The organism is Streptomyces sp. NPDC057287 (genome assembly GCF_042667905.1).
In the GTDB taxonomy this organism is placed as follows: Bacteria; Actinomycetota; Actinomycetes; order Streptomycetales; family Streptomycetaceae; genus Streptomyces.
This window is the reverse complement of record NZ_JBHUYV010000009.1, coordinates 173,015-229,695: the sequence shown is the minus strand read 5'-3', so window position 1 is coordinate 229,695 and position 56,681 is coordinate 173,015. Positions and strand designations below refer to the sequence as shown.

Genomic DNA, 56,681 nt, shown 5'->3' with positions numbered 1-56,681 from the left:
ACGGCCCCGCCGACGCCGACGCTGTGGCCGTCCCCGCCCAGACCCCCGCCCCGATCACCAAGGAGGTGGCGAAGTGACCTGGTCCGAAATGCAGCCACTGCTCACGCAGGGAACCATCGACACCCTCTACATGGTGCTCTGGTCCACGCTCGTCACCGTCGTCGGCGGACTGCCGCTCGGCATTCTGCTCGTCCTCACCGACAAGGGCGGACTGCTCCAGAACACCGCGGTGAACAAGGTCATCGGCGTGATCGTGAACATCGGCCGCTCCCTGCCGTTCATCATCCTGCTGATCGCCCTCATCCCCTTCACCACCTGGGTCGTCGGCACCTTCATCGGCCCGTCCGCGATGATCGTGCCGCTGGCCATCGGCGCCATCCCCTTCTTCGCGCGGCTCGTCGAGACGGCGGTGCGCGAGGTCGACCACGGCCTCGTCGAGGCCGTCCAGTCGATGGGCGGATCCATCCCGACGATCGTCCGCAAGGTACTGCTGCCCCAGGCGCTGCCCTCGTTGATCTCCGGCGTCACCACCACCGTCATCGTGCTCATCGGCTACTCCGCGATGGCCGGCGCGGTCGGCGGCGAAGGGCTCGGATCCAAGGCCGTCACCTACGGATTCCAGCGGTTCGACAACCAGTTCATGCTCATCACCGTCGTGCTGCTGATCGTCATCGTGACCGTGGTCCAGCTGATCGGCGACGGAGCCGGACGCCTGCTCGCCCGCCGGGGCCGGACCACCTCCTGAACCTCATCTCCCCATGAAGCCCGAACTCCTTGTCCGGGCGCACCACCATCACCACCGGAAAGAGGCACTCTTCGTGCGTAAGAACATCAAGATCACCGCGGCTGCCGCCGCCACCGCCGCCCTCGCCCTCGGCCTCAGCGCCTGCGGCACGGACTCCGACCCGGCCTCCAAGAGCGAGACCGGCGCGAAGGCGGACACGTCCAAGGCGCTCGTCGTCGCCGCGTCCCCCGTGCCGCACGCCGACATTCTCGACTACGTCAAGAAGAACCTGGCGGACAAGGCCGGCCTCAAGCTGGAGGTCAAGGAGTTCACGGACTACGTCCTGCCGAACACCGCCACCGAGAACGGCCAGGTCGACGCCAACTTCTTCCAGCACAAGCCCTACCTGGACGACTTCAACAAGAAGAACGGCACCCACATCGTCCCGGTGGTCAACGTCCACCTGGAGCCCCTGGGCCTCTACTCCAAGAAGGTCAAGGCCCTCAAGGACATCAAGGCCGGCCAGACCGTCGCCGTCCCGAACGACACCACCAACGAGGGCCGGGCGCTCCAGCTGCTCGCCGAGAACGGGCTGATCACCGTCAAGGACGGCGTCGGCACCAACGCCAAGCTCAGCGACATCACGGACAAGAAGGGCCTGGAGTTCAAGGAGATCGAGGCCGCGACCGTGCCCCGTGCCCTGGACGACGTCGACGCCGCCGTCATCAACGGCAACTACGCGATCGAGGCCGGTTACCAGCCGGGCAAGGACTCCCTGGCCCTGGAGAAGGCGGAGGGCAACCCGTACGCCAACCTCCTGGCCGTCAAGGAGGGCAACGAGGATGACCCGCGTGTCCAGAAGCTCGCGAAGCTCCTGAACTCCGACGAGGTCAAGAAGTTCATCGAGGACACCTACAAGGGCTCGATCATCCCGGCCTTCGGCGCACCCGCGAAGTCCTGACCCCCGGACGCCACTTGCCGCACGAGCCCCGTACACCCGAACCAGGGTGTGCGGGGCTCCGCCGTGCGGACCCGGCCATGCACATCCGCGGTCCGATGCTGCATGCTGGAGCCTTTACACGGTCTTCGGCATGGAGCTGCGCATGACTACCACCTTCCCGTCCATCTCCATCAGCACGGACAGGTTGGTGCTGCGCCCCTTCGACATGGCGGACGTCCCGGCGTACATCGAGATGATGAACGACGAGCTGGTCACCGCCTGGACCGAGGCGCCCCACCCCTACACCCAGGTCGACGCCGAACGGTGGGTCCGCAGGATCGCCCCCGCCGAGCGCTCCCAGGGCAACGGCATCGTCTTCGCCGTCACCGAGTTCCTCACCCAGCGCCTGGTCGGATCCGTCCGGCTCCTCAACACCGACCGGCGCACCCTGGCCGCGGAGGTCCGCTACATCACCGCCCCCTGGGCCCGCGGCGAGGGATACGCGACCGAAGCCGTGCTGGCCCTCGCCGAGTGGCTCTTCCGCGACCAGGGCTTCGAGCGCATCGAGCTGCGGACCCCTGCCGGGAACACCGCCTCCCAGCAGGTCGCCCAGAAGCTGGGCTGCATCAGTGAGGGAGTCCTGCGCAACGCCCGCATAGCGAGGACCGCGACCGAGGACGGGGGCTGGGCCGACATCAGGACCGACCTCATCGTCTGGGGACTCCTGCCCGAGGACCTGGAGGGCGTCGCCGAGCAGCTGGCCGACGCAGGTGGCTACGGCACGTACAACGACTGGAACTGACGCTCCTCGCCCGGGTGCGGGAGCCCCCGGAAGTGCGTTGGTACGGACCGGATACGCTCACCCTTGCTCCGCCCATCCCGCGGAGAGCTCCCGCCTGCTACACCCCAGGAGACTGACGACGATGGCCGACCGGGTCACGGTGATCGGCTGGGACGGCTCGCCACTGACCAGAGCGGCCACGGCGGCGCTCTCCGCCGCCACGCTCGTCGCCGGTGCCGCCCACCACCTCGCGCTCCCCGAGGTGCCCGAGCGCGCGGAACGCGTCCGGCTCGGCAGCGTCGACCTGGCCGCCCGCAGGGTCGCCGGGCACCGGGGGAGCGCCGTGGTCCTGGCCGACGGCGACCCCGGCTTCTTCGGCGTCGTCCGCACCCTGCGCAAGCCCGAGCACGGTCTCGAGGTCGAGGTCGTCCCCGCCGTCTCCTCCGTCGCCACCGCTTTCGCCCGCGCCGGAATGCCGTGGGACGACGCCGAGGTCGTCGTCGCCCACCCGCGCACCCTGCGCCGCGCGGTCAACGTCATCCGCGCCCACCACAAGGTGGCCGTGCTGACGTCCCCCGGGGCGGGCCCAGCCGAACTGGCCCTCCTGCTCGAAGGCGTCCACCGCACCTTCGTGATCTGCGAGGAACTCGGCACCGTACGCGAACGGGTCACCGTCCTCACCTCCGACAAGACGGCCGACCACACCTGGCGCGACCCCAACGTCGTCATCGTCATCGGCGGCGGCCCCGAGACCACCGTCGACGGCGCCTGGATCGCCGGCCGCCGCCCGGACGGAACCCGGCGGGGATGGGCGCTCCCCGCCGCTGCCTACGGCGGCGCGGGGGAGTACGGCGAGGGGGAGTCGCCCGGCCTGCGCGCCGCACAGCTGGCCCGGCTCGGGCCGCGTACCGGTGATCTGGTCTGGGACATCGGCTCCGGCAGCGGCGCCCTCGCCGTGGAGGCGGCCCGCTTCGGCGCCGCGGTGATCGCCGTGGACAGCGACCCCGACGCCTGCGCGCGTACGGCGTCGGCGGCCCGCGCCTTCCAGGTGGGCGTCCAGGTCGTCAGGGGCACCGCCCCGCACGTCCTGGAACGCCTTCCCGAGCCCGATGTCGTGCGGATCGGCGGCGGAGGCGTCCCCGTCGTCACGGCGGTCGCCGACCGGCGGCCGGAACGTATCGTCACCCATGCCTCGAACAGGGATGAGGCGGAGGCGCTCGGAGGCGCCCTCGCCGAGAACGGGTACACGGTCGAGTGCGCGCTCCTCCAGTCCGTCGGGCTGGACACCTCCGACTGGGCGGAGCGCGAACGCTCCGTCGTGTTCCTGCTCTCCGCGGTGCGTTCCGATCTCGCCCCCTGAGCCGGTCGCTGCGGAGCGCGAGGTAGGCTGACCGATTGTTGTACCGCGCCCGGACGTTCGACATTTCGTTCGTCAATGTCCGGAAAAGTGGACTGTTTTGCTCCGCGATGTGGTACGGCGCAACCGGGGGACGCGCAACGTGGCGCAGTCCACAGCGAGCCGAGGCAGAACTGTCTGTCGCGGCGGCGAACGACCGCGAGAATGTATACCTCCGCGCGCGTTTCGTGCCGCGCGGGGAGCCCGCTCGTTCTTGTTGACGAGCACCGGCGTGCCGTGGTTCGGGCATCCCGGGCGAAGGGCGAAGGAGCACTGACGATGGGCGAGGGGTACGCATGACTGACACCGGCCAGATCCCGGGCGAGGGACTGCCGGAGAACGCAGGCATGGTGGAGCAGCCGGGCATCCCCGCCCCGGACGCCTACACCTACCTCGAACCCTCCGAGCACACCGCCGAGGACGACGACCTCCTCCTGATGCCGGCTCCCCAGGGCGCGTGGAGCGACGCTCCGGCGGCGCCGACGGGCCTGCCCGAGCAGTACCCGGCGTACGACCAGGCGGCGAACGGCACCCACGGATCCGGTGTGGCCGACGTCAACGGCGTACGGATCCCGGCGCACACGGCCGTACAGGTGCCGGTGGCCGCCGCGCCGGCCCGGCGCCCGCTGCACCGCGGCCCCTCGTCCACCGAGGCACCCTCCTACGGGGGGACGCCGACCGGGGGAGTGGTCCGCTCGCTCGCGGACCGGGGGCCGGCCGGCCCGCAGACCCCGATGCCCGTGCGGCACGCCGGTCCGCCGACGACCGGTCCTGAGTACTTCGACATCCCGGCGGACGACGCGGCCGTGCTGCCGGGACCGCAGCTGGGCGAGATCCCGCCGCAGGGCGCCCCCGCGTGGGGCCCGCCCGAGCAGATGGCTGCCCCCGCACCCGCCCCGGTGGCGGAGCCCGAGGCGCCCCTCGCCCCTGCCGAATACGTCACGCCCGTCACGCCCGTCGCTCCCGCCGAGCCGGCCGCTCCCGCCGAGCCCGTCGTGCCGGTCGAGTCCGTCGTACCGGTCGAGCCGGCCGCCCCTGTCGAGCCCGTCGTGCCGGTCGAGTCCGCCGCTCCCGCAGAAACGGTCGCTCCCGAGCCGGTGGCCGCTGAGATGCCCGAGGCTTCCGTAGGGACAGCAGGAGCGGAGACGGCCGAGGTGTCTCCCGCTGAGGCCCTGGCCGGGACTCCGGCAGCCGCACCCGCCGAAGCCCTGGTGACCGCCCCCGCCGACGCTCCCGAAGAGGTGCCGGTCGAGGCCGCAGCCCCGGTCGCCGAGGTGCCGGCACAGTCCGGGCCCGTGGCCGACCCGGTACCGGCCGCCCCGTACCCCGCCCCGACGCCCGTGGCCGACGCGGTCGCCCCCGCCGTCGGGTCCGAGCCGGCCGCAGAGCCCGAGGTCCGGCCCGCGGCACCCGTCGTGGAGCCCGCACCGGCCGTCGCCGAGGCTACGGAGGTGGCCGAGCCGGTCGCGGCCGAGCAGCCCGCGGCGGCGGCCGAGGCCCTGCCCGAGGCCCTGCCCGAGGCCGTCGTGGAGCCCGAGCCGGCTCCGGAGTCCGTCCTGCCGCCCCAGGCCGGTCCTCGGACGCCGGCGGAACCGGAGCCCGGCACCGGGCCCGAGATCATCGAGACCCCGGAGACCGACGCCCCGGAAGCCGTGGCCGCCGAGGCACCGGCTGCGGAGACACCGGAAGCCGGGGCCCCGGCAGCGGAGGCGCCGGCCGGGGAAGCTCCGGAGGTCGCCCGGCCCGTCGAGGCGGCGTCGGAGGACGCCGAGGCTGTGGCTCCGGTGGAGGCCGTGGCTCCCGTAGAGGTCGTGGCTCCCGTCGAGGCCGAGGCCGAAGCAGGTCCTGAGGCCGAAGCACGACCCGAGGCCGAAGCGGCGGACGAAGCAGCCCCCGTCTCCCCTCCCGCTCCCGGCTACGACGACGCCGAGCGCGAAGCCGTCCTGCGCGTGATGCGCGAACGGCGGGACATCCGCAACGGCTTCCGCAGCGACCCCATCCCGCACGAGGTCCTCCTCCGCGTCCTGGAGGCCGCGCACACCGCGCCGAGCGTCGGACACTCGCAGCCCTGGGACTTCGTCGTCATCCGCTCCGCGGAGACGCGCCGCTCCATGCACGAACTGGCACAGCGCCAGCGTGAGGCGTACGCCAAGTCGCTCCCCAAGGCCCGCGCCAAGCAGTTCAAGGAACTGAAGATCGAGGCCATCCTCGACACCCCGGTGAACATCGTCGTCACCGCCGACCCCACCCGCGGCGGCCGGCACACCCTCGGCCGGCACACCCAGCCGCAGATGGCGCCGTACTCCTCGGCGCTCGCCGTGGAGAACCTCTGGCTGGCCGCCCGCGCCGAGGGCCTCGGCGTCGGCTGGGTCAGCTTCTTCGACGAGCGGGAGATGGTCCGCGCGCTCGGCCTGCCCGACCACCTGGAAGTCGTCGCCTACCTCTGCGTCGGATACGTCGACGAGTTCCCCGAGGAACCCGAGCTGATGCAGGCGGGCTGGTCCAAGCGCCGCCCGCTCTCCTGGGTCGTCCACGAGGAGACGTACGGCCGCCGCGCCCTGCCCGGTGAGGAGCCGCACGACCTCCTCCAGGAGACCATCGCCGGAATCCGTCCCCTGGACGCCAAGGCGCTCGGCGAGGCCTGGGAACGCCAGAAGCGGATGACGAAGCCCGCGGGCGCGCTGGGGATGCTGGAGATCATCTCGGCCCAGCTCGCCGGGCTCTCCCGGATGTGCCCGCCGCCCGTCCCCGAACCCGCAGCCGTCGCGATCTTCGCCGGTGACCACGGGGTCCACGCCCAGGGCGTCACGGCGTGGCCGCAGGAGGTCACCGGCCAGATGGTCGCCAACTTCCTCGGCGGCGGCGCCGTCTGCAACGCCTTCGCCGCACAGGTCGGCGCCGAGGTCTGCGTCGTGGATGTGGGAGTGGCAGCCGAACTCCCCGCGACGCCGGGCCTGCTGCCCAGGAAGGTCCGCCCCGGGACGGCCGACTTCACCACCGGCCCCGCCCTCACCCGGGACGAGGTGCTCGCGGCGATCGAGGTGGGCATCGAGACCGCTCGCGACCTGGTGGCGGCAGGCAACAAGGGCCTGCTCACCGGTGAGATGGGCATCGCCAACACCACCGCGTCGGCCGCGCTGATCTGCGTCTACACCGGCATGGACCCGGCGGAGGTGACCGGTCGCGGTACCGGCATCAACGACGAGATGCACGCCCGCAAGGTCGATGTGGTCCGCCGCGGCCTGGAGCTCCACCAGCCCGACCCGGCCGACCCGATCGGGGTCCTGGCCGCGGTCGGCGGCCTGGAGCACGCCGCCATGGCGGGCTTCCTGCTGGGTGGGGCGTCCCTGCGCACCCCGGTGATCCTGGACGGCGTGAGCGCCGGTGCGGCCGCCCTGGTCGCCCGGGCGATCGCCCCCGAGGCGCTCGCCGCGTGCATCGCGGGCCACCGCAGCGCGGAACCCGGTCACGTCGCCGCCCTGAACAAGCTGGGCCTGCGCCCGCTGGTCGACCTCGACCTCAGGCTCGGCGAGGGCACGGGCGCGCTGCTCGCGCTCCCCATCGTGCAGAGCGCTGCCCGCGCGATGCACGACGTGGCGACGTTCGACTCCGCGGGCGTCACGGAGAAGTAGCCGCCGTGCCCGGACGCGCCCGACCCGGGCGCGTCCGGGCACCCGCGGTCTCGTGGGCACACTCCGCGCTCCCGGCAGGATCCCGCGAACCCCGTGGGGGCCGACGAGGCGTGTCCTGAGCGGTCCGTGACCGCCCCGGACCCCGTTCCCGCCACCCCGTATCGTGGTCCCACACGTCACCGCCTCACCAGCCCACGTCACCGCCGCTCCACCGCCGCAGCGGCCCGCAGCACACCGCACCTGCACGAGGAGCCCGCACGACCATGGCCGAGCATGACGATCACCCTGCCTACCCCGTCGGACTGCGCCTGAACGGGCGCCGCGTCGTCGTCGTCGGCGGCGGCCAGGTCGCGCAGCGCCGGCTGCCCGCCCTCATCGCGGCCGGTGCCGACATCACCCTCGTCTCCCCGTCCGCGACCGCGTCCGTGGAGGCGATGGCGGACACCGGTGAGATCCGCTGGGAGCGGCGCAGGTACCGGGACGGAGACCTCGCCGACACCTGGTACGCCCTCGTCGCGTCTTCGGACGCAGCTGCCAACGACGCCGCGTCCGCCGAGGCCGAACGCACCCGGACCTGGTGCGTCCGGAGCGACGACGCCGAGGCGGCCACCGCCTGGACACCCGCCACCGGGCGCAGCGAGGGCATCACGGTCGCCGTCCTCACCACCACCTCGCAGGGCCGTGACCCCCGGCACTCCGCCGCCGTCCGCGACGCGATCGTGGAAGGGCTGCGCGACGGCACCCTCGCCGCCCCGCACCACCGCACCCGTGCCCCCGGCGTCGCGCTGGTGGGCGGCGGCCCCGGTGACCCCGACCTGATCACCGTGCGCGGCCGCCGTCTCCTCGCCGAGGCCGACGTGGTCATCGCCGACCGGCTCGGCCCGCGCGACCTGCTCGACGAACTCCCGCCGCACGTCGAGGTGATAGACGCCGCCAAGATCCCGTACGGCCGCTACATGGCGCAGGAGGCGATCAACCAGGCGCTGATCGACCACGCCAGAGCCGGCAAGTCGGTGGTCCGCCTCAAGGGCGGTGACCCGTTCGTCTTCGGACGCGGCATGGAGGAGGCGCAGGCACTGGCCGCCGAGGGCATCGCCTGCACCGTCGTCCCCGGGATCTCCAGCTCGATCTCGGTGCCGGGAGCGGCCGGGATCCCGGTCACCCACCGAGGCGTCGCGCACGAGTTCACCGTGGTCAGCGGCCACGTGGGGCCCGACGACCCACGCTCCCTGGTCGACTGGGCGGCGATCGCACGGTTGCGCGGGACCCTGGTCCTCCTGATGGCCGTCGACAAGATCGGCGCCATCGCGCAGGCACTCATCGCCCACGGCAAGTCCCCCGACACCCCGGTGGCCCTGGTCCAGGAGGGCACCACGGCCGCCCAGCGCAGGGTCGACGCGACCCTCGCGGACGTGGGGGAGCGGGTCGTCGCGGAAGGGGTGCGCCCTCCGGCCGTCATCGTCATCGGCGATGTCGTCGCCGTCGGCGCGGACCTGTCCGGCCTGCTCCAGGGCTGAGCGGCGCACCGAGCCGCCCGAGCCCGCACGTACCCGCCGCACCCACCCGACAAGGCAGTAGCACCACGTGGCTGAACTCATCACCGTCGAGGACCCGGACGACCCGCGTCTGAGCGACTACACCGGCCTGACCGACGTCGAACTCCGGCGTCGGCGGGAGCCCGCGGAGGGTCTCTTCATCGCAGAGGGCGAGAAGGTGATCCGGCGCGCGGGGAACGCCGGGTACGAGATGCGCTCCATGCTGCTCTCCGCCAAGTGGGTCGACGTCATGCGCGATGTCATCGACGAGGCCACGGCGCCGGTCTACGCGGTGACACCGGCTCTCGCCGAGCGGGTCACGGGCTACCACGTGCACCGCGGCGCCCTCTCGTCCATGCAGCGCAAGCCGCTCCCCGGGGTCGGCGCTCTGCTGGCCCCCGAGCGGGGGAGCGTGCGCCGGGTCGCGGTGTTCGAGGACATCGTCGACCACGCCAATCTCGGGGCGGCCTTCCGCAACGCGGCCGCACTCGGCGTCGACGCCGTCCTGCTCACCCCGCGCTGCGCCGACCCGCTCTACCGGCGGGCGGTCAAGGTCTCGATGGGATCCGTCTTCCACGTCCCGTGGACCCGCCTGACGTCGTGGCCCGAGGACCTCGGTCTCCTGCGCGAGGCCGGATTCACCACGGCAGCGCTCTGCCTCAGCGACCGGTCGATCACCCTGGACGAACTCGTGGCACACCGGCACGAGAAGCTGGCGCTCGTCTTCGGTACGGAGGGCGACGGCCTCACTCCTGCGGCGCTCTCCGCGGCCGACGCCCATGTGCGTATCCCGATGGACGCCGGAGTGGACTCGCTGAACGTCGCCGCGGCTTCCGCCGTCGCCTTCTACGCGACCCGGGTCGGGCCCGCCTGAGCCGCGGCCCGCATCCTCAGGGCCCGTCCACCCGCGTCGGGTGGACGGCCGCCCCGTCGTGCGTATGGGACGTCGTGCCTCCGAGTCCGCGCGCGGGGCCCTGGCAGCCCTGAGCGGCCGCGATCCCCAGTGCCACCAGCAGCGTCACCACGACGAAGACGACGAGGCGCTGACGCAGCAGCCGCGGGTTGGCCGGCCGCCGCTTCCCGCCGTTCCCCGCCGAGGTCGTCCGTACGCCGGGCCGGGAGGCCTGCCGGCCGTTCGTGCCGTTGGGCTGCTGCCCCGAACGCGGGCCGCCACGGGTTCCCCGGGCCTGCGAGCCGCCGGTACGAGGCGCCGCGGGGCGCGCCTGGGCGGGCCGCCGCCCAGGCGAGCGCGGAGCCTGGGAGGGCCCTCCGGCGGAGCGCCGGGTGGACTGCTCGGTGTAGGGCCCCTCCAGCCGGCCGGTGGGCCGGTCCAGCTCCTGCTCGCTGCGCTGCGCGGGCGGCCGGCGCTCCTGGATACCCTGCGCCTCGCGTGCGGCGATCTCCTTCAGCCGCATCGAGAGCTGCAGCGTGCTGGGCCGCTCCTCCGGATCCTTCGCCAGACAGGCCCGTACGAGCGGGGCGAGCGCGTCGTGCACGTCGAACAGGTGCGGTTCCTCGTGGACCACGCGGTAGAGCATCACCTCGGAGCTGCCGTGCCCGAAGGGTGAATCGGCCATCGCCGCATAGGCCAGGGTGGCGCCCAGGGAGAACACGTCCGTCGCAGGGGTCACCGCCGCACCGCGCACCTGCTCGGGCGCCAGGAAGCCGGGCGAACCCACGGCCGTCCCGACATGGGTGAGCGTGCTCGCCCCGGTCGCCCAGGCGATACCGAAGTCGATGATCCGGGGGCCCTTGGGGGAGAGGAGGATGTTTGACGGCTTCAGGTCCCGGTGGACGACACCGGCCTCGTGCACCGCCACCAGGCCCTCCGACAGTGCCGCTCCGATCGAGGCCACCTCGGCGGCCGACAGCGGGCCCTCCTCGACGACCTTGTCGTGCAGCGAGGGGCCCGGCACGTACTGCGTCGCGAACCACGGGCGGTCCGCCTCCAGATCGGCGGCCACCAGCCGGGCCGTGCATCCGCCGCGGATCCTCCGGGCGGCGGACACCTCGCGCGCGAAGCGCGAGCGGAACTCCTGATCCTCCGCCAGATCCGGCCGGATCACCTTGAGCGCCACCCGCTGGCCCCGGCGGTCGGAACCCAGGTAGACGACGCCCATGCCACCCGCGCCGAGCCGCCGGTGCAGTCTGAACGAGCCGACGACACGCGGGTCCTCGCGCCGGAGCCGCATCATCGCCATCGTCTGCCCATCCCCGCTGCCGGTCCGCCTGACGAGGCACAGCTTACGTACCCGTGGCGCGGCGCGCTCAGAGGCCGCGCCCTCGCCCACCCATCGATTGTCAGTCCCCGGTGGGAGAATTGAGGAGTGGTCAGGGAGCCGGAGATCCAGGTTCCCCGGCCCGTGCGAGATCTCAAAGGACCGTCGCAGAAGGGGGATTGGATCAATGAAGGGCGATCGTGTGGAAATAGTCGTGGACGCGGGTGACACGACGAGGACGTACGAAGTGGTGGCCTCCAGGGCAGGCCGCCGGGTGGAGACAGCGGTCCGCCGGGGTGTGGTGGAAGTGAGTGAAGTCACCCGAAGTGGATCAGTTGTCCGTACCGCCCGCTTCATGGCGACCAGGGTGCTCGCCCTGGTCGAACAGCCGGTCCCCCGGGAGGACGCCTCCGAGCGGTCCCTCCGGGAGGACCTCACCGCCTGACCCCCTCCGGATCGTGCCGGCCGAGCTTCCCGGCCCGGCACGATCCGGCTCGGATCCCTCCGCGTGCGGGCCGGGGATCGCCGGCCCCGGCGCGGCAGGCGGGGCACGCAGACCTCCGTCGTGCGGACGCCTCCGCCGCGCCGGGGGTCCTCGCGTTGCCGCAGGTCGGGAACCGGCCCCGCGCGACGGAAACCGGTCCCGCGTGGCGACGTGTACGCCGAGCAGCTGCCGGCCATGGCCTTCCCCGGCTCGGGCTCCCGCCGACCGCCGCTCCGCCCGGAAGCGAATCTCAGGAACACCCTTGACACCCGGTCGACGCGCCCGCATCCTTTCGCCAGAAAACGCAACGGCGTTGCGATTTCCGCACCGAACCTAGTCGTCAGGCCACCGGCCGACACACGAACCACCCGTACGGAACGAAGGAGGCCGGGCCCATGGCGGATCACGGCGACGACACCACTCCGGTCGCGGCCGCACCCCAGGCCCCCGGAGTCCTCCAGACCGTGGACCGGGCCCTCGTCCTCCTGCTCACCTTCACCGAGCAGCGTCCCGAGTGGGGTGTCAGCGAACTCGCGCGCCACCACGGCTGGGACAAGGCAGTGGTCCAGAGGCTGCTCACCACCCTGACCGCCCGCTCCTTCCTCATCTGCGACGACACCAGCCGCCGCTACCGCCCCGGGCCCGCCCTGTCACGGCTCGCCCGGGTCGGCGAACACAGCGGTGTCATGCCGTCCCTCGCCCGCCCCATACTGGCCCGGCTGCTGCGTGAGACGGGCGAGAGCATCGTGCTGAACGTTCCGCACGGCTCCAGCTACCGCTGCGCCGCCGCCGTCGACGGAACCGGCCCCGTCCGCTACACCGCCATCATCGGAGCGGTCATGCCCGGCCACGCCGGGGCGTCCGGCCACACCCTCTTCGCGTACCACCCCGAACGCGAGATCCGGCAGATGTTCGGCCCGACCGGCCTCGCCCGGTTCAACGACCGCACCATCACGGACCTGGACGCGCTGCTCGCCTGCTACGCCCGGGTCCGCTCCGACGGGCACTGCGTCAGTTACGGCGAGTACGACGAAGCCGTCACCGCCGTCTCCGCCCCGGTCCTCCAGGGCGGAGCCGTCGCGGCCTCCCTCACCGTGATCGGCCCCTCCCACCGCGTGGACCGGGCCGTCGACACCCTCGTACCGCTGACACGCGCCGGGGCCGCGGAGATCACCGCGGCCCTCGGCGGCTGAACCGCCCCGAACGCCCACCGCTCGACCCCGCGGCGCCCCGCGCCGCCGGTGCGCCCCGCCCTGCCCGCGCACCGATGGGGGACAGCGCCTCCCCAGCCCTGCTCACCGAAGGGGGTGCCCCGTGGCGCACCACGCCTCCGCCCCGCACCACGAACCGCCGCCGCAGTCCGGATCCCGTCCCCCGGACAGCGGGCCCCATCCCCGTGTCCTCGAACCCGTGCTGCTGGCCGTCCTGGTGGTACTCGCCGCCGTCGGCGCCGTGATCGGCATCGACCTGGTGACCAAGCTCGGCATCTCCGCCAACACCTCGGTCGTCGGCGCGCTCGTCGCCATGCTCATCGGCCGCATCCCGCTCGGGTTCCTGCGCCGCATGAGGTCCGTGCACCGGCAGAACCTCGCCCAGAGCGCCATCTCCGCGGCGACCTTCGCCTCGGCGAACGCACTGCTGACGTCCGTGGCCATCCCCTACGTCTTCGGACGGCAGGACCTGGTCTGGCCCATGCTCGCCGGATCGTTCATCGGCCTGGTCGTGGACGCCTGGGTGCTCTACCGCGCCTTCGGCTCCAGGCTGCTGCCCGCCGACGCCCCCTGGCCGCCCGGAACGGCCGCCGCCGAGACCATCAAGGCCGGCGACCGGGGAGGCCGCCGGGCGCTGATCCTCGCCGGCGGCACCGCCGTCGGCCTGGCGGGGACCCTCCTCAGCCTGCCGCTCTCCGCCGCCGGCGTGGCCTTCCTGGGCAACGTCTGGGCCCTGATGATGTTCGGCGTCGGCCTGATGCTGCGGCAGTACAGCCCCGACCTCTTCGGCACCGACCTCGGGGCCGGCTTCATCCCGCACGGCGTCATGGTCGGCGCGGGCGTCGTCGCCCTGGGGCAGGCGGTCCACATGCTGGTCGGCCGCCGCGCCCGCAAGAAGCAGAAGGAGGAACAGGAGTCGGCCTCCACGCGCGCCGTGACGGACCCGACCGTCGAATACACCGTCGACGAGCGCGCCCTGCGGCTCGCCCTGGTCCGCGGCTACGCGCTGTTCACCGCGGGCGCCGTCGTGCTCGCCGTACTCGGAGGGATCGTCGGCGACATGAGCCCGCTCGGGATCGTCGGCTGGGTCCTCTTCGCCGCCTTCGCCGCGCTGGTCCACGAACTGATCGTCGGCCTCGCCGCGATGCAGTCCGGCTGGTTCCCGTCCTTCGCCGTCACCCTGATCTTCCTGATCCTCGGGCTCGCCATGGGCATTCCCTCCGTACCGCTGGCCCTTCTGATCGGGTACGTCTCCGCCACCGGCCCGGCCTTCGCCGACATGGGCTACGACCTCAAGGCGGGCTGGCTGCTCCGCCGCGACCACCGCCCCTGGGACCCCTACGAGCGCGAGGGCCGCCGCCAGCAGTTCCTGGCCGCGCTCATCGGCTTCGGCGTCGCCCTGGCCGTCGTCGCCCTCGCCTGGCGCTCGTACTTCGGGCAGGGCCTCATCCCGCCTGTCGCCACGGTGTACGCCGACACGATCAGAAGCGGCCTCAGCGACCCCGACGCGGTGCGCACCATGCTGCTCTGGGCCGTCCCCGGCGCGGTCGTCCAACTGGTCGGCGGCACCCGGCGCCAGATGGGCGTCATGCTCGCCACCGGCCTCCTCATCCTCACCCCGCAGGCCTGCTGGCTGGTCCTCGGCGCACTCGTCGTCCGCGTCGTCTACCGCAGACTGCGCGGCCCCGCCGCCGACGAGGAACTCAACCTGATCGGCGCAGGAGTGATCGCGGGCAGCTCGCTCGGAGACTCCGCGCAGATCCTCAAGACCTGACCCCAAGTCACCACCGCACCACCCGCAAGGCAAGGAGAACCCCCACCGTGGACATGTACAGCAGGCTCGAACCGCGTTCCGAGTACCTCAGCTTCGAACTGGCCCTGGCCGCACGCAAGCTCGTCGAGGAGGTCATGCTCGTCAAGCGGGGCGAGCACGTCGTCCTCACCGGGGACACGAGCAGCGACCGCCGGGTGCTCGAAGCCACCGCGCAGGCCGTGGCCGCCGCCGGGGCCCACCCCGTCATCGTCTGGTACGAGACGCTGCCCGGCGCCTCGATGGAGCCGCCCCGCCCGGTGGCCGGCGCGATCGCGGACGCCGACGTGTGGATCGAGTTCGCCGTGTCGTACCTGATGCACTCCGACGCCTTCCGCGCCGCCATGGCCAACGGCTGCCGCTACACCAACCTCACCGCCATGGACGTCCAGATGCTGGTCGCCACGGTCGGGCGGCCCGACTTCCAGGGCGTCATCCGCCTCGGCAAGGCCCTCGTCGCGCTCCTGGAGGCCGCCGACGAGGTACGCATCACCTCCGCCAACGGCACCGACCTCGTCGGCCGCAACGGCGACCGCCCGATCAACCTGCGCGGCAAGCCCGCCGAGAAGCCCGGCGAGACGGTCATGCTCTCCGGCCAGATCTCCTGGAACCCGCTGGAGGAGACCCAGGACGGCGTCCTCGTCTTCGACGGCGCCCTGTGGCCGCCGGACGAGATCGGGCTGCTGCGCTCCCCGGTCCGCTGCACCGTCGAGAAGGGCGTCGTCACCAAGATCGAGGGCGGTGCGGACGCCGACACCTTCCGCCGCTGGATGGAGTCCTTCGACGACCCGAACATGTTCCGCGTGGCCCACTGGTCCCTCGGCTTCAACCCGGGCGTGCTCGCCCCCACGGGCCGCATCGTCGAGGACGAGCGCGTCTTCGGGTGCGTCGAGCTCGGCATCGGCACGAAGGGCGCCTGGATCGGCGGCGAACCCTGGGTCGCCGCCGCGCACACCGACGGCAGCGTGCTCGGCCCGTCCATCTACCTGGACGGTGTCGCGATAGAGGAGAACGGGCGCTACGTGCACCCCGAACTCGTCGAGATCTGCCGCGACCTCGGCGTCGCCGGCTACTGAGCCGGTGAGGCGGCGGGCAGGCTCCGCAAGCCCGCCCGCCGCCCCGGCCGACCACACGTGCGCCACCGCCGGGACGGGTGGCGACCCCGCCCGTGACACGTTGCCGCTCGCGCGTGCCCGGCCCGCCCCAGCCCCTCCCCGCGACAAGGAGCGCCCATGCCCACGCCCCCGCCCGTCACCTACCGCCACGACGGCCTGGTCTGCACCGACCACACTCTGGACGTGCCGCTCGACCACCTCGACCCCGACGGCCCGGCCATCGGTCTGTTCGCCCGCGAGGTGGTCGCCGAGGGCCGGGAGCACGAGGAGCTGCCCCGGCTGCTCTGGCTCCAGGGCGGCCCGGGAGGGAGGGCGGAGCGGCCGAACGCGGCAGGGGCCTGGCTCCGCCGCGCGCTCGCCGGCCACCGTGTCGTCCTCATGGACCAGCGCGGCACGGGCCGTTCCGCCCCTGCCGACCGGCTCACCCTCGCCCGGTTCGGCACCGACCACCGGGCGATCGCCGCCCATCTCGGCCATTTCCGGGCCGACTCGATCGTCCGCGACGCCGAACTGCTGCGCCGGTACTTCCAGGACGAACAGCCGTGGAGCGTTCTCGGGCAGAGCTTCGGCGGCTTCGCCACCCTCACCTACCTCAGCCTCGCGCCCGAAGGACTGACCCAGGCCTACATCACCGGCGGCCTGCCGACGCTGGCCGGCCACGCCGACGACGTGTACCGGGCCGCCTACGCCCGCACCCTCGCCCACAACGAGCGCTACTTCGCCCGCTATCCGGCCGACCAGCGGATCGCCGACGCCGTCGCCGCTCACCTGGAAGCACACGATGTGCGCATGCCCACCGGTGAGCGGCTCACCGTGCGCCGCTTCCAGACACTCGGCATCACCTTCGGCACGTCGGCGAAGTTCGACTCGCTCCACTACCTCCTGGAGACCGCGTTCACAGGCGGCGCCCGGGGCCCCGCGCTCACCGACACGTTCCTGCGGGGTGTGGACGCCGCCGTGTCCTTCGCCGAACGGCCCCTCTACGCGGCGCTCCACGAACCGATATACGCCCAGGGGCCCCACCCCACCGCCTGGTCGGCGCACCGCGTCCGCCAGGAGTTCCCCGCCTTCGAGAGCGGGAGGGGTGGTCCTGTCCGCTTCACCGGCGAGATGGTCTACCCCTGGCACTTCGAGGAGGACCCGGCACTCGTCCCGCTGCGAGGCGCCGCCGAGGCCTTGGCCGCACGCACGGACTGGCCCGCCCTCTACGACCTCTCGCGGCTCGCGGCCAACGAGGTCCCCGTGGTGGCGGCGGTCTACCACGACGACATGTACGTCGACCGTGAGCAGTCCCTCGCCACCGCCGGGGCGGTCCGCGGGCTGCGCGTCTGGGTCACCCCCGATCACGCGCACGACGGTGTCCGGGCCGACGCGGCCGTTTTCGACCGGCTGCTCGCCATGGCGAACGGGGAGGACTGACATGAGAGGAGTCCTCAGCGGTCCGGGTGCCACCGGACCGCCGAGGACTCCTCCGTTGCGGGCGCCGGACGACGGCGGGCCACCGTCTCCGGGCGCACGAGAGGTCTTGAGGGGCACCCCCTAGGTGCCGGGTGCCGCAACCGGCACCGTTTCTCCACCCAGGGGAGTACACCGGAGGCGGCCGGCTCATCCTCCGGGAGGCCCGGCATTCGGTACGCGGGCATGACGCCGGGCGGTTTCCGTCTCCCTAATGTTGAAGGCAAGCGGCGGGCGTGGAACTCGTCCCCCGAGGCCAGACGCCCGCCGCTCCGGAACAGGTCAGGAGAGGAACCATGGCGGACACGGCGACGCGGACCATGATCCGCACGCGAGGGCGCAAGGCGTACGCCTCGTTCGGCGCACGCCCGTCCGGCACACGTCACCCGCTGGTGGCGACGGCCATGGTTCTTCCTCTGGCGGCCCTGCTGGTCGTCGTCTTCGGCGGCTGGGACGCAGTGGTCACACAGGCGTCGTCCGTGGGCGTGATGCTGGGGCGCTGAGCGGCGCCCCGGGTCCGGAAGAGCGGTCCGGACCGGGACATCCGGCCAACAGCCCCGTGGGGACGGGGGTGCGGCGGACGGCAGCGTTTGTCCGGCCAGCTGGGGAGCTGGCCGGACATCGCGCTCTCCGGACCCCTTTTCCGGCCCTGGTGCCCACCGCCCCGGACCGCCCGGCGCCCACCGCCACACCCCCACCGCCCCGGACGGCATCGCACGCCCACCGTCCCGAACCACCCGGCGCGCACCGCCCCGGACCGCCACGTGCTCCCCGTCGCAGGGCCAACCGCGATCGGCCGCCTGCGGGGCCCGCCGGGACCGGCCGCGTACGATCACCGCCGGGGCCCGCCGCGGGGGCCGGCCCATCACCGCAGCGGGAGCCGAGCCGATGACCACCAGCCCTGTCGTCCGCACGCTCGGCCACCTCGCGCACGGCAGTGCCCACGCGGGCGCGGCGGCGTGCGCGTGCGGCCCGCCCCAGGTGCTCGCCGACCGGCCCGACGGCACCGTGGTGCGCAGCGGCCATGTCGTCGCCAAGGCGCACGCCCCCGACACCGAGACCCCCGCTCTGGCGGCCCGCCTGTCCCTGGCCGCGTCCCCCCGCCTGACGGGCATCCTGCTCCAGCCGCTCCGTGCCGCGGCCGGGGCGCACACAGGAGCGGAAGGCCGCACCGTGAGCCTCTGGCCGTACGGCGCGCCCGTCGACCCCGCGGACCCGGGCGCCGCCCCCTGGGAGGAGGCCGCCGTCCTCCTGGCCCGGCTGCACCGCACCCCGCCCCCGCATCCGCTGCCGCCGATGCGCGGACCGGTCAAGGCCGTCCGGGCCGTCGCGCGGATGCGTGCCGCCCGCCCCGGAGATCCGGCCACCCGTCCCGTGCTGGCCGCGTGGCAGGGGCTGCCGGGCTGGGCCCGCGGCGAGGGGCCGACGCCCGGGCACCGTGACGGGTACGTCTGCCACGGAGACCTGCACCTCGGCCAGCTCGTCCGGCACCCCGCGCCGAACGGGCCCTGGCTGCTGATCGACATCGACGACGCGGGCGTGGGCGACCCCGCCTGGGACCTCGCACGCCCCGCCGCCTGGTACGCGGCTGGGCTGCTGCCGCCCGAGATCTGGCTGCGCTTCCTCGACGCCTACCGGGCGGCCGGCGGCCCGGCCGTGCGGGCCGAAGGTGACCCGTGGCCCGAACTGGACGTCGCGGCGCGGGCGCTCACCGTGCAGACGGCCGCCCTCGCCCTGGCGAAGTCCGTGGCGGAAGAACGCAGTCCGGATGAGGTGGAACAGCTGATGATCGACGCATGTGCCCGAATTGCGTCCCTCCCGCCCGAGTTGGTGTCCGAAGGCGCGTCGTAGGGTGAGGCGATCACAGCCGGGCATGCATTCCGGCGACGTCGTCACGACCTGAGGAGTCCACCCGATGATCCAGTGCCCCAAGTGTCACGCCCAGATGCACACGTACAACCGCAACGGTGTGCAGATCGAGCAGTGCAGCGGCTGCCGGGGGATATTCCTCGACTACGGCGAGCTGGAGTCCCTGACCCGTCTCGAGTCGCAGTGGGCCCAGCAGGCCCCGCCCGCGCCGCCCGCCCCGCAGGCCTACCCCGCCGCGCAGGCCCCCGCCTGGGGAGCGCCGCACCAGGGCGGCCACTACGGAGGCCACCACCGTCAGAAGAGCTTCGGCCGGATGCTGTTCAGCTCCTGACCGGTCGTCCGAGCCGGAGTCGCCGCAGGGCGGGTCCGGGCCTGGCGCCCGGACCCGCATTGCATACGGTCGACGGACTTCCGTTCATGATCTAGTCACGGCCATGGCTGATGCCTAAAGTGCGGATCCATGAACTTCCTCGACAGGTCCCGAACTGTCGCGCCCCCGGGGTGGAGCCGCTGGCTCGTGCCGCCCGCCGCGCTCGCCGTGCACCTCTCCATCGGACAGGCCTACGCCTGGAGCGTGTTCAAGCCCCCGCTCGAATCCGCCCTCGACCTCTCGGGCACCGCCAGTGCTCTCCCGTTCCAGCTGGGCATCGTCATGCTCGGCCTCTCGGCCGCGTTCGGCGGCACCCTCGTCGAACGCAACGGCCCCCGCTGGGCCATGTTCGTCTCCCTCGTCTGCTTCTCCTCCGGCTTCCTCGTCGCCGCGCTCGGCGCCGCCACCGGCCAGTACTGGCTGGTGGTCCTCGGCTACGGGTTCATCGGCGGCATAGGCCTCGGCATCGGCTACATATCGCCGGTCTCCACACTCATCAAGTGGTTCCCCGACCGCCCGGGCATGGCGACCGGCATCGCCATCATGGGGTTCGGCGGCGGAGCCCTCATCGCGTCGCCCTGGTCCACCGGAATGCTGGAGAGCTTCGGCACGGACCGCTCGGGCATCGCCACCGCCTTCCTCGTCCACGGAGTCGTCTACGCAGCCTTCATGGCGCTCGGCGTCTTCCTCGTGAGGGTGCCGCCGGAGGGCTGGCTCCCTGAGGGCTGGCAGCCGAAGCGGGAGACCCGCAGCCTCGTCACCAACGCCCAGGTCTCCGCCCGCAACGCCCTGCGCACCCCGCAGTTCTGGTGCCTGTGGGTGGTCCTCTGCATGAACGTCACCGCGGGCATCGGCATCCTGGAGAAGGCCGTGCCCATGATCCAGGACTTCTTCGCGGACACCTCCACCCCGGTCTCGGTCTCCGCGGCGGCCGGCTTCGTCGCCCTGCTCTCCCTGGCCAACATGGGCGGCCGCCTCCTGTGGTCCTCCACGTCGGACCTGATCGGCCGCAAGAACATGTACCGGATCTACCTCGGCGTCGGCGCGCTCATGTACGTGGTCATCGCGCAGCTGGGCAACGACTCCAAGCCCCTCTTCATCTGCTGCGCCCTCGTGATCCTGTCCTTCTACGGCGGCGGTTTCGCGACCGCTCCCGCCTATCTGCGCGACCTCTTCGGCACGTACCAGGTGGGAGCCATCCACGGCCGTCTGCTCACCGCCTGGTCGACGGCCGGAGTGCTGGGCCCCCTCATCGTCAACCGGGTCGCCGACGCGGGGGAGCGTGCCGGTCACAGCGGCCCCAGCCTCTACACGACCTCACTGACGATCATGATCGGACTGCTGGTCGTCGGCTTCGTCGCCAACGAGTGCATACGTCCGGTCCACGCACGTTTCCACGAGGCACCGGAAGGGAGCCCCCGTGTCCACCAGCAGTCGTAAGCCGCTCATGGTGTTCGTCTGGCTCTGGGTCGCCGTACCGTTCGGCTACGGGCTGTACGAGCTCGCCCGGAAGGCCACTCAGCTCTTCACCGGCTGACCCCGCCCACGACGAAGCCCCCGGTCGTCGAGACGACCGGGGGCTTCGGACGGTGCGCGATACTGGGATTGAACCAGTGACCTCTTCCGTGTCAGGGAAGCGCTCTCCCGCTGAGCTAATCGCGCAGGGTGACCCTGCGTGTACTGCGTGCGCGATACTGGGATTGAACCAGTGACCTCTTCCGTGTCAGGGAAGCGCTCTCCCGCTGAGCTAATCGCGCGGGGATCCTTGCGGATCGGTGGACGATACTGGGATTGAACCAGTGACCCCTTCCGTGTCAGGGAAGTGCTCTCCCGCTGAGCTAATCGTCCTTGGAGGTGGAGACGGGATTTGAACCCGTGTAGACGGCTTTGCAGGCCGTTGCCTCGCCTCTCGGCCACTCCACCAGGGGCGGGGGTTCGGGAAGATCCCCCACCTTCTGCGAGCGGACGACCAGGTTCGAACTGGCGACCTCAACCTTGGCAAGGTTGCGCTCTACCAACTGAGCTACGTCCGCTTGTCTTTCCCGGTCCGCTTGCGCGTCCCGGCGACGTGTTGAACTCTAGCGGATTCCCGGGCCAGCACAAAAACGCGTTTGCGCAGCGTGCTGCGGCACCACCGCCCGCCGCAGGTCACCGCGTACCGTCCTAGACTCGGTCACGTGCCCGACCTCACCCCCCTCGCCCGCTTCGGCGGCCTCGTCGCCTCCGGTCTGCGGGACGTCACCAGCGACCCGGCGGCTCTGGAGTCATCCGGTTTCTGGGCGGTATCTGCCGACTTCGAGGGTGCGCTGGTCTGCGCCCGCTTCGACTCCGTCCGACGCGAGGAGGTCCCCCTCCCCGTGCCCGGGGCCTGGCGGGGGCCGGCCCCGGAGGAGTGGACGTCGTCACTCGACGAGGGCGCCTACACGGCCGGTGTGCGGCGGATCCGTGAACACATCGCGGCGGGTGAGGTCTACCAGGCCAACCTCTGCCGGGTCCTGTCCGCGCCGCTGCCGGACCCACAGGCGGACGTGGACGCCCTCACCGCCCTGCTCGCCCGGGGCAACCCCGCCCCGTACGCGGGAACGCTCCGGCTCCCGGCACACGGCGTGGAGATCGCCACCGCCTCCCCCGAGCTCTTCCTCGCACGCGACGGCCGGACCGTCGAATCCGGTCCGATCAAGGGCACCGGGCGCACCGAGGACGACCTGCTGGAGAAGGACTACGCCGAGAACGTGATGATCGTTGATCTCGTCCGCAACGACCTGGGCCGTGTCAGCGTGCCCGGCAGCGTGAGCGTCCCCGACCTCTGCGCCGTGGAGAAGCACCCGGGGCTGGTCCACCTCGTCTCCGCCGTGCGCGGACGGCTCGCCGACGACGCGGGGTGGCCGGAGCTGTTCACCGCCGCGTTCCCGCCCGGCTCCGTCACCGGCGCGCCCAAGTCGAGCGCGCTGCGGATCATCGAAGCCCTGGAGACGGCTCCCCGAGGGCCGTACTGCGGCGCGGTCGGCTGGGTGGACGCGGACAGGGGCACCGCCGAGCTGGCCGTCGGAATACGGACCTTCTGGATCGACCGGACCGGCCCCGCGCCCCTCCTCCGCTTCGGTACGGGGGCCGGGATCACCTGGGGATCGGACCCGGCACGCGAATGGGCGGAGACCGAGCTCAAGGCGTCCCGGCTGCTCGCCGTGGCGTCGGGCGCCTACGAGGAGACAGGAAGGCCAGTGTCATGAGGATTTGGGTCAACGGCGCACTGCACGCCGATGACGCCCGGCTGTCCGTTCTCGATCACGGGCTGACCGTGGGGGACGGCATCTTCGAGACGGTCCGGGTCGCCGGGGGCCGCGCCTTCGCGCTCACCCGGCACCTCGGCCGGCTGACGCGCTCGGCCGGGGGGCTGGGCCTGGCGGACCCCGATCACGACGAGGTCCGCCGTGCGGTCGCGGCCGTGATCGAAGGCAACCCCATGGAGCTGGGCCGGCTGCGGATCACGTACACCGGAGGCCTCTCGCCGCTCGGCTCCGACCGCGGCGACGCGGGCCCGACCCTGGTCGTCGCGATGTCGGAGGCCTCGCGCCGCCCCGACAGCACGGCCGTGGTCACCGTCCCCTGGACGCGCAACGAGCGCAGCGCGGTGGCAGGGCTCAAGACCACCTCGTACGCCGAGAACGTCATCGCTCTCGCGCGCGCCCACGAGCAGGGCGCCTCCGAGGCGCTCTTCCCCAACACGGCCGGACAGCTCTGCGAGGGCACCGGCTCCAACGTCTTCGTCGTCCTCGACGGCCGGATCCACACGCCTCCCCTCACCTCGGGTTGCCTCGCGGGGATCACCCGCGCCCTGGCCGTCGAGTGGACGGGTGCGCAGGAGACGGACCTCCCGCTGGATGTGCTCGAGCGGGCCGACGAGATCTTCCTGACGTCCACGCTCCGCGACATCCAGGCCGTCCACCGGGTCGACGGGCGCGAGCCGGTGAGCGTCCCCGGACCCGTGACGGCGAAGGCCATGCGGGTCTTCGACGAGCGCGCGGCGGAGGACCTCGATCCGTGAGGGGGCCGGGGAGCCGGAATCCGTAAAAGGGGTGACGGCCCGCCGTCCAGCGGATAGAAATCCCTGATGACCACGACCATCCGGCCGGCCGGGCCGGTCCAGCAGGGCGCCGACGGCGCACGGGCACGCACGTACGACGTGTGCGACAACGGACGGCCCGTGGGCGCCGTCAGCATCTCCACCGACCCGGCGTTCGGTACCTCGGCGGGCATACTCCACTCGCTCGGCATCGAGGAGGCCCACCGCAGGCGGGGCCGCGGGACCATCGCCGCGCTGGCCGCGGAGGAGGTGCTGCGCGGCTGGGGCTGCACCCAGGTCCGCCTGGTGGCCCCCGCGGACAACGACGCCGCGCGGTCCCTGGCGACCGTGCTCGGCTACACCGAGCGCAGCCGGAACATGCTGAAGACCCTCCGGAGGACCGCCCCCGCGCTGCCGGCCGGCGTCACCGGGCGGGGTATGACGGAGGAGGAGTTCGCCGCGTGGGCGGCCACCAGCGTCGGGACGTACGCGCAGAGCTGGGTCGAGCGGGGCGTTCCCGCGGAGCAGGCCCGGCGCAAGTCCGAGACCGACCACGCGACGAACCTCGCGGACGGCTTGGCCACCCCCGGCATGCACTTCCACGTCCTGGTCCACGACGGAGCCGTCGTCGGCCACGTCTGGGTGGCGCGGCGTGAGACACCCGGCGGCGACGATCTCGGCCACGTGTTCGACGTCGAGGTCCGCGAGGAGCACCGGGGCCACGGCTACGGCCGCGCGCTGATGCACCACGCGGAGGACATCACGCTCGACGCCGGCCTGGGTCTGCTCGGCCTCCACGTCTTCAGCACCAACACGCCCGCGCTGCGGCTGTACGAGTCGCTCGGTTACGAGGTCACGCAGCACAACCTGGCCAAGGCGCTGTAGCCGCCCGGAACGCCCGCGGTCAGCCCTGGTCCGCGAGCAGGCGGTCGGCGATCTCCTCGATCCGCGCGCGCAGACCCTCCTGGCTCTTCCCGCCGTCCAGCCGCTCGTCACCGATCACATAGGTCGGAGTCCCGGTGACGCCGATCGCCTTGCCCTCGGCCTGGTCCGCGTCCACGATGAGCAGGTGCCGGCCGTCGATCAGAGCCGTGTCGAACTCCTCGGCGTCCAGACCGAGTTCGCCCGCCACTTCGAGAAGCAGCGGCTCGCCCGCACGGGCGAGGTCGGCGGTGCGGGCCAGCACGGCCTCGATGTACGGCCAGCCCTTGCCCTGGACGAGGGCCTCCTCTGCGGCCTGTGCCGCGGCGTACGCGTGCTTGTGCTTCTCGAGCGGGAAGTGGCGCAGCCGCACCTCCAGCCGGTCGCCGTAGCGGGCGCGCAGGGCGTGGACGTCGGACAGGGCCTGGTGGCAGTCGGGGCACTCGAGCTCGCACCAGAGGTCGAGGACGACCGGCGCCGCGGAGGGGGAATCGCTCATGCGGTCAGTCTTCCAGGCCGGACCGGCGCGTCCCAATCGGGACCTGGGGAGGACGGCAGCCCTGAAATGTCCCTGATGTGGGCCCGCACCGTGGCCCCTCCGGGGGCGGCCGGTGCAGGATGGAAGGGACGTATCCCGATTGCTGGAGGCCCCGATGCTTGCCGAGACCATCTGTTCCGCGGTGTCGGCGGCCGGTTTGGGCATCGCCGCGATCACCGCCTACCGGAAGCGGTTCCTCGCGGCGACCCGGATCGCCGCCTACTCGCTGGTGCCCGTCGGGCTGGTGATGACCGGTGTCGTCGAGTGGGTGTCGGACATCGCCTTCAAGCCGAGCGTCTGGCTCGGCTTCGGCCTGCTGGCCGTGGCCTGGCTGCTCTTCATGACCACGCGCGCCGTGGAGCGCCGCAGCGGCTCGACCCGCAAGGAGCGCAGGGCCGCGCGGGCCGCGGAGCGGGACGCCGCCGTGGCGCCGGCTGCCTCGTCGCCCTCGCTCACCTCCGGTCCCGGGGCCGGGTCCACGGCGCCTCGGGCGAAGGGTGAGCCGGGGAGGAAGCCCCGGCAGGCGGCCGCCCCCGGTGACGACTTCAGCGACATCGAGGCCATCCTGAAGAAGCACGGGATCTGACGGAGCGCTCGCACCTCTTCTCGGGATGGGGCGGAGCGCGGGCGGAAATCGGGTGTGAATCGATTCATGTCGAGTCCGGGACAGGAAAAGCCGGCGCTCGGCCCGCACCTCGGTATATTCGGTTGTCGTCGCTCCGATCTTGACGGTGTCCCGTGGATACGGTTAGCGTCCCGGACGGATTGAAACAATTCAATCCAAGGTCGCGGGCCGGGCGGCGACGCGACGGACCACGCCGTCCGTCCAGGGACCAGTGACCCGGCGCCGGCGGGCGGCGGGCCGAACGCATCAGTGGGGCAGGGCAAGTGGGGCGTGTGGCAGGGATCAAGGACGTGGCCCGGCAGGCCGGAGTCTCGGTGGGCACGGTCTCCAATGTGATCAACCGCCCCGAGGCGGTGCTCCCCGACACCCGGGCCCGTGTGCTGGCGGCGATCGAGGAACTCGGATACGTGCGCAGCGAGTCCGCCAGGCAGCTCAGGGCGGGCCGCAGCCGCATCATGGCCCTGCTGGTGCTGGACATGGGCAACCCGTTCTTCGTCGACATCGCCCGGGGCGCCGAGCGCGCCGCCCGCGAGGCCGGACTCGGCGTGATGGTGTGCAACAGCGGTCAGAGTCAGGAGGAGGAGGCCGAGTACCTCGGGCTCTTCGCCGAGCAGCGGGTCTGCGGGGTGCTGGTCACCCCGGCGGACGCCACCGGCGGCAACCTCGAGGCCTTCGCCCGCCACCGGATCCCCTACGTGCTGGTCGACCGGGTGGCGGCGTCCACCGAGGCCTGCGCCGTCTCCGTGGACGACGTGCGCGGCGGCATGCTGGCCGTCGGGCATCTCGTCTCCGCGGGCCACCGCTCCGTCGCCTACGTGAGCGGCCCCGGCGATCTCCACCAGATCAGGGACCGCCGCGAGGGCGCCCTCGCGGCGCTCGCCGAGGCCGGGCTCGGCCCCGGGGCTCTCGTCGAGATCCCCTCCGACCGCCTGGACGTGGCGGCGGGCCGCGACGCCGGGGCCCGGCTGCTCGGCCTCGTGCCCAGGCCGACCGCCGTGTTCTGCGCCAACGACCTGCTGGCCCTCGGCGTCCTGCAGTCGCTGTACGCCGCCGGTGTGCGGGTGCCGCAGGACGTCGCCATCGTCGGTTACGACGACATCGAATTCGCCGCGGCCGCCGCGGTCCCCCTCACCTCGGTCCGGCAGCCCGCCGTGGTGATGGGCAGGATGGCGGCGGAGCTCCTCCTGGAGGAGGCCGACGACGGCGACGGCAGCCACCGGCACCGGAGCGTCGTCCTCCAGCCCGAGCTCGTCGTACGGGCCTCCAGCGCCGCCCCGCGCTGACCCGGAGGACCGTCGACCGCACCGGCGGGACCGCCGACCGCCCGGGTGGGCCGACCGCACCCGTGGGCCGGTCGGCCGGGCAAGGCTCCCGGAAGCGGGGCGTGCGTACCTGCGGAACGTCCGCGCGGTGCGGACCGGCCGCTGGGAGCCGCCTGGGGCGAACGTGTGCGGGGCGTTCGGACGGGGGAGCGAATCCGTCCCTCCCGATGCGAGTGAACCAGCCCTGGAAAAGGGTCTGTTGATCGCCGGCGGGGTCCGCTCTGCGTCATGATCGCTACGAGATGGTGGACACATCCCGGGGCGAGGCCCCCGCATCCCCTGCCGAAGAGCCGCGTGGCTGCCTCTTCGCGCTCTCCCAGCCGCCGCTGATGATCTTCCTGACGGTGGTCGGCGGCCTGCTGCTGATGGCCGCGCTGCACGATCTCTTATTCCTGTGAGCGGCCTGTGAGCCTTCTGCGAGCGGCTGCCCGACCCGATGCCCACTGCCCCGCGGGGCGGTCTTCCGCCCGGGGCGGCCGCCCCGGCGCGCCTGCGGGGCGGCCGGTCGGCCACTCCCCGGTGCAGGGCGGCGGGTCGTCGGCGTGCTGCTTCCCGGTGCCCGGAAGCGGGTGGTCAGCCTGCCGCTTCCCGGCGCCGGGCCCGGTACGCGGCGACATGGAGCCGGTTGCCGCAGGTGCGGCTCGAGCAGTAGCGGCGGGAGCGGTTGCGGGACAGGTCGACGAAGGCGTCCCGGCAGTCCGGTGCCTCGCAGCGCCGCAGCCGTTCCTGCTCGCCCGCCACCACGATGAAGGCCAGGGCCATGCCGCAGTCGGCGGCGAGGTGGTCCGCGATCGAGGCGTCCGGCGCGAAGTAGTGGACGTGCCAGTCGTAACCGTCGTGGTCGGTGAGCTGCGGGGTGGTGCCGGCGGCGGCCACCAGGCTGTTGACCAGGTCCGCGGCCGTACGGGCGTCCGGCGCCGCGAATATCTCGGCGAACCTGCTCCTGACGTCCGTCACGGCGCGCAGGTCCTTGTCGCCGAGGGTTCCGACGCCGCTGATGAGGTGGCGCTCCGCGAAGGCGTAGAGCGCGGTGAGATCCGCGAGTCCGTCGCCCGCGTCCTCCTCCGGTGCGGTGTTCACCAGATCGACCACCGTGTCGAGGGCGATCCGGGTGTCGTGTGGGATCAGCACGCTTCGCTCCCTGGCCTCCGGCGGACGGGCGTCCGCCGATGCCGGCTGACTCTACTGGCTCGGGGAAGCCGCTCACGGCCCGGTGCGGGCTCACGGGGGCGGACCTGCACCTTTCCCGGCCGAGCGCACCGGAGGGGCCTGTGGCGCCCCCTGGCGTCCCTGGAGGCGGTCCGGAGTGGCGGGCGAGGCGCATGGTGCGGGTGAGCCTGTCGGGCAGTCGTGTGCCCTGGCCGCCGACACGGCCGCCCGGACCTCGGGACCCGTCTTCCCGCAGCCCCGCGAGAGCCCCGTCCCGACGCCCCGGAGCCCGCCGCGCGCCCCGGCGCCGCCGCCGCGGTGGGTTCCGCGGCGACGGCGCCGGTGTCTGCCCTATGAGGTTGTCCGCGCGACGCCGTCTCCCCGAGTCGGACGGCGTCCCGCAGCTCTCGGCCTGGCTCAGCTCTCGGCCAGGATGTGTGAGAGCTCCGTATCGAGGTCGAAGTGACGATGCTCGGTGCCGGGCGGGACCGCGGCGTCGGTCCTCTTCAGGAACGACTCCAGGGCCCTTGCCGGGGCTTCCAGCAGGGCTTCGCCCTCCGGGGAGCTCAGTGCGATGCAGACGACGCCTTGGCCGTGACTTCGAGATGGCCAGACGCGGACGTCTCCGGTGCCGGTGGGCCGGTGCAGCCCCTCGGCAAGGAGGTCACGGGCGAAAACCCATTCGACCGTCTCCTCCGCTCCGGTGTGGAAGGTGGCGTGCACGGCATAGGGATCGGCCGTGTCATACCGCAGGCCCGCGGGTACAGGCAGTGAGGACTCGCTCGACACAACGAGGCGCAGGTGCAGCTCGCAGCTGACCGTGGTGTTCATAAGCGCCAGGGCCTTTCGCTCAGTGTGCGCTCGGGGATTCGCACGTCGGCGAAATCGACATGCCACCTACGGTGGCGTTGTAAACCCCTCTGACCTATTTGTGATGCTTCAGGTCGCTCGTACAGCGGTGTGTAACTTTGGGTCATGCGTCCATTCCGGTGACGATCGCCATTCCGGTAGGTTGGGCTTCATGAACGCGGAGAGTGACGAGCGGAAAGAGGTCGCGGCGACGGTGACCGCTGAGTCCGCTGCGGGGGACGGGGCCAGGACGGAGCGGGAGCTGGGCTCACGCGCACCCGGATTCATCCGGGGGTCGCGGGTGCTTCATCTGAGCTGGCAGGTGGGGATCTTCCTCGTCGGTCTCGCCGTGGTCGGGGCCGGCATCGTGATGCTGCCGCTGCCCGGGCCGGGATGGCTGGTGATCTTCGGAGGCATGGCGATCTGGGCGACCGAGTTCGTCTGGGCCCAGCTCGTCCTGCGCTGGACGCGGCGCAAGGTCACGGAGGCCGCCCAGCGTGCCCTCGACCCCAAGGTCCGGCGGCGCAACATCATCCTCACCGCGGTGGGGCTCGTGATCATCGCCGCGCTGGTCGGGATCTACGTCTGGCAGTTCGGCGTGGTGATGCCGTGGAAGATCGATCAGTGACCCGGTGATGGTCCGGAGGCACCGCTGACATGGGGTAATGTTTGCGGTGCGCCGGGGCGATTAGCTCAGTGGGAGAGCACTTCGTTCACACCGAAGGGGTCACTGGTTCGAACCCAGTATCGCCCACCCCGGATCGATGGCCCGGAAGCTTCTGAGAAGCTTCCGGGCCATCGGCGTATCCGCGTGTGCTTGTCGCCTTCGGCGCCGCCGCGCGTTCGGCCCGTCGTCACGCCGCCGAAATTTCGCCCTAACCGTTGACGTCCTCGGTGCTGCTCCTTACTTTTGCCCAGCAAGCGCTTTCTAAAACGATTCAATGCGAACGGTGGGGGCGAGCTATGTCTCGGAACAACGGCATGGACAGGCGGCAGCTGCTGAAGCTGGCAGGCCTCTCGGCGGCCGGTCTCGGGCTGACCGCGGCCGGCTGCGGCTCGGGTGGCAGCGGTTCCGGCGGCCCTGTCACCATCCGTCACTCGTGGTGGGGTGCGGACGACCGGGCCAAGAAGGTCCAGAGCTGCGTCGCCCTCTTCGAGAAGAAGCACCCGAAGATCAAGGTGAAGACGGACTTCCAGCAGTACCCGGACTTCTGGAAGAAGTTCAACACCCAGGCGGCCGGAGGCAACCCCCCGGACGTCATCCAGAACGCCGTGACCTTCCTGCGGAAGTACGAGGCGAAGAACGTCCTCCTCGACCTCGCCCCGCAGGCCGAGAAGGGCAATCTGGACCTCGGCGGCTTCCGCTCCGGGCTGGAGAAGTTCGCGGAGATCGACGGCAAGCTGCTCGGCGTGCCGGTCGGCAGCAACTCGATGGCCCTGGTCATCGACGAGAAGGTGTACGAGAAGGCGGGCGTCACGCCCGAGATCGGCTGGACCTGGGACGACTGGTACGCAGGCCTGAAGAAGATCAAGGACGGCCAGAAGATCGCCGGTGACGCCGGACCGCACGGCGTGATGTACCTCTACGACCTGATACTCCGCCAGAACGGCAAGGCCTTCTTCACCGAGGACGGCATGGGCTTCGGTGAGGCCGAGCTGCTGCCGTACTGGACCGAGGCCCTGGAGCGGGTCAGGTCCGGGATCTACGCCGACGCCGGCAAGGTCGAGCAGATCAAGCCCGCCTCGGCCACCGCCAAGGGTCTGTCCGCCGGAGAGTTCACCTGGGACAACTTCTCGGTCCGCTACAGCGCCGAGGGCAGGAGCAGTTACGGCCTCGCTCCCATCCCCAGCACCGACGGCAGGAAGACCGGCCAGTACCTCGGCTCGCTGATGCTGAGCGGCACGGCCCGCACCAAGCACCCGGCGGAGGTGGCGACCTTCATCAGCTTCATGACGCATGACCCCGAGGTGGCCAGGATCATGGGCTACGACCGCGGAGTGCCGGCCACCACCGCGCAGTTCGAGGCGTTCGAACCCGCCGACGCCCCCAGCAAGGCGATCGGCGCCTACGAGACCGCGATCGCCGACGCGGGTGTCCTGGAGCCCATCACCCCGCACCCGGCCGGCGCGGACGTCATCGAGGCGGCCTTCCTGCGCATCAGCGCCGACCTCTCGCTGGGCAAGAGCTCGCCCGAGGACTCCGTGAAGCAGTTCTTCTCCGAGGCGAAGACCGCCCTCGCCTCGAACTGAGAGGACCGTGGTGACTCACATCCACACCTCGCCGGGCGTACGCACCGCCGGGGACGACCGCTCCGCCGCCGAGCGGAACGGTTCCGGAGGAAGCGCGCCGCCCGTCGCGGGGAAGCGGCGGGGCCGGCGGGAGAACCTGGCCGGTTATCTGTTCATGTCGCCCTGGATCGCGGGCTTCCTGTTCCTGATCGCCGGGCCCATGGTCTTCTCGCTGTACCTCTCGTTCACCGAGTACAACCTGTTCGAGGCGCCCCGCTGGATCGGCCTGCAGAACTTCACCGACATGTTCGCGGACCCCCGCTGGCGCCAGTCCGTCGAGGTCACCTCCTGGTACGTGCTGATCGGTACCCCGGTCAAGCTCGCCGCGGCACTCGCCGTCGCCATGCTGCTCGCCCAGAAGCGGTGGGGGCAGTCCTTCTACCGGGCGGCCTTCTACGCCCCGTCCCTGATCGGCGCGAGCGTCTCGGCGGCCATCGTCTGGCGCGCGCTGTTCTCGGACGACGCGATCGTGGACCGCACGCAGAAGGTGTTCGGCGTCGAGGCCGGCGGCTGGATCGGCGACCCCGGCATGATCATCTACGCGCTGATCGCCCTCACCGTCTGGCAGTTCGGCGCGCCGATGGTCATCTTCCTGGCCGGCCTCAAGCAGGTCCCGCGTGAGCTGTACGAGGCGGCCGAGGTCGACGGGGCGGGACCCTGGCGCAGGTTCTTCCACATCACCCTGCCGATGATCTCGCCGGTGCTGTTCTTCAACGTCCTGCTGGAGACCATCCACTCCTTCCAGATCTTCGGCTCGGCCTACATCGTCAGCAACGGCAGCTGCGGACCGGCCGACGCGACGCTCGTCTACACCTGTTACCTGTACGAACAAGGCTTCGTGAACAGCCGCATGGGCTTCGCCTCCGCCATGGGATGGCTGCTGCTGCTCGCGGTCGGCCTGGTCACCGCCGTGCTGTTCTGGTCCCAGAAACGCTGGGTGCACTACGAGGAGGGCGGCCGATGAGTCTCCTGTCAGCAGCCCTACGCCGTCGGGGACCCGGCGCGCTCGCCTGGCATCTCGGCGCGATCGTCATCCTCGCCGTGGTCCTGTATCCGGTGGTGTGGACGATCGGGGCCTCGTTCAAGCCCAGCTCCGAGATCATCGGAGCCCTGGACCTGTTCCCGGCCGACCCCATCGGTGACAACTACACGCGGCTCACCGAGGGCATCGCGGACATCCCCATCTCGACGTTCTTCCTGAACTCGACGTACATAGCGGTCGGTTCGGTGATCGGCGTGGTGCTGTCGTGCTCGCTGACCGCCTACGCCTTCGCGAAGGTGCGGTTCGCCGGCCGCAACGCCATGTTCGCCATCATGATCGGCACCCTGCTGCTGCCCTACCACGTACTGATCATTCCGCAGTACGTGCTGTTCCAGAAGCTGGAGCTGATCAACACCTTCACTCCGCTGCTGATCGGCAAGTACCTGGCCACGGACGCCTTCTTCGTCTTCCTCATGGTGCAGTTCATGCGCGGCCTGCCCAAGGAGCTCGACGAGGCGGCCAAGCTGGACGGCTGCGGGCACCTGAGGACCTACTGGTCCATCGTCATGCCCCTCTGCCGGCCGGCGCTCGTCACCAGCGCGATCTTCACCTTCATCAACGCCTGGAACGACTTCATGGGCCCGTTGCTCTACCTCAACGAGCCGGACAAGTACACCGTGTCCATGGGGCTGAAGATGTTCATCGACCAGGACGCGGTGGCCGACTACGGCGGCATGATCGCCATGTCCCTCGTGGCCCTCCTCCCGGTGCTGGCCTTCTTCGTGGCCTTCCAGCGCTATCTGATCGACGGCATGGCCACCTCCGGTCTGAAGGGCTGAGGCGCCGTGGCGACCAGGACCCGCACCCCGGCCGGACGTTCGCGCGCCATGGACCGCTTCGCTCTGTTCTCCGAATGCCTGCTCGTCGGAGTGTGGATCACCGTGGCCGCCCTGCCGCTGTTCACGTTCCCCGCGGCCTTCGCGGCGGGGAGCCGGCACCTGCGCCGCTACCTCGCCGGTGAGCACGGCGGCCTGCGCGAGTTCGTGGCCGACGCCCGGACGGCCGCGCGCGGCGGATGGATCGTCGGCGCGGCCGTGTGGGCCGCCGCCGCCCTGCTCCTGCTCGACCTGGCGGCCGTCCGGGCGGGGCTGCCCGGTGGCCCGCTCGTGGGAGCCGTCGGCATCATCGCCATGATCGGCTTCCTGGTCGCCGTCATGCGTGCCGCCTCCTGCTGGGAGCCCGGCGCACACTGGCCCGCCCTGCTGGCCAGGTCCGGCCGGAACACGGTCACCGACCCCGCCGGATCGCTGCTCCTCGTCTGCGGGATGGCCGTCGTCGTCCTGTCCGGCGCCCTGGTGCTGCCGCTGGCCGTCCCCGTCCTCGGGGCCGTCGCCGCCGCGGCCACCGCGGTGCGGCAGCGCGAACTCTCGCGCTGAACCGTCCCTGTCCGTCTCGTCCCCTGTTCCGATCATCCGCACGGAGAGAGGCACACCCATGTCCAGGATGCCCCGCAGAACGCTCCTGAAGGCCGCGGCAGCGGCCGGCGCGGCCGCACAGTTCAGCTGGTCCCTCGGCGCCACGCCCGCGTCGGCCGCCCCGAGCGCGGAGCGCACCGCCGAGCCGGTCTCCCTGACCTGGCTCGAGGCGGGCGGCCTCGGCGCGGCCCCCGGTTCCACCGTGGGTGTGCCCTGGCCGAAGGGGCAGTACGCGAAGGACCAGACGTTCGCGCTGTCCACGGAGGACGGGAGGGACGTCCCCGTGCAGTCGTGGACCACCGCCACCTGGCCGGACGGCTCCGCCAAGTGGACCGCGCACGCCGTCGGCCCGGAAGCCGCGGGTGCGGGGACGTTCGTCCTCGCCCCGGGCGCCCCCGCCGCGCCCGCCCACAAGGTCACCGTCAGGAACACCGGTGGAACCATCAGCGTCTCCACCGGTGTCGTCACGGCGATGATCGGGAAGACCGGCTCCTCGCTCATCACCTCCCTCACCCGCGGTTCCACCGAGATCGCCAGGGACGGCAGGCTCGTCCTGATCCGCCAGGGGGAGATCGAGGACGGCGACCAGGGACGCGAGACGTACGAACGGTTCGAGAGCGCCGTCACCTCCGCCGAGGTGGAACAGAGCGGACCGGTCCGCGCCGTCGTCCGCATCGAGGGCAAGCACCGCCGCGGGAAGCGCTCCTGGCTGCCCTTCTCCGTCCGGCTCTACTTCTACGCGGGCGCGGAGTCGTTCCGCATGGTGCACACCATCACCTTCGACGGCACCCAGGAACCCGGAAAGGCGAGCGGTGACTTCATCCGCGGCCTCGGGGTCCGCTTCACCGTCCCCATGCGGGACGAGGCGTACGACCGGCACATCCGCATCGGCGGCGAGGGCACCGGCATGCTCCGCGAGGCCGTCAAGGGCATCACCGGACTGCGCCGCGACCCCGGGGCCGCCGTCCAGGCGGCCCAGTTCGAGGGCACGAAGCTCCCGGACCCCTCCACCTGGGACCAGCGAGTCACCAGCCGTCTCCACCTCATCCCCACCTGGGGCGACTACACCCTCAGCCAGCTCTCCGCCGACGGCTTCTCCCTGCGCAAGCGCACCAGGAAGGGCCACGGGTGGATCGCCGCCGGCGGTGGACGGCGCGCCTCGGGGTTCGGCTACGTCGGCGGGGCGAGCGGCGGACTCTCCTTCGGGCTGCGCGACTTCTGGGAGAAGTTCCCCGCCCAGCTCGACATCCGCGACGCCCACACCGACGCCGCGGAGGTCACCGTCTGGCTCTGGTCGCCCGAGGCCGAGCCGATGGACCTGCGCTTCTACCACGACGGCCTCGGCCAGGACACGTACGCGGAACAGCTCGAAGGCCTCAACATCACCTACGAGGACTACGAGCCCGGCTTCGGCACCCCCTACGGCATCGCCCGTACGAGCGAACTCGTCTTCTGGGCCCATGACTCCACCCCGGGCGCCACCGCGCTGGCTCAGCAGGCCGACGCCGTCCGCACCCTCCCGCAACTGGTCGCGCCGCCGTCCCAGCTGATGGCCGCGAAGGTCTTCGGCGGACTGTTCTCCCCGGTCGACCGCTCGACCCCGGCGAAGACGAGCATCGAGGACCACCTCGACTTCCTCTTCACGTACTACAAGGACCAGGTCGACATGAGGCGCTGGTACGGCTTCTGGGACTACGGCGACGTCATGCACTCCTACGACCCCGCCCGCCACCAGTGGCGCTACGACGTCGGCGGCTACGCCTGGGACAACTCGGAGCTCTCGCCCGACCTCTGGCTCTGGTACGCCTACCTGCGGTCCGGCCGTGCCGACATCTTCCGCTTCGCCGAGGCCATGACCCGCCACACCGGTGAGGTCGACGTCTACCACCTCGGCGAGTGGGCCGGACTCGGCACCCGCCACGGCATCCAGCACTACGCCGACAGCGCGAAGCAGCAGCGCATCGCCAACACCACCTACCGGCGCTTCTACTACTTCCTCACCGCCGACGAACGCGTCGGCGACCTGATGCGGGCCAACGTCGACTCGGACGAGACCTTCCTCGCCCTCGACCCGCTCCGCAAGATACGCACCGACCCCTACACCCCCGACCGGCACGCGCTCTCCGTCGGCTTCGGCACCGACTGGAGCGGGCTGGTCTCCGCCTGGCTCACCGAATGGGAGCGCGGCGGGCCGCAGGCCGCGAAGGCCAAGGCGCGCGTCCTCGGCACGATGGAGACGATCGCCGCCCAGCCCAACGGCTTCGTCCAGGGCAGCGGCCTGTACGACCTGGACACCGGCAAGTTCGCCGTCGCCGGCGAACCCGTCGTCAGCGTCTCGCACCTCTCGGCGGTCTTCGGCCTCAACGAGCTGTGCGCCGAACTCATCGACCTCGTGGGCGCCGACGTGCCCGAGTTCGAGGGGGCCTACCTCGACTACTGCCGGTACTTCAACGCGACCAAGGCCGAGCAGGCGGAGCGCTACGGCTCCGACTTCGGCAGCCTCATCCTCTTCCAGGGCCACTCACGGCTCGACGCCTACGCCGCCGTCCGGACGGGCGACGAGAAGCTCGCCGCCCGCGCCTGGGAGAAGTTCTACGACAGCGACGGGTACAGGGAGTCCGCCCCGTGGAAGACCGAGAAGGTGACCGGCCCCGTCACCACCGTCCCCGGCACCGAGGCGAACTGGGTCTACACCAACGACACCGCCCTCTACGGCCTCGCCGCCATCGAGAACCTCGCGCTCGTCGGTGACCGGATGCCGGCCTGACACCCGGCCCTCGACGCCGGCCCCGCGGCCGTCACCGCATCCGGCCGAAGCTCTCCCGCACCCGGCGCGCGTCGCGCAGCCGCTGCTCGTAGGTCGCACCGACCGCGAGCAGCAGCAGCCCGGCGAGCGCCGGGGGCGCCCAGCGGGGAAGCGCGTCGAAGACCTGGACCACGTGCGGGGCGAGCTCGTGCAGCCCGTCCAGGGCCAGGACCGAACCGCCCAGCACCAGGGGCGCCCGCAGCCGGAGGCGCGCACCGGCCAGCGTGACCAGCAGCGCCGCGCCACCCAGCAGCAGGGGGCGGAGCCAGTGCGGATCGCCCCACGCCACCACGAGGCTCGGCACCATCGTCATCGACAGGGCGGGACCGTAGGCCACCCACGAGGAGGCGGCCGGATCCCTGCGGCGACGCAGGTACCCCACCACGAACGCGGCCAGGGACACGGGCAGCGTGTACGCCTCGGGGTCCGTCACCCCCGAGGCCGCAAGCCGCACCCACGCCGCCGCCACGAACAGCCCCGCCGCCAGATACCCGGCCGCCCGCCGGCGCTCCGGCCGCAGCGCCGTCGCTGCGGCCAGCACCCCGCACAGCCCGAGCACCAGCGCAAGGAACGCCGGATCCGTCACCGCGAGGCAGACGGCGACCACCGCGGCGAACGCCCCCGCGAGTTCCACCGGGACCGCCACCGCGGGCGTCCGCAGGCGAGCCCCGAGCAGCACCGTCACCGCTGTCACCACCAGCACCAGTGGGGCCGTGTGCGGAGCGCTCCACCCCAGCGACGCCCCCGCGGCACCGGCGAGGCCGAGCGCGCAGAGCACCGCGGCGCAGGCGAGCACCGACCGCACCGCCGCAACCCCGGAGCCGGCCGCCGAGCCGGCGAACAGCACCAGCAGCGCCCCGAGCACCGCGTACGTCGCGGGCTCCGCGGCCAGCCCCAGCAGAGCCACGCTCACCGCCCCCACCAGCGCGCAGACCAGGCAGGTGACCGCGAGCGCGCCGGGCGGCCGGCGAACCGCGACTCCCAGCACCACCCCGGCCAGCAGCAGTTCCACGCCCACCGCCACCGCGTACGGCGCGTCGGCCACCGCGAGCAGCGCCGGGACGGCGCCCCAGCCCAGTACGGCCCCGCCGGCCGCCGCAGCGACGCGCCACCCCCGCTCCGGAAGGAACTGCGGCCACCTGCGGTGCAGCGCGGCCGACATGACCGCCGCCATCAGGAGCACCACCGGGGAGGAGACCGACTCCGGCCACGGAACCGAGTGGCCCAGTGCGGCGCGGAAGCCGTCCGGCGCCCCGGACCACACCTGCGCCGTCATCGTGACCGGCCCCAGCAGCACCACGGCGACGACGGGCACGGCCCACAGCACGGCGGCCGCCACCACCGACGCCGACGCCGCGAGGACACCCCCCGTGACCGGCCGGGGGACCCGCAGGCGCAGCACCACCGACAGGGCCGCACCGCACAGCAGGTACACGACGACCGCCCAGTGCCAGGGCAGCGCGGCACCCGGCACACCACCCACTGCCGCGACCGCCGCGAGACCCGTCACGACGCCCCCGAGCACCGCGAGCTCCTTCGGCGCGCGCCACGCCCCGGACACCGCGACCACCGCTCCGGCCAGCAGCAACGCCCCCGGACCCACGGCTTCGAACGCGCCGTCGGCCGACACGGACATCCCCAGCGCCAGCGCCAGCGAGACCAGCAACGTCAGCAGCGCCCCGGCGCAGGCCGTGACCCGCACCCCGGGCCCCCGCCCCCACCGGGCCACCGCCACATCCGCGGCAGCCGTCACCAGGAGAGCCCAGCCGAAGCCGGTCGCGGAAGCCCCCGCCGCCCAGGCGGTGAACACCAGCGGGAGCTGTCCCGCCACCACCGCCGCGGGCAACGGCGTACGCAGCCGGCCGAGCAGCAGCCCGTACAGGGCCCACACCGCGACCAGCACCGCCGACGCGACCGCGGAGAACGCGATCCCGTCCGTCCGCGGCGCCGCCACCGCGTGCAGCGCGACCGCGTCCAGCACCGTGAGCACCAGGGCCAGGACGGCCACCGCCTCCGCCGTCGAGGGCAGCGAGCGGCCCAGCAGCAGTGCGGGCGCCACCAGCGCGCCTGCCGTCACCGCCGCCAGCACCGCCGAACGTCCGGCGATGCCCATCTCGCCCCAGCTGAACAGGGTGAACGCGATCGCCGCGACCGTCAGCAGCAGACCGCCCAGGACCAGCAGCACGTTCTGTGTGCCGTGCGCGGGCGCCGCCGGGGCGGACGGCCGGGGGACCGGCCCCGGAAACGGCCGGGGAGCGGCGGGCGCCGGAAACGACCGGGGAGGGGCAGGCGCGCGCAGCACGCTCAGCAGCCACGCGCGACGGTTCAGCAGCTGAACCCGGCGGGCGTCCAACCGGACCAGTTCATGATCGAGGAGAGCCAATTCCTCGGCGGGCGGCGGCACATGTCTCATGTACGGGAGTGTGGCGGGCGCCACACCCGCGGGCATGCGCTCGGATACTCAGTTCCGCCACTGAGTAGGAGTTTGAACCCTGGGCGCCGCGCCCTGTATGGTTCAACCCGTTCCCGGGCGATTAGCTCAGTGGGAGAGCGCTTCGTTCACACCGAAGAGGTCACTGGTTCGAACCCAGTATCGCCCACCCGGGAAGAGCCGGTCCGTCAGCATCACCGACGGACCGGCTTTCGCGTACCCGGGTGCGGATCAGGCCGCCGCGGGCAGCTCCGGACGCAGGGGCCACGCAGGATCGACCGCCTCCGGGGCGCCGTTCTTCTCGAACCACGCCTGCAGCCCGCGGGCCTGAGCCGCGTGCCACACCGCCTGCAGTGAATGCACCTCCGCCGGTGACAGCCGCTCCAGCCGGGCGGAGAAGCGACGGCCCACCGCCCGCACCAGTTCGAGCGACGCCGCCGCGTCCGCCGCCGCGTCGTGCGCGCCGTCCAGCGTCACGCCGTACAGCTCGCACAGGTCCGTCAGCGTGCGGCGGCCCTTGCGGTAGCGGTCCAGGTGCTTGTCCAGTACCCGCGGATCCAGCACGCAGAGCGGCTTGTTCCGCAGGTAGCCGGCCAGTGACGACGCCCGGTGACGCCTCAGCTCCCGGTCCAGCAGGGTCAGATCGAACGGTGCGTTCATCACGACCAGCGGCCGTCCCGTCGCGCACTGCTCCGCCAGCGCCCGGGCTATCTCCTCCATGACCGGTGCGGGCCACCGGCCGTTGCGCTGCAGATGGTCGTCGGTCAGACCGTGGATCTCGGTGGCGCCGGGCGGCACCGGAATCCCCGGATTGACCAGCCAGCGGGTGACGCGGAGCCGTCCGCCCGCCGCGTCCTGGACGACGAGGGCGGCCGAAACGATCCGGTCCTCCTCGACGTCCACGCCTGTCGTCTCGGTGTCAAAAGCCGCCAGCGGCCCCTCGAACCAATGCATCATCCCCGAACTCCTCGCGCCTGCTCGGCAGATGGCGGGATTCCTCTGCCCGGTTCGGTGATACCCGCGCCCTATGCCTGATACGCCGTTTACGGCCCGTCTCCTGCGGTGACAACAGAAGTGACGGGCACGGAAGTTGACCAGCCCGCCAGCGGAGACCGGGCAACCGGTCGGCACAGCCCGGAAGGCACGGAGCCATGGCGCTCGCGCAGCCGAACCCAGGGAGTCCCGCCCGCACCGAGGACCACGGGGGAAAGCCGCCGCAACAGCGGAGCACGTCACCGCTGCGCGGCACACTCGCCACCACCGCCTGCATGGAGACACTCCAGGTGGGCTACCTCCACGCGGTAGCGGCCGCGGCGGGCTGCTCGCTCTCGCAGCCCTTTCCCGACAACGGCATCGACTGGCACGTCAGCCACGGCGCCCCCGACCACACCGTCGACGACGAGGTGACCATCAAGGTGCAGCTCAAGTGCACCTACCAGATCCCCCCGCACCCACCCGGCGCCGCGTTCTCCTTCACCCTCGACAACGCCCATCTGGTGAAGCTCGCGCGCACCCCCGTGTCGGTGCACAAGATCCTGGTCGTGATGCTCGTGCCCCGCAGCCAGGACGACTGGCTGCGGGCCGGACACGACCGCCTGGACCTGCGGCACTGCTGCTACTGGACGAACCTGGCCGGCCACCCCGTGACGGGCCGGAACCGGACCACCGTACGGATCCCGACCTCGCGGATCTTCGACGACCGCGCACTCTGCGACATCATGGCCCGGGTCGGGGCGGGAGGGAGACCCTGATGCACCGGTCGACGGACGAGCCCACCGGAGGAACGGTCCCGGCGGGCAGCCGCGCACACCCGTACACCGACGGCCCGGATCCCGGGCGGACGCCGGACCCCGCCCGCGTCGACCCCGCCGTCCTCGGAGCCCTGCTCCGGCGGCACGGCTGGCACCGGCGCGGGGGCGCGCCGGGGCGCTACGGCCGCTGGGTCCCGCCCGGCCCCGCCACGTCGGGCACCAGCCTGCTCGTGCCCGACACCGCCGCCTTCCCGGACAGCGAGGACCTGCTCGCCGAAGCCCTGACCGCGCTCACCCGCAGCGCCGCCCCCTCCGCCCGCGACGTCCTCGTCGCCCTCACCGTGCCCAGCGACGAGATCCACTGGTGGCGTGACGTGCCCGAGGGAGCCGCGGGGACGGCGGGGGCCGCCGACTGGACGGACACGGACCAGCTGCGCACGGCCGCCCGCCAGATCCTGCTCGCCGGAGCCCTCGCCGTACGCGGACGGGCCGGCTACCACGGCGCCCGCCACCGCAGGAAGGCCCGGAGCGCCCTGGACGGCACCCTCGTCGGCCCCGCGGCCGACGGCCGGGCCCTCACTGCCTTCGTGCCCGTCGCCTCGGGCCGGAGCGTCGTCGTACAGCTGTACGCGGCGCTCCACGCGGCCCGCGAAGCCGTCGACTACCAGCGCGCGACCGGCGGGATGGAGGCGTTCGACGCCGCGGTCGCCGCGGGCGTCAGCCGGGAACTGACCGAGGCGGTCGTCGCCCTCGTCCGGGGATCGGAGGGCACCAGGATCACGCTGGCCTGGGCTCCCGCCGCCGGCACTCCCGCGGGCTGCCCGGCCGGCCCCGAGCCCGTCGAATTCTCCCCCGGCGACCTGCCCGCCCTCCGTCTGGCCGGGGCGCGCTACCTGCAGGACGAACCCGCCGTCGCCGTGCGGATCACGGGGGCCGTCGTGCGGCTGCGCCGCTCGGGGCCCCGCGGCCACGGCGTCGTACGGCTGCGGGTCCTGGCGGGGGCGGAGATCGCGCACGTACGGATCGAGCTCGACGAGGAGGCCTACCGGATCGCCGGCCACGCCCACCTGGTCGGGCTCCCGCTGCGCGTGGAGGGCCGGCTGGAGAACCGGGGCGGCTTCCGGAGGCTCACGGGCGCCTCACAGGTCACCCCCGTCCAGGTCGACGAGGCGGAGCGGGACAGGCTCATGAAGTCGCTCCACGAGAACGTCGACTTCTTCGAGGAGGCGTGCACGGGGGACGAGGAGTAGGCGGCCCGGTATCCCTTTCGCGTCGAGGCCCCCCGGCTCGGTACGATTCCCCTTGCGTGCGCGAGAGGAAAGCGACGCACCCCCTCAGTCAGGAGAGACCGGTGTCAGACGTCCGTGTGATCATCCAACGCGATTCCGAGCGGGAAGAGCACGTGGTGACGACGGGAACGACGGCCGCCGAGCTCTTCCCCGGGCAGCGCACCGTCGTCGCCGTGCGGGTCGCCGGGGAGCTGAAGGACCTCGCGTACGAGCTCAGGGACGGCGAGGTCGTCGAGCCCGTCGAGATCTCCTCCGAGGACGGCCTGAACATCCTGCGGCACTCCACCGCGCACGTCATGGCGCAGGCCGTGCAGGAGCTCCACCCCGAGGCCAAGCTGGGCATCGGCCCGCCGGTCAAGGACGGCTTCTACTACGACTTCGACGTGGAGAAGCCGTTCACCCCCGAGGACCTCAAGGCCATCGAGAAGAAGATGCAGGAGATCCAGAAGCGGGGCCAGAAGTTCTCCCGCCGGGTGGTCACCGACGAGGCCGCCCGCGAAGAGCTCGCAGACGAGCCGTACAAGCTGGAGCTCATCGGCATCAAGGGCTCCGCCTCCACGGACGACGGGGCGGACGTCGAGGTGGGCGGCGGCGAGCTGACCATCTACGACAACCTCGACCCGAAGACCGGCGACCTGTGCTGGAAGGACCTCTGCCGGGGCCCGCACCTGCCCACCACCCGGTTCATCCCCGCGTTCAAGCTGATGCGGAACGCGGCGGCGTACTGGCGGGGCAGCGAGAAGAACCCGATGCTCCAGCGCATCTACGGCACCGCCTGGCCCACCAAGGACGAGCTCAAGGCGCACCTGGAGTTCCTGGAGGAGGCCGCCAAGCGCGACCACCGCCGCCTCGGCAACGAGCTGGACCTGTTCTCCTTCCCCGACGAGATCGGCCCCGGCCTCGCGGTCTTCCACCCCAAGGGCGGCGTCATCCGCCGGGCCATGGAGGACTACTCGCGCCGCCGCCACGAGGAGGAGGGCTACGAGTTCGTCTACTCGCCGCACGCCACCAAGGGCAAGCTCTTCGAGAAGTCCGGCCACCTGGACTGGTACGCCGACGGCATGTACCCGCCCATGCAGCTCGACGACGGGGTGGACTACTACCTCAAGCCGATGAACTGCCCGATGCACAACCTGATCTTCGACGCGCGCGGCCGCTCCTACCGTGAACTGCCGCTGCGGCTCTTCGAGTTCGGCACGGTCTACCGGTACGAGAAGTCGGGGGTCGTCCACGGGCTGACCCGCTCGCGCGGCTTCACCCAGGACGACGCGCACATCTACTGCACCAAGGAGCAGATGGCGGAGGAGCTCGACCGGACGCTCACCTTCGTCCTGAACCTCCTGCGCGACTACGGGCTGACCGACTTCTACCTGGAGCTCTCCACCAAGGACCCGGAGAAGTACGTCGGGTCGGACGACACCTGGGAAGAGGCCACCGAGACGCTGCGCCAGGTCGCCGAGAAGCAGGGCCTCCCGCTGGTCCCGGACCCGGGCGGCGCCGCCTTCTACGGCCCGAAGATCTCGGTGCAGTGCAAGGACGCCATCGGCCGGACCTGGCAGATGTCGACCGTGCAGCTGGACTTCAACCTGCCGGAGCGCTTCGACCTGGAGTACACCGGCCCGGACGGCACCAAGCAGCGCCCGGTCATGATCCACCGCGCGCTGTTCGGATCCATCGAGCGCTTCTTCGCCGTGCTGCTGGAGCACTACGCGGGCGCGTTCCCGGTCTGGCTCGCCCCGGTCCAGGCGGTCGGCATCCCGATCGGCGACACCCACATCCCGTACCTCCAGGAGTTCGCCGCCGAGGCGCGCAAGAAGGGGCTGCGGGTCGAGGTGGACGCCTCCTCCGACCGGATGCAGAAGAAGATCAGGAACCACCAGAAGGCCAAGGTGCCCTTCATGGTCATCGTCGGTGACGACGACATGAACGCGGGCACGGTGTCCTTCCGCCACCGCGACGGTTCGCAGGAGAACGGCATCCCGCGCGACGAGGCCATCGCCAAGCTCCTCGACGTGGTGGAGCGCCGCGTACAGGTCTGATCCGTACGGAAGGAGGCCCCCGGAGAGCTACGCGCTCCCCGGGGGCCTCTTCTCGTCCTCCCGCTGGAACACCTGCACCAGCCACGAGGAGAACGAACCCGTCACCGCTCCCAGCAGCGCCAGCCCGCAGGCCATCAGGAAAGCCGCGATCACCCGGCCCACCGGCGTCACCGGCACGGCGTCGCCGTACCCCACCGTCGTGAGCGTCTCGCACGCCCACCACACCGCGTCGCCGAACGTCCGGATCGAAGCGCCCGGGGCTCCCCGCTCCTGGTAGTACACCGCGAGCGCGGCGGAGAAGCCCAGCAGCCCGGCGGTCAGGCCCGCGTACGCCATCACCCGGGCGTACAGAGTCAGCCGCGGCCTGTCGGTGCGCTTCTGCACCGCCGTGTAGACCTTCACCATCCGCAGAGGGCGCAGCAGCGGCAGGAGGAGGACGACCGTGTCCAGCCAGTGGACGTGGACGAAGCGCCTCCCGAGGCCGCTGAGCCGCAGGCGCACGCAGTAGTCCACGGCGAAGAGCAGCCAGGTCGCGGCGACCAGCGCGAGGGCGATGTCGCGCCAGGGCTGGGCGCCGACGGGGGCGAGGACGCGGACCGTGTAGCCGGCGAGGAAGACCAGTGCCCCGGCGAAGAGCGGCACCTCGGTGCGCTGCTCCCACTCCTTGAGCCGGTCGGGGACGGGGGCTGCGGGGCGGTCGTTCATGGCGCCAGCATCGCGGTGCGCGGACGGGGTCCGCCCCGGCGACACGCGCGGTGGGAGCGACGCAATATGCTGACGGGCATGACGAGTGAGCCGGAACAGCAGATCGGAGTGGGGACGCCCGACGCGTTCCAGCGCCTGTGGACGCCCCACCGGATGGCCTACATCCAGGGTGAGAGCAAGCCGAGCGGCCCGGGAGCCGGGGACGGCTGTCCGTTCTGCGAGATTCCGTCGAAGTCGGACGAGGACGGGCTCATCGTCGCCAGGGGCGAGCGGGTCTACGCCGTGCTCAACCTGTACCCGTACAACGGCGGGCATCTGATGGTGGTGCCGTACCGGCACGTGGCCGACTACACGGAGCTGGACGGCCCGGAGACCGCGGAGCTGGCCGACTTCACCAAGCGGGCCATGGTCGCGCTGCGGGCCGCCTCAGGGGCGCACGGCTTCAACATCGGGATGAACCAGGGTGCGGAGGCGGGCGCCGGCATCGCGGCCCACCTCCACCAGCACGTGGTGCCCCGCTGGGGCGGGGACACCAATTTCATGCCGGTCGTCGGACACACGAAGGTGCTCCCGCAGTTGCTGGGGGACACCCGGACGATGCTGGCCCGTGTGTGGCCCGCCGAGCTGCCGTCGGCCTGAGCGGGTTCTCCGCCCCGGGTGGGGGTCAGGCGTCGTAGACGTCGGCCTTCCTCGGGGCGGCGTCCTGGACCATGCCGCTGAGGATCGAGGAGCGGGTGTCGAAGCGGTCGGTGGCGACGCCGTGCTCCGTCAGGACCCGCTTGGCGGCGGAGTGCACCACGCGCAGCACCGGGGTGGCCGCACGCATGGCGTCGTCGGCCATGAAGCGGTGCCCCCACGGCTTGGCCGCCCAGGCGTGGCGCAGGCCGAACGGCTCGGGCAGGACGATCTTTCCGCCCAGGTAGTCGAGCAGGGGGGGATACCAGGTCAGCGGAGCCCGGAGGGCGAGCCGGACGACCTCGCTCGCCTTGATGAGGGGAAGCGCGACCTTCCGCGTCTCCCAGAACCTGACCGCCTTCTTCACCGTCTTGGTCGGCGCCTCCGGCTTGGTGAGGAAGAGCCCGTGGACGGGACCCAGGGCGTGCCCGGTGACCTCGATCCGCAGGGTCTCGTGGAGCACGGTGACGGTGATCAGCATGGTGATCACCAGCTGGCCGTCCCAGAGGGTGAACTGCACGCCCAGGTAGTGCCGGTCGCCGCTGCCGAACTGCTGGTGGTTGCAGATGCGCTGTATCTCGTGGGGCTTGACCTGGAACGTGGCGACGTCCTCGCCCGCGGGGCGGGAGACGGAGTCCGCGTTCTCCCCGATGGGGGAGACGATCCAGTGCTTGACGGACGGCGTGGGGAAGCCGCCGGTGTTCAGCGGGCCGCGCTCCAGCAGCTTCAGCTGGTCGTGGATGGCGCGCACGACGTCCCAGCTGCGGAACTGGTGGATCTCCTTGGCGGGGTCCGCGGGGGTGAGCTCCTCGGCGAGATGCCAGCCGCCCCACCGGGTGCCCATTCCCAGGATGCCCTTGGGGCCGGCGTAGAAGACGGCGTTGGACTGCTGCTCGGCGGCGAGCTTCTCCAGGCTCTGGCGCATCGCCTCGCGTGCGGTCTCGTTGGGACTCCTGGGCGCGGCCTCGGGGATCTTCGCGATGACGCCGGCGCCGGACAGGAGTCCCTCCCAACGGGCCCGCAGGTCGCGCACGGACGTCTCCGCGATCCGCTTGGCGAGCAGCCAGCCGATCACCGGGGCGATCGCCGAGGCGCGCAGATAGAGGGCCGGGAGCCCGGTCAGCGGCATGGCGATCAGGAAGATCGCGGCGAGGCCGCCGAGCACCACCAGCAGGATGCCGCCGAGGGCCTGGAAGAACTTGTCCGTGGACTTGTTGAGGGAGTCGCGCATCCGGAAGGCGAGGACCCAGAAGAGCATCCCGGGCAGGAACAGGACGCCGAAGACGACGGTCACCAGGGTGAGCTTCCGGTCACGGGCCTTGCGCAGACCGTTCGCGGACAGACAGTGTTCGACGACGGTCTGCGGGTCGGTGCCGAAGGACTGGATGAGCGCGGCCCGGCCGCCGCCGAGCATGCGTTCCTGGACGGCGCGGGAGAAGGCCTCGCCCAGATTCGGCTTGAAGTAGTCGGACTTGAACAGCTTCGACTCGCCCGATTTGACCTCGGACTTGTGCCACTCGCTGTTGGCCTTGAGGATCTCCTTCACGTCGCTGTCGCGGTACGCGGCGGAGGCGAGGGCGTTGGTCGCCACCGCCTGCGCTCCCGCACCCTGGAGCGGGATCTGCGCTCCGGGAGAGAAATCGAATCCGTCGTTGGCCACTGTCGCCCCCACTCGCCCGCACGGTCTGCTCCTGCGGCTGTTCCCAACTACCGTACGTCGCACACCTTCTGAGCTGGGCCCACAGCTTATCGTCCGGGCCCGGCGCCCGTCCGGCGATCGGGCCGGGGACGGGCGGAAGGGGGCGATATCCAGTCAAGCGTGGCCTTTCGTCCAGGTCGGACCGCGCCGACCTGGCCTGATCCGCACGGCAGGCCCCTAGCTTCCTGTGCTGTTCTCCCGCGCTTCGCGGATGCGTTCGGCGAGTTGGCGAGGCATCGGCTCGTGCCGGGCGTACGCCCGGTCGAACCGTCCGGCGCCGTGCGTCAGGGACCGGAGGTCGACGGTGTACCTGCCGATCTCGATCTCCGGCACCTCGGCACGTACGAGCGTGCGCTCCCCGGTCGACTGTTCGGTGCCGACGACCCGGCCGCGCCGGGCCGCGAGGTCGCTCATGACCGCCCCCACGTCGTCGTCGGGAACCAGCACACCGATCCGGGCGACGGGTTCCAGGAGTTCGACGCGGGTGTCCGCCGCGGCCTCCCGCAGCGCCAGCGCTCCCGCGGTCTGGAAGGCGGCGTCGGAGGAGTCCACCGAGTGTGACTTCCCGTCGAGCAGGGTCACGCGTACGTCGACGAGCGGATTCCCGGCCGCGAGGCCGCGGGCCGCCTGGGCGCGCACGCCCTTCTCCACGGCTGCGACGAACTGCCTCGGAACGGAGCCGCCGACCACCTTGTCGACGAACTCGATGCCCGCGCCGGGCGGCAGCGGCTCCACCTCGATCTCGCAGACGGCGTACTGGCCGTGACCGCCGGACTGCTTGACGTGCCGGCCCCGTCCCACGGTCCGCGACGCGAACGTCTCCCGCAGCGGGACGCGATGGGGTTCGGCGTCGACCTGGACGCCGTACCTGCTCCGCAGGCGCTCCAGAGCCACTTCCGTGTGTGCCTCCCCCATGCACCACAGGACGACCTGGTGGGTGTCCTGGTTCTGCTCCAGGCGCATCGTGGGGTCCTCGGCGACCAGGCGGGCAAGGCCCTGCGAGAGCTTGTCCTCGTCGGCCTTGCCATGGGCGCGGACCGCCAGCGGGAGCAGCGGGTCGGGCATGGTCCACGGCTCCATCAGCAGAGGGCCGCCGTCGGTCGAGAGGGTGTCGCCGGTCTCCGCCCCGCCCAGCTTGGAGACACAGGCCAGGTCTCCCGCGACGCAGTGGTCCAGCGGCCGCTGCTGTTTGCCGAAGGGCACGGACAGGGCGCCGGCACGCACATCGGACTCATGACAGGGGCGGGCCCCTCCGCCGGGTCCGGTGAGGCCGTGGCCGCACACGTGCACGGTGTCGTCGGGGCGCAGCGTGCCGGAGAAGACACGGACGAGCGCGACCCGCCCGACGTAGGGGTCGGACGAGGTCTTGACGACCTCGGCGACCAGAGGGGCCGCCGGATCGCAGACGGGGGCCGGGCGCGGCACGCCGTCCGGGGTGGTGACGGCGGGCGGCGTGCGTTCCTCGGGGGAGGGGAAGCCGCGGGTGATCAGGTCGAGGAGTTCCATGGTGCCGACGCCCTGGCGGGCGCCCTCGGCGGCGGGGGCCGCGGTGACGACGGGGTGGAAGGAGCCGCGCGCCACGGCGCGCTCCAGATCACGGACGAGCGTCGTGACGTCGACCTCGCCACCACCCAGGTAGTGCTCCATGAGGGTCTCGTCCTCGCTTTCGGCGATGATCCCCTCGATGAGCCGGTCACGGGCCTCCCGGAGAGGTCCCCGCCGGTCACCGGAGGGCGGCGCCTCCTTCCGTTCCCCCGAGGAGTAGTCGGAGACCTGCTGGGTGAGGAGTCCGGAGAGCCCGGTGAGGGGGGCGTGTCCGTCCGGGCCCTCGGGCCCCCGCACCGGGAGGTGGAGGGGGAGCACGGCGTCGGGGTCGTCGCGCCCGAAGATCCGGCCGCAGATCCGGGTCATCTCGTCGAAGGACGTGCGCGCGGTGTCCAGGTGGGTGATGACGACGGCACGCGGCATCCCGACGTCCGCGCACTCCTCCCAGGCCTCGCGGGTTGCCTCCGCCACGGCGTCCGCCTCCTGGGCCGCCGAGACGACGAAGAGGGCCGCGTCCGCCGCGCGCAGACCGGCCCTGAGCTCCCCGACGAAGTCCGCGTAGCCGGGGGTGTCCAGCAGGTTGATCCTGCAGCCGTCCCACTCGACGGGGACGAGCGAGAGCTGCACGGAACGTTGCCGGCGCTGTTCGATCTCGTCGTGGTCGGAGACGGTCGCGCCGTCCTCGACCCGGCCGGCCCGGTTCAGCGCTCCGGCCGTCAGGGCCAGCGCCTCGACCAGGGTGGTCTTGCCCGAGCCGCTGTGGCCGACCAGCACCACGTTCCGTACGGAAGCGGGCCTGCCGGCCGTCGCCGCCCTTCCGGCGGCTCCGGTGTGCGTATGTGTCCTGTCGCCCATGATGCGTGCCTCCCGATCGGTGGCGCAGTGCCGCAAGAGCTGGGGAGCGGATGCACGGGCGGGGCGGAGCCGCCGCGGCGGCTCCGGCGACGCCCGCGGTCATTCGAGCTTTTCACCCGTGCCGGACGCCGTCCACACGTCGCGTGCGGCGAGGCGTGTCTTCCGGGACACCGGGCGGGACGGGGTGCCCGGCCGATGCCGGGCACGGCTGGTGACTACGATGGGCCAGCCGGTGGCCGAAGGGGCCGCTCGGCGCCCACCGAACCTCGGGAAGGCCATGCTGAACAAGTACGCGCGTGCATTTTTTACGCGTGTCCTCACACCGTTCGCCGCTCTGCTGCTCCGTCTCGGGGTCAGCCCCGACGCGGTCACGCTCGTCGGCACGGCCGGAGTGATGGCAGGTGCACTGGTCTTCTTCCCGATGGGGGAGTTCTTCTGGGGCACGATCGTGATCACGGTCTTCGTCTTCTCGGACCTGGTCGACGGCAACATGGCCCGGCAGGCCGGGATCTCCAGCCGGTGGGGCGCGTTCCTGGACTCGACGCTCGACCGGGTGGCGGACGGGGCGATCTTCGCCGGCTTCGCGCTCTGGTACGCGGGCAGCGGTGACGACAACATGCTGTGCGCGGTCGCGATCTTCTGCCTGGCCAGCGGCCAGGTGGTCTCCTACACGAAGGCCCGCGGCGAGTCGATCGGACTGCCCGTCGCGGTGAACGGACTGGTGGAGCGGGCCGAGCGGCTCGTGATCTCGCTGGTCGCGGCCGGCCTCGCCGGGCTGCACGGCTTCGGGGTGCCGGGCATCCAGATCCTGCTGCCCATCGCGCTGTGGATCGTCGCCGCGGGCAGCCTGGTCACGCTGGTCCAGCGGGTGGTGACCGTGCGCAGGGAGTCGGCCGAGGCCGATGCCACCGCGGCGGCCGCCCCGGGCGGGAGCGGGTCCGCGCAGTGAGCGGCACCGGGTCCGACCTGAAGGGACGGCTCAGCGACGGGCTCTACGGCCTCGGCTGGGGCGCGGTCAAGAAGCTTCCCGAGCCGGCCGCGGCCGCGCTCTTCCGCACCCTGGCCGACCAGGTGTGGAAGCGGCGCGGGAAGTCCGTACTGCGCCTGGAGTCGAACCTCGCCCGAGTGGTGCCGGACGCGGACGCGGCGAGGCTCGCCGAGCTGTCGAAGGCCGGCATGCGCTCGTACATGCGCTACTGGATGGAGTCCTTCCGGCTGCCGACCTGGAGTCCGGAGCGGATCAAGGCGTCCATCGACGTCCGTGACGCCCACCGGCTCACGGAAGGCCTGGACGCCGGCCAGGGCGTCGTCCTCGCGCTGCCGCACCTGGGGAACTGGGACCTGGCGGGCGCGTGGGTCACCACGGATCTCAAGGTGCCGTTCACGACGGTCGCGGAGCGGCTCAAGCCGGAGACCCTCTACGACCGGTTCGTGGCCTACCGCCAGGGCCTGGGCATGGAGGTCCTGCCGCACAACGGAGGGGCCGCGTTCGGGACGCTGGCCCGGCGGCTGCGCGCCGGCGGGCTGGTCTGCCTCGTCGCCGACCGCGACCTGTCCGCCTCCGGCGTCGAGGTGGACTTCTTCGGCGACACCGCGCGCATGCCCGCCGGGCCGGCTCTGCTGGCCCAGCAGACCGGCGCCCTGCTGCTGCCCGTCACCCTCTGGTACGACGGCACCCCCGTCATGCGGGCACAGGTCCATCCGCCCGTTCCCGTACCGGAGACAGGTACCCGGGCCGACAAGACGTCCTCCATGACACAGGCGCTGGCCGACGCCTTCGCCGGCGGGATCGCCGAGCATCCGGAGGACTGGCACATGCTGCAACGGCTCTGGCTCGCCGATCTGGACCCCCAGGGGGAAGCTCCGTGAAGATCGGCATCGTCTGCCCGTACTCCTGGGACGTTCCGGGCGGGGTGCAGTTCCACATCCGCGACCTGGCCGAACACCTGATTCGCCTCGGCCACGACGTCTCGGTGCTCGCACCCGCCGACGACGAGACGCCGCTCCCGCCGTACGTCGTGTCCGCGGGCCGGGCGGTGCCCGTCCCGTACAACGGCTCGGTCGCCCGGCTGAACTTCGGGTTCCTGTCCGGCGCACGAGTCCGCCGCTGGCTGAACGACGGCACCTTCGACGTCATCCACATCCACGAGCCCACCGCGCCCTCCCTGGGCCTGCTCACCTGCTGGGCCGCGCAGGGGCCGATCGTGGCGACCTTCCACACGTCCAACCCGCGCTCCAGAGCCATGATCGCGGCGTACCCGATCCTCCAGCCCGCGCTGGAGAAGATCAGCGCGCGGATCGCGGTCAGCGAGTACGCGCGGCGGACGCTGGTCGAGCACCTCGGCGGCGACGCCGTGGTCATCCCCAACGGGGTCGACGTGGACTTCTTCGCCCGCGCCGAACCGAAGGCCGAGTGGCAGGGCGGCACGCTCGGCTTCATGGGGCGGATCGACGAGCCGCGCAAGGGTCTGCCCGTCCTGATGAAGGCGCTCCCCGCGATCCTCGCCGCCCGTCCGGAGACCAGGCTCCTCGTCGCCGGGCGCGGTGACGAGGAGGAGGCGGTCGCCTCGCTGCCGGAGGAGATGCGCTCGCGCGTCGAGTTCCTGGGCATGGTGAGCGACGAGGACAAGGCACGGCTGCTGCGCAGCGTCGATGTGTACGTCGCGCCGAACACCGGTGGCGAGAGCTTCGGCATCATCCTGGTCGAGGCACTGTCGGCGGGAGCCCCCGTCCTCGCCAGCGACCTGGACGCGTTCGCGCAGGTGCTCGACCAGGGATCCGCGGGTGACCTGTTCGCCAACGAGGACGCGGACGCCCTGGCCGCGGCCGCGATCCGGCTGCTGGGGGACCCGGATCGGCGCGAGGGACTGCGGGAACGCGGCAGCGCGCATGTGCGCCGCTTCGACTGGACGACGGTCGGCGCGGACATCCTGGCCGTGTACGAGACGGTGACGGACGGGGCCGCCGCCGTGGACACCGACGAACGCACGGGGCTCCGCGCGCGCTTCGGCCTCGCGAGGGACTGAGGCACCTCGGTCCGCCCGGCCCCGGGGTCCGCCCGGCCCCGGGGTACGCCCGGGCCCCGGGGTACGCCCGGCCTGGGGTACGCCCGGCCCGGGGTACGCCCGGCCTGGGGACGTACCGGCGGCCGGGGTGACTCCGTCCGACGGTAGCCTTGCCGCCCGTGATCGAAATCCTCATCTGGACCGTCGTCGCGCTGTTCGCGATCGGCCTGTATCTCAGCTGGACCGCCGGACGGCTCGACCGGCTCCACGCACGCATCGACGCGGCCCGCGCGGCGCTGGACGCCCAGCTGCTGCGCCGCGCCTCGGTCACCCAGGAACTGGCCACGTCCGGTGTCCTCGACCCCGCCGCGTCGATCGTGCTGTACGAGGCGGCGCACGCGGCGCGGCAGGCCGAGGAGGAGCACCGCGAGGTCGCCGAGAGCGAGCTGAGCACCGCCCTGCGAGCGGTCTTCGGCGAGTCGGCACAGGTCGAGGCGGTGAAGGAGTTCCCGGGCGGTGAGGACGCGGCCAAGGAGCTGGCCGCCGCCGTTCGCCGCGTACCGATGGCGCGCCGCTTCCACAACGACGCCGTGCGCGCCGCCCGCGCGCTGCGCAGGCACCGGACCGTGCGGCTGTTCAGGCTCGCGGGGCACGCGCCGTTCCCGCTGGCGTTCGAGATGGACGACGCGCCGCCGGTGGCCCTGGCGGACCGTCCCGGCAGCTGAGACCGCGCCCTCCGGCAGGGCTGCGCGGGATCGGCCCGGCAGCTGAGACCGGGCGCTCCTGCGGGGCAGTGCGGGATCGGCCGGGCAGCCGTGGACGCACAGAACGATCCACGCGGTACTCATTGGCCCTTGCTGTGGACTGCTTCCGGAGCGTTTGCTCGGGTCTGCAGTGTCCAGCGCCTTTTCACCCCAGTGAGGTCGATCCGTGTCCACGCTTCCCAGCACCCCGCAGTCCGCCGAGACCCCGGCCACCGGCACCGCCCGCGTCAAGCGCGGCATGGCCGAGCAGCTCAAGGGCGGGGTGATCATGGACGTCGTCAACGCCGAGCAGGCGAAGATCGCCGAGGACGCGGGCGCCGTGGCCGTCATGGCCCTGGAGCGGGTGCCGGCCGACATCCGCAAGGACGGCGGCGTGGCACGGATGTCCGACCCGAACATGATCGAAGAGATCATCGAGGCCGTCTCCATCCCCGTCATGGCCAAGTCCCGCATCGGCCACTTCGTCGAGGCCCAGGTCCTCCAGTCCCTCGGCGTCGACTACATCGACGAGTCCGAGGTCCTCACCCCGGCCGACGAGGTCAACCACAGCGACAAGTTCGCCTTCACCACCCCCTTCGTCTGCGGTGCCACCAACCTGGGTGAGGCCCTGCGCCGTATCGCCGAGGGTGCCGCGATGATCCGCTCCAAGGGTGAGGCGGGCACGGGCAACGTCGTCGAGGCCGTGCGCCACCTGCGCCAGATCAAGAACGAGATCGCCCGGCTGCGCGGCTACGACAACAACGAGCTGTACGCCGCCGCGAAGGAGCTCCGCGCCCCCTACGAGCTGGTCAAGGAGGTCTCCGAGCTCGGCAGGCTGCCCGTCGTCCTGTTCTCGGCCGGCGGCGTCGCCACCCCCGCGGACGCGGCCCTGATGCGCCAGCTCGGCGCCGAGGGCGTCTTCGTCGGCTCCGGCATCTTCAAGTCCGGCGACCCGGCCAAGCGCGCCGCCGCCATCGTGAAGGCCACCACCTTCTACGACGACCCGAAGATCATCGCGGATGCCTCCCGCAACCTCGGCGAGGCCATGGTCGGCATCAACTGCGACACGCTGCCCGAGGGCGAGCGCTACGCCAACCGCGGCTGGTAAGCACCGATGACCGACACCCCTGTCATCGGAGTCCTGGCTCTCCAGGGCGACGTACGGGAACACCTGATCGCCCTCGCCACGGCGGACGCCGTGGCCAGGCCGGTCAGGCGGCCCGAGGAGCTCGCCGAGGTCGACGGGCTCGTCATACCCGGTGGCGAGTCCACCACGATGTCCAAGCTGGCCGTGCTCTTCGGCATGCTCGACCCCCTCCGTGAGCGGGTCGCCGCCGGTATGCCGGTCTACGGCACCTGCGCGGGGATGATCCTGCTCGCCGACAAGATCCTCGACCCGCGCTCCGGCCAGGAGACGGTCGGTGGCATCGACATGATCGTGCGCCGCAACGCCTTCGGGCGGCAGAACGAGTCCTTCGAGGCGTCCGTCGAGGTCGAGGGCGTGCCCGGCGGGCCCGTCGAGGGAGTCTTCATCCGGGCACCCTGGGTGGAGTCGGTCGGCGCCAGCGCGGAGGTCATCGCGGTGCACGGCGGCCATATCGTGGCCGTACGCCAGGGAAACGCCTTGGCCACGTCGTTCCACCCGGAGCTGACCGGGGACCACCGGGTGCACGCACTCTTCACCGACATGGTGCGCGCCGTGGGCTGATCCGATCCCGGTAGGATCTCTCGGGTTCGGATCGATTTTGGTGACGCGAAGGAGAAGGCAGATGTCCGGCCACTCTAAATGGGCTACGACGAAGCACAAGAAGGCCGTGATCGACGCCAAGCGCGGCAAGCTCTTCGCGAAGATGATCAAGAACATCGAGGTCGCGGCCCGCACGGGCGGCGCCGACGTGTCCGGCAACCCGACCCTCTTCGACGCCATCCAGAAGGCCAAGAAGAGCTCCGTCCCGAACAAGAACATCGACTCGGCGGTCAAGCGCGGTGCCGGTCTCGAGGCCGGTGGCGCCGACTACGAGACGATCATGTACGAGGGTTACGGCCCGAACGGTGTCGCGGTGCTCATCGAGTGCCTGACCGACAACCGGAACCGTGCCGCGTCCGACGTCCGTGTCGCCATGACCCGCAACGGCGGTTCCATGGCCGACCCGGGCTCCGTCTCGTACCTGTTCAACCGCAAGGGCGTCGTGATCGTCCCCAAGGGTGAGCTGTCGGAGGACGACGTCCTCGGCGCGGTGCTCGACGCGGGTGCCGAGGAGGTCAACGACCTCGGTGACACCTTCGAGGTGCTCAGCGAGGCCACCGACATGGTCGCGGTCCGCACGGCGCTGCAGGAGGCCGGCATCGACTACGACTCGGCCGAGGCCAACTTCGTCCCGACCATGCAGGTCGAGCTCGAGGAAGAGGGCGCGCGCAAGATCTTCAAGCTGATCGACGCGCTGGAGGACAGCGACGACGTGCAGAACGTCTTCGCCAACTTCGACGTCTCCGACGAGGTCATGGAGAAGGTCGACGCCTGAGGCGGCGGCACGCACCGCATCGACGGGCCGACGGGACACACCCCGTCGGCCCGTCGCATTGTCAGCGGGGACCGATAGCCTGCGGGAACAGATGACCGAGCGGCGGAGGGGGCCCATTCATGCGGGTGTTGGGCGTGGACCCGGGGCTGACCCGGTGCGGTGTCGGAGTCGTCGAGGGAGTCGCCGGCCGGCCGCTGACCATGGTCGGCGTCGGCGTCGTGCGGACCCCGGCCGATGCGGAGCTCGGCCACCGTCTCGTCGCGATCGAGCAGGGCATCGAGCGGTGGCTCGACGAGCACCGGCCGGAATTCGTCGCCGTGGAGCGGGTGTTCGCCCAGCACAACGTGCGGACGGTCATGGGCACCGCACAGGCCAGCGCCGTCGCCATGCTCTGCGCGTCCCGCCGCGGCATCCCCGTCGCCCTGCACACCCCCAGCGAGGTCAAGGCCGCCGTGACCGGATCCGGGCGCGCCGACAAGGCGCAGGTCGGGGCCATGGTGACCCGGCTGCTCCGGCTCGACGCGCCGCCGAAGCCCGCCGACGCCGCCGACGCCCTCGCCCTCGCCATCTGCCACATCTGGCGCGCGCCCGCGCAGAACCGACTGCAGCAGGCCGTCGCCGCCCACCGCACGCTGAAAGGCCGTACCGCATGATCGCCTTCGTCTCCGGCCCTGTCGCCGCTCTCGCCCCGGCCACAGCCGTGATCGAGGTCGGCGGCATCGGCATGGCCGTCCAGTGCACCCCCGACACCCTCGCCGGCCTGCGGATCGGCAAGGAGGCCAGGCTGGCCACCTCCCTGGTCGTCCGGGAGGACTCGCTCACCCTCTACGGCTTCGCCGACGACGACGAGCGGCAGGTCTTC

Annotated in this window: 51 protein-coding genes and 7 tRNA genes (2 of these 58 running past the window's edge); 44 read left to right on the top strand and 14 right to left on the bottom strand. The window is 71.9% G+C overall.

The genetic code is table 11. The features are described from left to right. The 8 genes from ACFUNE_RS19720 to ACFUNE_RS19685 form a co-directional block, all read left to right on the top strand. Positions 1-77 carry the end of a methionine ABC transporter ATP-binding protein gene (locus ACFUNE_RS19720; RefSeq protein WP_383569201.1) on the top strand. The gene continues 1,000 nt to the left of window position 1, outside the view, so 77 of the gene's 1,077 nt are visible here — the last part of the coding sequence; its start codon lies off the left edge, out of view; it ends in the stop codon at positions 75-77. Then, positions 74-745: a methionine ABC transporter permease gene (locus ACFUNE_RS19715; protein WP_383569198.1), complete on the top strand. Its 672-nt coding sequence runs from the start codon at positions 74-76 to the stop codon at positions 743-745. Before ACFUNE_RS19720 ends, ACFUNE_RS19715 begins: the two co-directional genes overlap by 4 nt. A 73-nt stretch (positions 746-818) precedes the next feature. Next, a complete protein-coding gene (locus ACFUNE_RS19710) occupies positions 819-1,685 on the top strand; it encodes a MetQ/NlpA family ABC transporter substrate-binding protein (RefSeq protein WP_383569195.1) in 867 nt (288 codons plus the stop codon). Positions 1,686-1,827: 142 nt separating this feature from the next. Next, positions 1,828-2,466 carry a GNAT family N-acetyltransferase gene (locus ACFUNE_RS19705; protein WP_383569192.1) on the top strand — a complete coding sequence of 213 codons (639 nt, stop codon included), beginning with the start codon at positions 1,828-1,830 and terminating at the stop codon, positions 2,464-2,466. A 121-nt stretch (positions 2,467-2,587) separates the two neighbouring features. Then, positions 2,588-3,805, top strand: a complete 1,218-nt coding sequence (gene cbiE, locus ACFUNE_RS19700) for a precorrin-6y C5,15-methyltransferase (decarboxylating) subunit CbiE (protein WP_383569189.1) — start codon at positions 2,588-2,590, stop codon at positions 3,803-3,805. Between the two features lie 332 nt (positions 3,806-4,137). Continuing rightward, positions 4,138-7,473: a nicotinate-nucleotide--dimethylbenzimidazole phosphoribosyltransferase gene (gene cobT / locus ACFUNE_RS19695; protein ID WP_383569186.1), complete on the top strand. Its 3,336-nt coding sequence runs from the start codon at positions 4,138-4,140 to the stop codon at positions 7,471-7,473. Between the two features lie 263 nt (positions 7,474-7,736). After that, positions 7,737-8,990: a uroporphyrinogen-III C-methyltransferase gene (cobA, locus tag ACFUNE_RS19690; protein WP_383569183.1), complete on the top strand. Its 1,254-nt coding sequence runs from the start codon at positions 7,737-7,739 to the stop codon at positions 8,988-8,990. A gap of 67 nt (positions 8,991-9,057) precedes the next feature. Next, positions 9,058-9,882: a TrmH family RNA methyltransferase gene (locus ACFUNE_RS19685; RefSeq protein WP_383569180.1), complete on the top strand. Its 825-nt coding sequence runs from the start codon at positions 9,058-9,060 to the stop codon at positions 9,880-9,882. Positions 9,883-9,898: 16 nt separating this feature from the next. Here ACFUNE_RS19685 and ACFUNE_RS19680 read toward each other — a convergent pair whose 3' ends face one another. After that, positions 9,899-11,209: a serine/threonine-protein kinase gene (locus ACFUNE_RS19680; protein ID WP_383569178.1), complete on the bottom strand. Its 1,311-nt coding sequence runs from the start codon at positions 11,207-11,209 to the stop codon at positions 9,899-9,901. A 205-nt stretch (positions 11,210-11,414) separates the two neighbouring features. Here ACFUNE_RS19680 and ACFUNE_RS19675 point away from each other — a divergent pair, with 205 nt between their 5' ends. The 9 genes from ACFUNE_RS19675 (at position 11,415) to ACFUNE_RS19635 (ending at position 20,981) form a co-directional block, all read left to right on the top strand. Next, positions 11,415-11,672: a hypothetical protein gene (locus ACFUNE_RS19675; protein WP_383569175.1), complete on the top strand. Its 258-nt coding sequence runs from the start codon at positions 11,415-11,417 to the stop codon at positions 11,670-11,672. A 434-nt stretch (positions 11,673-12,106) separates the two neighbouring features. After that, positions 12,107-12,904, top strand: a complete 798-nt coding sequence (locus ACFUNE_RS19670; RefSeq protein WP_383569171.1) for an IclR family transcriptional regulator — start codon at positions 12,107-12,109, stop codon at positions 12,902-12,904. A gap of 217 nt (positions 12,905-13,121) precedes the next feature. Further along, positions 13,122-14,696, top strand: a complete 1,575-nt coding sequence (locus ACFUNE_RS19665) for an OPT/YSL family transporter (protein WP_383569501.1) — start codon at positions 13,122-13,124, stop codon at positions 14,694-14,696. 53 nt (positions 14,697-14,749) lie between these two features. After that, entirely contained in the window at positions 14,750-15,808 is a 1,059-nt protein-coding gene (locus tag ACFUNE_RS19660; RefSeq protein ID WP_383569498.1) for a hypothetical protein, read from the top strand. A 156-nt stretch (positions 15,809-15,964) separates the two neighbouring features. Further along, a complete protein-coding gene (locus ACFUNE_RS19655; protein WP_383569168.1) occupies positions 15,965-17,266 on the top strand; it encodes an alpha/beta fold hydrolase in 1,302 nt (433 codons plus the stop codon). Between the two features lie 332 nt (positions 17,267-17,598). Beyond that, positions 17,599-17,805 carry a hypothetical protein gene (locus tag ACFUNE_RS19650; protein WP_383569165.1) on the top strand — a complete coding sequence of 69 codons (207 nt, stop codon included), beginning with the start codon at positions 17,599-17,601 and terminating at the stop codon, positions 17,803-17,805. Positions 17,806-18,190: 385 nt separating this feature from the next. Continuing rightward, positions 18,191-19,153: a phosphotransferase gene (locus ACFUNE_RS19645; RefSeq protein WP_383569162.1), complete on the top strand. Its 963-nt coding sequence runs from the start codon at positions 18,191-18,193 to the stop codon at positions 19,151-19,153. A gap of 64 nt (positions 19,154-19,217) precedes the next feature. Continuing rightward, positions 19,218-19,502 (top strand): zf-TFIIB domain-containing protein, encoded by a 285-nt coding sequence (locus tag ACFUNE_RS19640; RefSeq protein ID WP_307127990.1) that lies wholly within the window; start codon positions 19,218-19,220, stop codon positions 19,500-19,502. A gap of 129 nt (positions 19,503-19,631) precedes the next feature. After that, entirely contained in the window at positions 19,632-20,981 is a 1,350-nt protein-coding gene (locus ACFUNE_RS19635) for an OFA family MFS transporter (RefSeq protein ID WP_383569158.1), read from the top strand. A gap of 150 nt (positions 20,982-21,131) precedes the next feature. Here ACFUNE_RS19635 and ACFUNE_RS19630 read toward each other — a convergent pair. The 5 genes from ACFUNE_RS19630 to ACFUNE_RS19610 all read right to left on the bottom strand — a co-directional run bounded on the left by ACFUNE_RS19630 (position 21,132) and on the right by ACFUNE_RS19610 (position 21,574). Beyond that, positions 21,132-21,203 (bottom strand) — tRNA-Val (locus ACFUNE_RS19630). A gap of 23 nt (positions 21,204-21,226) precedes the next feature. After that, positions 21,227-21,298, bottom strand: a tRNA-Val gene (locus ACFUNE_RS19625). A 19-nt stretch (positions 21,299-21,317) separates the two neighbouring features. Then, positions 21,318-21,389, bottom strand: a tRNA-Val gene (locus tag ACFUNE_RS19620). Position 21,390: 1 nt separating this feature from the next. Beyond that, a tRNA-Cys gene (locus ACFUNE_RS19615) sits at positions 21,391-21,464 on the bottom strand. Between the two features lie 37 nt (positions 21,465-21,501). Beyond that, positions 21,502-21,574 (bottom strand) — tRNA-Gly (locus ACFUNE_RS19610). A 144-nt stretch (positions 21,575-21,718) separates the two neighbouring features. On the opposite strand from ACFUNE_RS19610, the gene ACFUNE_RS19605 reads away from it, so the two are divergent. From ACFUNE_RS19605 to ACFUNE_RS19595, 3 genes are all read left to right on the top strand, one after another. Next, positions 21,719-22,771: a chorismate-binding protein gene (locus tag ACFUNE_RS19605; RefSeq protein WP_383569155.1), complete on the top strand. Its 1,053-nt coding sequence runs from the start codon at positions 21,719-21,721 to the stop codon at positions 22,769-22,771. Further along, positions 22,768-23,586, top strand: a complete 819-nt coding sequence (locus ACFUNE_RS19600) for an aminotransferase class IV (protein WP_383569152.1) — start codon at positions 22,768-22,770, stop codon at positions 23,584-23,586. Before ACFUNE_RS19605 ends, ACFUNE_RS19600 begins: the two co-directional genes overlap by 4 nt. Before the next feature lie 66 nt (positions 23,587-23,652). Beyond that, on the top strand, positions 23,653-24,489 hold the full coding sequence (locus tag ACFUNE_RS19595; RefSeq protein ID WP_383569149.1) for a GNAT family N-acetyltransferase: 837 nt from the start codon (positions 23,653-23,655) through the stop codon (positions 24,487-24,489). A gap of 19 nt (positions 24,490-24,508) precedes the next feature. On the opposite strand, the gene ACFUNE_RS19590 is transcribed toward ACFUNE_RS19595, so the two are convergent. Then, positions 24,509-25,024 carry a DsbA family protein gene (locus ACFUNE_RS19590; protein WP_383569146.1) on the bottom strand — a complete coding sequence of 172 codons (516 nt, stop codon included), beginning with the start codon at positions 25,022-25,024 and terminating at the stop codon, positions 24,509-24,511. A 154-nt stretch (positions 25,025-25,178) separates the two neighbouring features. Between ACFUNE_RS19590 and ACFUNE_RS19585 the strand changes: the two genes are divergently transcribed. From ACFUNE_RS19585 to ACFUNE_RS19575, 3 genes are all read left to right on the top strand, one after another. Further along, a complete protein-coding gene (locus tag ACFUNE_RS19585; RefSeq protein WP_383569143.1) occupies positions 25,179-25,649 on the top strand; it encodes a hypothetical protein in 471 nt (156 codons plus the stop codon). 302 nt (positions 25,650-25,951) lie between these two features. Beyond that, positions 25,952-26,971 carry a LacI family DNA-binding transcriptional regulator gene (locus ACFUNE_RS19580; RefSeq protein WP_383569140.1) on the top strand — a complete coding sequence of 340 codons (1,020 nt, stop codon included), beginning with the start codon at positions 25,952-25,954 and terminating at the stop codon, positions 26,969-26,971. Positions 26,972-27,252: 281 nt separating this feature from the next. Then, entirely contained in the window at positions 27,253-27,408 is a 156-nt protein-coding gene (locus ACFUNE_RS19575) for a hypothetical protein (protein WP_383569137.1), read from the top strand. Between the two features lie 175 nt (positions 27,409-27,583). Here ACFUNE_RS19575 and ACFUNE_RS19570 read toward each other — a convergent pair whose 3' ends face one another. Together ACFUNE_RS19570 and ACFUNE_RS19565 are read right to left on the bottom strand one after the other, a co-directional pair. After that, positions 27,584-28,141, bottom strand: a complete 558-nt coding sequence (locus ACFUNE_RS19570; protein ID WP_383569134.1) for a CGNR zinc finger domain-containing protein — start codon at positions 28,139-28,141, stop codon at positions 27,584-27,586. A 435-nt stretch (positions 28,142-28,576) separates the two neighbouring features. Continuing rightward, the gene (locus tag ACFUNE_RS19565; protein WP_003959770.1) at positions 28,577-28,990 is read right to left on the bottom strand and encodes an SsgA family sporulation/cell division regulator; all 414 of its coding nucleotides are present in this window, start codon (positions 28,988-28,990) and stop codon (positions 28,577-28,579) included. A 190-nt stretch (positions 28,991-29,180) separates the two neighbouring features. On the opposite strand from ACFUNE_RS19565, the gene ACFUNE_RS19560 reads away from it, so the two are divergent. From ACFUNE_RS19560 to ACFUNE_RS19530, 7 genes are all read left to right on the top strand, one after another. After that, positions 29,181-29,636 (top strand): TIGR02611 family protein, encoded by a 456-nt coding sequence (locus ACFUNE_RS19560; protein ID WP_383569131.1) that lies wholly within the window; start codon positions 29,181-29,183, stop codon positions 29,634-29,636. Between the two features lie 54 nt (positions 29,637-29,690). Continuing rightward, positions 29,691-29,762, top strand: a tRNA-Val gene (locus tag ACFUNE_RS19555). Positions 29,763-29,971: 209 nt separating this feature from the next. Further along, positions 29,972-31,258, top strand: a complete 1,287-nt coding sequence (locus tag ACFUNE_RS19550; protein ID WP_383569128.1) for an ABC transporter substrate-binding protein — start codon at positions 29,972-29,974, stop codon at positions 31,256-31,258. A gap of 10 nt (positions 31,259-31,268) precedes the next feature. Then, the gene (locus ACFUNE_RS19545; protein WP_383569495.1) at positions 31,269-32,261 is read left to right on the top strand and encodes a carbohydrate ABC transporter permease; all 993 of its coding nucleotides are present in this window, start codon (positions 31,269-31,271) and stop codon (positions 32,259-32,261) included. Then, positions 32,258-33,118, top strand: coding sequence for a carbohydrate ABC transporter permease (locus ACFUNE_RS19540; RefSeq protein WP_383569125.1), 861 nt, complete (start codon positions 32,258-32,260; stop codon positions 33,116-33,118). Before ACFUNE_RS19545 ends, ACFUNE_RS19540 begins: the two co-directional genes overlap by 4 nt. A gap of 48 nt (positions 33,119-33,166) precedes the next feature. Then, positions 33,167-33,715: a hypothetical protein gene (locus ACFUNE_RS19535; RefSeq protein WP_383569492.1), complete on the top strand. Its 549-nt coding sequence runs from the start codon at positions 33,167-33,169 to the stop codon at positions 33,713-33,715. A 58-nt stretch (positions 33,716-33,773) separates the two neighbouring features. Then, the gene (locus tag ACFUNE_RS19530; protein WP_383569122.1) at positions 33,774-36,521 is read left to right on the top strand and encodes a Tat pathway signal sequence domain protein; all 2,748 of its coding nucleotides are present in this window, start codon (positions 33,774-33,776) and stop codon (positions 36,519-36,521) included. A 31-nt stretch (positions 36,522-36,552) separates the two neighbouring features. On the opposite strand, the gene ACFUNE_RS19525 is transcribed toward ACFUNE_RS19530, so the two are convergent. After that, positions 36,553-38,973, bottom strand: a complete 2,421-nt coding sequence (locus ACFUNE_RS19525; protein ID WP_383569119.1) for an SCO7613 C-terminal domain-containing membrane protein — start codon at positions 38,971-38,973, stop codon at positions 36,553-36,555. 115 nt (positions 38,974-39,088) lie between these two features. Here ACFUNE_RS19525 and ACFUNE_RS19520 point away from each other — a divergent pair. Continuing rightward, positions 39,089-39,160, top strand: a tRNA-Val gene (locus ACFUNE_RS19520). Positions 39,161-39,222: 62 nt separating this feature from the next. Here the strand turns inward: ACFUNE_RS19520 and ACFUNE_RS19515 are convergent. Continuing rightward, positions 39,223-39,948, bottom strand: a complete 726-nt coding sequence (locus ACFUNE_RS19515) for a 3'-5' exonuclease (protein ID WP_383569116.1) — start codon at positions 39,946-39,948, stop codon at positions 39,223-39,225. 194 nt (positions 39,949-40,142) lie between these two features. Here ACFUNE_RS19515 and ACFUNE_RS19510 point away from each other — a divergent pair, with 194 nt between their 5' ends. From ACFUNE_RS19510 to thrS, 3 genes are all read left to right on the top strand, one after another. Next, positions 40,143-40,742, top strand: a complete 600-nt coding sequence (locus tag ACFUNE_RS19510) for a DUF4365 domain-containing protein (RefSeq protein ID WP_383569113.1) — start codon at positions 40,143-40,145, stop codon at positions 40,740-40,742. Continuing rightward, a complete protein-coding gene (locus tag ACFUNE_RS19505) occupies positions 40,742-41,992 on the top strand; it encodes a hypothetical protein (RefSeq protein ID WP_383569110.1) in 1,251 nt (416 codons plus the stop codon). The genes ACFUNE_RS19510 and ACFUNE_RS19505 overlap by 1 nt, the downstream gene beginning before the upstream one ends. 101 nt (positions 41,993-42,093) lie before the next feature. Continuing rightward, a complete protein-coding gene (gene thrS / locus ACFUNE_RS19500) occupies positions 42,094-44,070 on the top strand; it encodes a threonine--tRNA ligase (RefSeq protein ID WP_383569107.1) in 1,977 nt (658 codons plus the stop codon). Positions 44,071-44,097: 27 nt separating this feature from the next. Here thrS and ACFUNE_RS19495 read toward each other — a convergent pair whose 3' ends face one another. Continuing rightward, a complete protein-coding gene (locus ACFUNE_RS19495; RefSeq protein ID WP_383569104.1) occupies positions 44,098-44,775 on the bottom strand; it encodes a potassium channel family protein in 678 nt (225 codons plus the stop codon). Between the two features lie 66 nt (positions 44,776-44,841). Here ACFUNE_RS19495 and ACFUNE_RS19490 point away from each other — a divergent pair, with 66 nt between their 5' ends. Further along, positions 44,842-45,414, top strand: coding sequence for an HIT family protein (locus ACFUNE_RS19490; RefSeq protein ID WP_383569102.1), 573 nt, complete (start codon positions 44,842-44,844; stop codon positions 45,412-45,414). A gap of 25 nt (positions 45,415-45,439) precedes the next feature. On the opposite strand, the gene ACFUNE_RS19485 is transcribed toward ACFUNE_RS19490, so the two are convergent. Continuing rightward, complete coding sequence (locus ACFUNE_RS19485; RefSeq protein ID WP_383569490.1) at positions 45,440-47,110, bottom strand: hypothetical protein; 1,671 nt, start codon at positions 47,108-47,110, stop codon at positions 45,440-45,442. 216 nt (positions 47,111-47,326) lie between these two features. After that, positions 47,327-49,549, bottom strand: a complete 2,223-nt coding sequence (locus tag ACFUNE_RS19480; RefSeq protein WP_383569099.1) for an elongation factor G-like protein EF-G2 — start codon at positions 49,547-49,549, stop codon at positions 47,327-47,329. Positions 49,550-49,826: 277 nt separating this feature from the next. Here ACFUNE_RS19480 and pgsA point away from each other — a divergent pair, with 277 nt between their 5' ends. The 9 genes from pgsA to ruvA form a co-directional block, all read left to right on the top strand. Continuing rightward, a complete protein-coding gene (gene pgsA, locus ACFUNE_RS19475; RefSeq protein ID WP_383569096.1) occupies positions 49,827-50,498 on the top strand; it encodes a phosphatidylinositol phosphate synthase in 672 nt (223 codons plus the stop codon). Then, complete coding sequence (locus tag ACFUNE_RS19470; RefSeq protein ID WP_383569093.1) at positions 50,495-51,418, top strand: phosphatidylinositol mannoside acyltransferase; 924 nt, start codon at positions 50,495-50,497, stop codon at positions 51,416-51,418. Before pgsA ends, ACFUNE_RS19470 begins: the two co-directional genes overlap by 4 nt. Further along, the gene (locus ACFUNE_RS19465) at positions 51,415-52,575 is read left to right on the top strand and encodes a glycosyltransferase family 4 protein (RefSeq protein ID WP_383569090.1); all 1,161 of its coding nucleotides are present in this window, start codon (positions 51,415-51,417) and stop codon (positions 52,573-52,575) included. The genes ACFUNE_RS19470 and ACFUNE_RS19465 overlap by 4 nt, the downstream gene beginning before the upstream one ends. A gap of 158 nt (positions 52,576-52,733) precedes the next feature. Then, on the top strand, positions 52,734-53,279 hold the full coding sequence (locus ACFUNE_RS19460; protein WP_383569087.1) for a hypothetical protein: 546 nt from the start codon (positions 52,734-52,736) through the stop codon (positions 53,277-53,279). A gap of 205 nt (positions 53,280-53,484) precedes the next feature. Further along, the gene (pdxS, locus tag ACFUNE_RS19455; RefSeq protein WP_031097695.1) at positions 53,485-54,405 is read left to right on the top strand and encodes a pyridoxal 5'-phosphate synthase lyase subunit PdxS; all 921 of its coding nucleotides are present in this window, start codon (positions 53,485-53,487) and stop codon (positions 54,403-54,405) included. Positions 54,406-54,411: 6 nt separating this feature from the next. Beyond that, on the top strand, positions 54,412-55,005 hold the full coding sequence (gene pdxT, locus ACFUNE_RS19450; RefSeq protein ID WP_383569083.1) for a pyridoxal 5'-phosphate synthase glutaminase subunit PdxT: 594 nt from the start codon (positions 54,412-54,414) through the stop codon (positions 55,003-55,005). Positions 55,006-55,066: 61 nt separating this feature from the next. Beyond that, positions 55,067-55,819 carry a YebC/PmpR family DNA-binding transcriptional regulator gene (locus ACFUNE_RS19445; RefSeq protein WP_329226742.1) on the top strand — a complete coding sequence of 251 codons (753 nt, stop codon included), beginning with the start codon at positions 55,067-55,069 and terminating at the stop codon, positions 55,817-55,819. 119 nt (positions 55,820-55,938) lie between these two features. Next, positions 55,939-56,472, top strand: coding sequence for a crossover junction endodeoxyribonuclease RuvC (gene ruvC, locus ACFUNE_RS19440; RefSeq protein WP_267076788.1), 534 nt, complete (start codon positions 55,939-55,941; stop codon positions 56,470-56,472). After that, positions 56,469-56,681 carry the 5' portion of a Holliday junction branch migration protein RuvA gene (gene ruvA, locus ACFUNE_RS19435; RefSeq protein ID WP_383569078.1) on the top strand. Its footprint extends 414 nt past the window's final position, so only the first 213 of its 627 coding nucleotides appear in the window; it begins with the start codon at positions 56,469-56,471; its stop codon lies beyond the right edge, outside the window. The genes ruvC and ruvA overlap by 4 nt, the downstream gene beginning before the upstream one ends.

Bases quoted from the DNA above. Each gene is read 5' to 3' on its own strand.
- pdxT (WP_383569083.1), top strand. From the start codon at position 54,412: ATGACCGACACCCCTGTCATCGGAGTCCTGGCTCTCCAGGGCGACGTA.
- cobT (WP_383569186.1), top strand. From the start codon at position 4,138: ATGACTGACACCGGCCAGATCCCGGGCGAGGGACTGCCGGAGAACGCA.
- ACFUNE_RS19600 (WP_383569152.1), top strand. From the start codon at position 22,768: ATGAGGATTTGGGTCAACGGCGCACTGCACGCCGATGACGCCCGGCTG.
- pgsA (WP_383569096.1), top strand. From the start codon at position 49,827: ATGCTGAACAAGTACGCGCGTGCATTTTTTACGCGTGTCCTCACACCG.
- cobA (WP_383569183.1), top strand. From the start codon at position 7,737: ATGGCCGAGCATGACGATCACCCTGCCTACCCCGTCGGACTGCGCCTG.
- ACFUNE_RS19540 (WP_383569125.1), top strand. From the start codon at position 32,258: ATGAGTCTCCTGTCAGCAGCCCTACGCCGTCGGGGACCCGGCGCGCTC.
- ACFUNE_RS19650 (WP_383569165.1), top strand. From the start codon at position 17,599: ATGGCGGACACGGCGACGCGGACCATGATCCGCACGCGAGGGCGCAAG.
- ACFUNE_RS19645 (WP_383569162.1), top strand. From the start codon at position 18,191: ATGACCACCAGCCCTGTCGTCCGCACGCTCGGCCACCTCGCGCACGGC.
- ACFUNE_RS19445 (WP_329226742.1), top strand. From the start codon at position 55,067: ATGTCCGGCCACTCTAAATGGGCTACGACGAAGCACAAGAAGGCCGTG.
- ACFUNE_RS19670 (WP_383569171.1), top strand. From the start codon at position 12,107: ATGGCGGATCACGGCGACGACACCACTCCGGTCGCGGCCGCACCCCAG.
- ACFUNE_RS19585 (WP_383569143.1), top strand. From the start codon at position 25,179: ATGCTTGCCGAGACCATCTGTTCCGCGGTGTCGGCGGCCGGTTTGGGC.
- ACFUNE_RS19495 (WP_383569104.1), bottom strand. From the start codon at position 44,775: ATGAACGACCGCCCCGCAGCCCCCGTCCCCGACCGGCTCAAGGAGTGG.
- ACFUNE_RS19490 (WP_383569102.1), top strand. From the start codon at position 44,842: ATGCTGACGGGCATGACGAGTGAGCCGGAACAGCAGATCGGAGTGGGG.
- ruvC (WP_267076788.1), top strand. From the start codon at position 55,939: ATGCGGGTGTTGGGCGTGGACCCGGGGCTGACCCGGTGCGGTGTCGGA.
- ACFUNE_RS19675 (WP_383569175.1), top strand. From the start codon at position 11,415: ATGAAGGGCGATCGTGTGGAAATAGTCGTGGACGCGGGTGACACGACG.
- ACFUNE_RS19560 (WP_383569131.1), top strand. From the start codon at position 29,181: ATGAACGCGGAGAGTGACGAGCGGAAAGAGGTCGCGGCGACGGTGACC.
- ACFUNE_RS19535 (WP_383569492.1), top strand. From the start codon at position 33,167: ATGGACCGCTTCGCTCTGTTCTCCGAATGCCTGCTCGTCGGAGTGTGG.
- ACFUNE_RS19550 (WP_383569128.1), top strand. From the start codon at position 29,972: ATGTCTCGGAACAACGGCATGGACAGGCGGCAGCTGCTGAAGCTGGCA.
- ACFUNE_RS19480 (WP_383569099.1), bottom strand. From the start codon at position 49,549: ATGGGCGACAGGACACATACGCACACCGGAGCCGCCGGAAGGGCGGCG.
- ACFUNE_RS19505 (WP_383569110.1), top strand. From the start codon at position 40,742: ATGCACCGGTCGACGGACGAGCCCACCGGAGGAACGGTCCCGGCGGGC.
- ACFUNE_RS19660 (WP_383569498.1), top strand. From the start codon at position 14,750: ATGTACAGCAGGCTCGAACCGCGTTCCGAGTACCTCAGCTTCGAACTG.
- ACFUNE_RS19590 (WP_383569146.1), bottom strand. From the start codon at position 25,024: ATGAGCGATTCCCCCTCCGCGGCGCCGGTCGTCCTCGACCTCTGGTGC.
- ACFUNE_RS19595 (WP_383569149.1), top strand. From the start codon at position 23,653: ATGACCACGACCATCCGGCCGGCCGGGCCGGTCCAGCAGGGCGCCGAC.
- ACFUNE_RS19530 (WP_383569122.1), top strand. From the start codon at position 33,774: ATGTCCAGGATGCCCCGCAGAACGCTCCTGAAGGCCGCGGCAGCGGCC.
- ACFUNE_RS19525 (WP_383569119.1), bottom strand. From the start codon at position 38,973: ATGAGACATGTGCCGCCGCCCGCCGAGGAATTGGCTCTCCTCGATCAT.
- ACFUNE_RS19640 (WP_307127990.1), top strand. From the start codon at position 19,218: ATGATCCAGTGCCCCAAGTGTCACGCCCAGATGCACACGTACAACCGC.
- ACFUNE_RS19680 (WP_383569178.1), bottom strand. From the start codon at position 11,209: ATGGCGATGATGCGGCTCCGGCGCGAGGACCCGCGTGTCGTCGGCTCG.
- ACFUNE_RS19565 (WP_003959770.1), bottom strand. From the start codon at position 28,990: ATGAACACCACGGTCAGCTGCGAGCTGCACCTGCGCCTCGTTGTGTCG.
- ACFUNE_RS19575 (WP_383569137.1), top strand. From the start codon at position 27,253: ATGGTGGACACATCCCGGGGCGAGGCCCCCGCATCCCCTGCCGAAGAG.
- ACFUNE_RS19510 (WP_383569113.1), top strand. From the start codon at position 40,143: ATGGCGCTCGCGCAGCCGAACCCAGGGAGTCCCGCCCGCACCGAGGAC.
- cbiE (WP_383569189.1), top strand. From the start codon at position 2,588: ATGGCCGACCGGGTCACGGTGATCGGCTGGGACGGCTCGCCACTGACC.
- ACFUNE_RS19515 (WP_383569116.1), bottom strand. From the start codon at position 39,948: ATGATGCATTGGTTCGAGGGGCCGCTGGCGGCTTTTGACACCGAGACG.
- ACFUNE_RS19635 (WP_383569158.1), top strand. From the start codon at position 19,632: ATGAACTTCCTCGACAGGTCCCGAACTGTCGCGCCCCCGGGGTGGAGC.
- ACFUNE_RS19705 (WP_383569192.1), top strand. From the start codon at position 1,828: ATGACTACCACCTTCCCGTCCATCTCCATCAGCACGGACAGGTTGGTG.
- ACFUNE_RS19655 (WP_383569168.1), top strand. From the start codon at position 15,965: ATGCCCACGCCCCCGCCCGTCACCTACCGCCACGACGGCCTGGTCTGC.